The organism is Ruegeria sp. HKCCD7255, assembly GCF_013031565.1.
Taxonomy (GTDB): domain Bacteria; phylum Pseudomonadota; class Alphaproteobacteria; order Rhodobacterales; family Rhodobacteraceae; genus Ruegeria.
This window is the reverse complement of sequence record NZ_WQAG01000004.1, coordinates 1-53932: the sequence shown is the minus strand read 5'-3', so window position 1 is coordinate 53932 and position 53932 is coordinate 1. Positions and strand designations below refer to the sequence as shown.

The 53932-nt window shown below is 56.7% G+C and carries 63 protein-coding genes and 1 tRNA gene (1 of these 64 cut by a window edge); 35 read left to right on the top strand and 29 right to left on the bottom strand.

The window, feature by feature from the left end:
- On the bottom strand, positions 1-341 hold the 5' portion of the coding sequence (locus GOX45_RS09585; RefSeq protein ID WP_171100280.1) for a GcrA family cell cycle regulator. Its footprint begins 229 nt before the window's first position; 341 of the gene's 570 nt are visible here — the first part of the coding sequence; its start codon is at positions 339-341; the stop codon falls past the left edge of the window.
- 125 nt (positions 342-466) lie between these two features.
- Between GOX45_RS09585 and GOX45_RS09580 the strand changes: the two genes are divergently transcribed.
- Positions 467-1270, top strand: coding sequence for an ABC transporter permease (locus GOX45_RS09580; RefSeq protein WP_171100278.1), 804 nt, complete (start codon positions 467-469; stop codon positions 1268-1270).
- Here GOX45_RS09580 and GOX45_RS09575 read toward each other — a convergent pair.
- Complete coding sequence (locus tag GOX45_RS09575; protein WP_171100276.1) at positions 1252-2145, bottom strand: DMT family transporter; 894 nt, start codon at positions 2143-2145, stop codon at positions 1252-1254. The two genes, GOX45_RS09580 and GOX45_RS09575, sit on opposite strands and share 19 nt — an antisense overlap.
- Before the next feature lie 293 nt (positions 2146-2438).
- Between GOX45_RS09575 and GOX45_RS09570 the strand changes: the two genes are divergently transcribed.
- Together GOX45_RS09570 and argF are read left to right on the top strand one after the other, a co-directional pair.
- Entirely contained in the window at positions 2439-3626 is a 1188-nt protein-coding gene (locus tag GOX45_RS09570) for an aspartate aminotransferase family protein (RefSeq protein ID WP_171100274.1), read from the top strand.
- Between the two features lie 78 nt (positions 3627-3704).
- The gene (gene argF / locus GOX45_RS09565; RefSeq protein WP_171100272.1) at positions 3705-4631 is read left to right on the top strand and encodes an ornithine carbamoyltransferase; all 927 of its coding nucleotides are present in this window, start codon (positions 3705-3707) and stop codon (positions 4629-4631) included.
- Here the strand turns inward: argF and GOX45_RS09560 are convergent.
- Together GOX45_RS09560 and GOX45_RS09555 are read right to left on the bottom strand one after the other, a co-directional pair.
- Complete coding sequence (locus tag GOX45_RS09560; protein WP_171100271.1) at positions 4628-5218, bottom strand: ferric reductase-like transmembrane domain-containing protein; 591 nt, start codon at positions 5216-5218, stop codon at positions 4628-4630. The two genes, argF and GOX45_RS09560, sit on opposite strands and share 4 nt — an antisense overlap.
- Before the next feature lie 5 nt (positions 5219-5223).
- Positions 5224-5712, bottom strand: a complete 489-nt coding sequence (locus GOX45_RS09555; protein ID WP_171100269.1) for a twin-arginine translocation pathway signal — start codon at positions 5710-5712, stop codon at positions 5224-5226.
- Positions 5713-5975: 263 nt separating this feature from the next.
- Here GOX45_RS09555 and GOX45_RS09550 point away from each other — a divergent pair, with 263 nt between their 5' ends.
- Complete coding sequence (locus GOX45_RS09550) at positions 5976-6938, top strand: pirin family protein (RefSeq protein WP_171100267.1); 963 nt, start codon at positions 5976-5978, stop codon at positions 6936-6938.
- A 76-nt stretch (positions 6939-7014) separates the two neighbouring features.
- Positions 7015-7992, top strand: a complete 978-nt coding sequence (locus tag GOX45_RS09545) for a 2-dehydropantoate 2-reductase (RefSeq protein ID WP_171100265.1) — start codon at positions 7015-7017, stop codon at positions 7990-7992.
- 12 nt (positions 7993-8004) lie between these two features.
- On the opposite strand, the gene GOX45_RS09540 is transcribed toward GOX45_RS09545, so the two are convergent.
- A complete protein-coding gene (locus tag GOX45_RS09540) occupies positions 8005-8463 on the bottom strand; it encodes an NUDIX hydrolase (RefSeq protein ID WP_171100263.1) in 459 nt (152 codons plus the stop codon).
- Positions 8464-8537: 74 nt separating this feature from the next.
- Positions 8538-10991, bottom strand: a complete 2454-nt coding sequence (hrpB, locus tag GOX45_RS09535) for an ATP-dependent helicase HrpB (protein ID WP_171100261.1) — start codon at positions 10989-10991, stop codon at positions 8538-8540.
- Positions 10992-11104: 113 nt separating this feature from the next.
- Between hrpB and meaB the strand changes: the two genes are divergently transcribed.
- The 4 genes from meaB (at position 11105) to GOX45_RS09515 (ending at position 13842) form a co-directional block, all read left to right on the top strand.
- Positions 11105-12085, top strand: coding sequence for a methylmalonyl Co-A mutase-associated GTPase MeaB (gene meaB / locus GOX45_RS09530; protein WP_171100260.1), 981 nt, complete (start codon positions 11105-11107; stop codon positions 12083-12085).
- A gap of 191 nt (positions 12086-12276) precedes the next feature.
- The gene (gene rpmB, locus GOX45_RS09525) at positions 12277-12564 is read left to right on the top strand and encodes a 50S ribosomal protein L28 (protein WP_008756960.1); all 288 of its coding nucleotides are present in this window, start codon (positions 12277-12279) and stop codon (positions 12562-12564) included.
- Positions 12565-12985: 421 nt separating this feature from the next.
- A complete protein-coding gene (locus GOX45_RS09520; protein ID WP_254445982.1) occupies positions 12986-13312 on the top strand; it encodes a hypothetical protein in 327 nt (108 codons plus the stop codon).
- Between the two features lie 44 nt (positions 13313-13356).
- On the top strand, positions 13357-13842 hold the full coding sequence (locus tag GOX45_RS09515) for a copper chaperone PCu(A)C (protein WP_171100256.1): 486 nt from the start codon (positions 13357-13359) through the stop codon (positions 13840-13842).
- 87 nt (positions 13843-13929) lie between these two features.
- On the opposite strand, the gene GOX45_RS09510 is transcribed toward GOX45_RS09515, so the two are convergent.
- A complete protein-coding gene (locus GOX45_RS09510) occupies positions 13930-14538 on the bottom strand; it encodes a DUF308 domain-containing protein (protein ID WP_171100254.1) in 609 nt (202 codons plus the stop codon).
- A 68-nt stretch (positions 14539-14606) separates the two neighbouring features.
- Positions 14607-15302, bottom strand: coding sequence for an NAD-dependent deacylase (locus tag GOX45_RS09505; protein WP_171100252.1), 696 nt, complete (start codon positions 15300-15302; stop codon positions 14607-14609).
- Between the two features lie 28 nt (positions 15303-15330).
- On the opposite strand from GOX45_RS09505, the gene GOX45_RS09500 reads away from it, so the two are divergent.
- A complete protein-coding gene (locus tag GOX45_RS09500) occupies positions 15331-15774 on the top strand; it encodes a low molecular weight protein-tyrosine-phosphatase (protein WP_171100250.1) in 444 nt (147 codons plus the stop codon).
- Here GOX45_RS09500 and GOX45_RS09495 read toward each other — a convergent pair.
- The 3 genes from GOX45_RS09495 to GOX45_RS09485 form a co-directional block, all read right to left on the bottom strand.
- Positions 15771-16712, bottom strand: coding sequence for a LysR family transcriptional regulator (locus tag GOX45_RS09495; RefSeq protein WP_171100248.1), 942 nt, complete (start codon positions 16710-16712; stop codon positions 15771-15773). The two genes, GOX45_RS09500 and GOX45_RS09495, sit on opposite strands and share 4 nt — an antisense overlap.
- 65 nt (positions 16713-16777) lie before the next feature.
- Positions 16778-17086: a hypothetical protein gene (locus GOX45_RS09490; protein WP_171100246.1), complete on the bottom strand. Its 309-nt coding sequence runs from the start codon at positions 17084-17086 to the stop codon at positions 16778-16780.
- A gap of 168 nt (positions 17087-17254) precedes the next feature.
- Positions 17255-18430, bottom strand: coding sequence for a hypothetical protein (locus GOX45_RS09485; RefSeq protein ID WP_171100244.1), 1176 nt, complete (start codon positions 18428-18430; stop codon positions 17255-17257).
- A 205-nt stretch (positions 18431-18635) separates the two neighbouring features.
- Between GOX45_RS09485 and lepA the strand changes: the two genes are divergently transcribed.
- The 4 genes from lepA to GOX45_RS09465 are packed head-to-tail and all read left to right on the top strand — an operon-like array spanning position 18636 to position 21894.
- Positions 18636-20435 (top strand): translation elongation factor 4, encoded by a 1800-nt coding sequence (gene lepA / locus GOX45_RS09480; RefSeq protein WP_171100242.1) that lies wholly within the window; start codon positions 18636-18638, stop codon positions 20433-20435.
- 3 nt (positions 20436-20438) lie between these two features.
- Positions 20439-20822 (top strand): hypothetical protein, encoded by a 384-nt coding sequence (locus tag GOX45_RS09475; RefSeq protein ID WP_171100241.1) that lies wholly within the window; start codon positions 20439-20441, stop codon positions 20820-20822.
- Positions 20819-21208, top strand: a complete 390-nt coding sequence (locus GOX45_RS09470) for a hypothetical protein (protein ID WP_171100239.1) — start codon at positions 20819-20821, stop codon at positions 21206-21208. The genes GOX45_RS09475 and GOX45_RS09470 overlap by 4 nt, the downstream gene beginning before the upstream one ends.
- Complete coding sequence (locus tag GOX45_RS09465) at positions 21193-21894, top strand: P-loop ATPase, Sll1717 family (RefSeq protein WP_171100237.1); 702 nt, start codon at positions 21193-21195, stop codon at positions 21892-21894. The genes GOX45_RS09470 and GOX45_RS09465 overlap by 16 nt, the downstream gene beginning before the upstream one ends.
- An 83-nt stretch (positions 21895-21977) precedes the next feature.
- On the opposite strand, the gene GOX45_RS09460 is transcribed toward GOX45_RS09465, so the two are convergent.
- Positions 21978-22340, bottom strand: coding sequence for a hypothetical protein (locus GOX45_RS09460; protein ID WP_171100235.1), 363 nt, complete (start codon positions 22338-22340; stop codon positions 21978-21980).
- Positions 22341-22527: 187 nt separating this feature from the next.
- Between GOX45_RS09460 and GOX45_RS09455 the strand changes: the two genes are divergently transcribed.
- Positions 22528-22977 (top strand): hypothetical protein, encoded by a 450-nt coding sequence (locus GOX45_RS09455; protein WP_254445981.1) that lies wholly within the window; start codon positions 22528-22530, stop codon positions 22975-22977.
- A gap of 308 nt (positions 22978-23285) precedes the next feature.
- Here the strand turns inward: GOX45_RS09455 and GOX45_RS09450 are convergent, their stop codons facing one another.
- Positions 23286-23423, bottom strand: a complete 138-nt coding sequence (locus tag GOX45_RS09450) for an entericidin A/B family lipoprotein (RefSeq protein ID WP_171100233.1) — start codon at positions 23421-23423, stop codon at positions 23286-23288.
- A gap of 172 nt (positions 23424-23595) precedes the next feature.
- A complete protein-coding gene (locus GOX45_RS09445) occupies positions 23596-23925 on the bottom strand; it encodes a helix-turn-helix transcriptional regulator (RefSeq protein WP_171100231.1) in 330 nt (109 codons plus the stop codon).
- Between the two features lie 321 nt (positions 23926-24246).
- Between GOX45_RS09445 and GOX45_RS09440 the strand changes: the two genes are divergently transcribed.
- The 6 genes from GOX45_RS09440 to GOX45_RS09415 all read left to right on the top strand — a co-directional run bounded on the left by GOX45_RS09440 (position 24247) and on the right by GOX45_RS09415 (position 28108).
- Positions 24247-24879 (top strand): ATP-dependent Clp protease proteolytic subunit, encoded by a 633-nt coding sequence (locus tag GOX45_RS09440; protein WP_171100230.1) that lies wholly within the window; start codon positions 24247-24249, stop codon positions 24877-24879.
- A 134-nt stretch (positions 24880-25013) separates the two neighbouring features.
- On the top strand, positions 25014-26282 hold the full coding sequence (gene clpX / locus GOX45_RS09435; protein WP_171100228.1) for an ATP-dependent Clp protease ATP-binding subunit ClpX: 1269 nt from the start codon (positions 25014-25016) through the stop codon (positions 26280-26282).
- A gap of 181 nt (positions 26283-26463) precedes the next feature.
- On the top strand, positions 26464-26823 hold the full coding sequence (locus GOX45_RS09430) for a RidA family protein (protein WP_171100226.1): 360 nt from the start codon (positions 26464-26466) through the stop codon (positions 26821-26823).
- A 79-nt stretch (positions 26824-26902) separates the two neighbouring features.
- Positions 26903-27286 (top strand): NADH:ubiquinone oxidoreductase subunit NDUFA12, encoded by a 384-nt coding sequence (locus tag GOX45_RS09425; RefSeq protein ID WP_171100225.1) that lies wholly within the window; start codon positions 26903-26905, stop codon positions 27284-27286.
- 13 nt (positions 27287-27299) lie between these two features.
- The gene (gene mlaD / locus GOX45_RS09420) at positions 27300-27752 is read left to right on the top strand and encodes an outer membrane lipid asymmetry maintenance protein MlaD (RefSeq protein ID WP_171100223.1); all 453 of its coding nucleotides are present in this window, start codon (positions 27300-27302) and stop codon (positions 27750-27752) included.
- Complete coding sequence (locus GOX45_RS09415) at positions 27749-28108, top strand: DUF2155 domain-containing protein (RefSeq protein ID WP_171100220.1); 360 nt, start codon at positions 27749-27751, stop codon at positions 28106-28108. Before mlaD ends, GOX45_RS09415 begins: the two co-directional genes overlap by 4 nt.
- Here GOX45_RS09415 and aat read toward each other — a convergent pair.
- The 4 genes from aat to GOX45_RS09395 form a co-directional block, all read right to left on the bottom strand.
- The gene (gene aat / locus GOX45_RS09410) at positions 28072-28704 is read right to left on the bottom strand and encodes a leucyl/phenylalanyl-tRNA--protein transferase (RefSeq protein WP_171100701.1); all 633 of its coding nucleotides are present in this window, start codon (positions 28702-28704) and stop codon (positions 28072-28074) included. The two genes, GOX45_RS09415 and aat, sit on opposite strands and share 37 nt — an antisense overlap.
- Before the next feature lie 45 nt (positions 28705-28749).
- Positions 28750-30099 (bottom strand): acetyl-CoA carboxylase biotin carboxylase subunit, encoded by a 1350-nt coding sequence (accC, locus tag GOX45_RS09405; protein ID WP_171100219.1) that lies wholly within the window; start codon positions 30097-30099, stop codon positions 28750-28752.
- A 9-nt stretch (positions 30100-30108) separates the two neighbouring features.
- Positions 30109-30615 (bottom strand): acetyl-CoA carboxylase biotin carboxyl carrier protein, encoded by a 507-nt coding sequence (gene accB / locus GOX45_RS09400; RefSeq protein WP_171100217.1) that lies wholly within the window; start codon positions 30613-30615, stop codon positions 30109-30111.
- A 151-nt stretch (positions 30616-30766) separates the two neighbouring features.
- Positions 30767-31303 carry a LuxR C-terminal-related transcriptional regulator gene (locus tag GOX45_RS09395; protein WP_171100215.1) on the bottom strand — a complete coding sequence of 179 codons (537 nt, stop codon included), beginning with the start codon at positions 31301-31303 and terminating at the stop codon, positions 30767-30769.
- Positions 31304-31481: 178 nt separating this feature from the next.
- On the opposite strand from GOX45_RS09395, the gene GOX45_RS09390 reads away from it, so the two are divergent.
- The 5 genes from GOX45_RS09390 to GOX45_RS09370 all read left to right on the top strand — a co-directional run bounded on the left by GOX45_RS09390 (position 31482) and on the right by GOX45_RS09370 (position 37405).
- A complete protein-coding gene (locus tag GOX45_RS09390) occupies positions 31482-32768 on the top strand; it encodes a helix-turn-helix domain-containing protein (RefSeq protein ID WP_171100213.1) in 1287 nt (428 codons plus the stop codon).
- A gap of 78 nt (positions 32769-32846) precedes the next feature.
- Positions 32847-33227, top strand: a complete 381-nt coding sequence (locus GOX45_RS09385; protein ID WP_171100211.1) for a response regulator transcription factor — start codon at positions 32847-32849, stop codon at positions 33225-33227.
- Complete coding sequence (locus GOX45_RS09380) at positions 33224-33532, top strand: hypothetical protein (protein WP_171100209.1); 309 nt, start codon at positions 33224-33226, stop codon at positions 33530-33532. Before GOX45_RS09385 ends, GOX45_RS09380 begins: the two co-directional genes overlap by 4 nt.
- Positions 33532-36213 (top strand): sensor histidine kinase, encoded by a 2682-nt coding sequence (locus GOX45_RS09375; protein WP_171100207.1) that lies wholly within the window; start codon positions 33532-33534, stop codon positions 36211-36213. Before GOX45_RS09380 ends, GOX45_RS09375 begins: the two co-directional genes overlap by 1 nt.
- A gap of 76 nt (positions 36214-36289) precedes the next feature.
- Entirely contained in the window at positions 36290-37405 is a 1116-nt protein-coding gene (locus GOX45_RS09370; protein WP_171100205.1) for a FliM/FliN family flagellar motor C-terminal domain-containing protein, read from the top strand.
- A 7-nt stretch (positions 37406-37412) separates the two neighbouring features.
- Here the strand turns inward: GOX45_RS09370 and GOX45_RS09365 are convergent, their stop codons facing one another.
- Genes GOX45_RS09365 through GOX45_RS09350 form a run of 4 tightly spaced genes read right to left on the bottom strand, consistent with a single transcriptional unit; the run spans position 37413 to position 39607 of the window.
- On the bottom strand, positions 37413-37844 hold the full coding sequence (locus GOX45_RS09365) for a TIGR01244 family sulfur transferase (RefSeq protein ID WP_171100203.1): 432 nt from the start codon (positions 37842-37844) through the stop codon (positions 37413-37415).
- A 9-nt stretch (positions 37845-37853) separates the two neighbouring features.
- Positions 37854-38285 (bottom strand): DUF6691 family protein, encoded by a 432-nt coding sequence (locus GOX45_RS09360; RefSeq protein WP_171100201.1) that lies wholly within the window; start codon positions 38283-38285, stop codon positions 37854-37856.
- Positions 38285-38713 (bottom strand): YeeE/YedE family protein, encoded by a 429-nt coding sequence (locus GOX45_RS09355; protein ID WP_171100199.1) that lies wholly within the window; start codon positions 38711-38713, stop codon positions 38285-38287. Before GOX45_RS09355 ends, GOX45_RS09360 begins: the two co-directional genes overlap by 1 nt.
- Before the next feature lie 30 nt (positions 38714-38743).
- The gene (locus tag GOX45_RS09350; RefSeq protein ID WP_171100196.1) at positions 38744-39607 is read right to left on the bottom strand and encodes an MBL fold metallo-hydrolase; all 864 of its coding nucleotides are present in this window, start codon (positions 39605-39607) and stop codon (positions 38744-38746) included.
- A 240-nt stretch (positions 39608-39847) separates the two neighbouring features.
- On the opposite strand from GOX45_RS09350, the gene GOX45_RS09345 reads away from it, so the two are divergent.
- Positions 39848-40063, top strand: coding sequence for a hypothetical protein (locus GOX45_RS09345; protein ID WP_171100194.1), 216 nt, complete (start codon positions 39848-39850; stop codon positions 40061-40063).
- A 9-nt stretch (positions 40064-40072) separates the two neighbouring features.
- Here the strand turns inward: GOX45_RS09345 and GOX45_RS09340 are convergent, their stop codons facing one another.
- Complete coding sequence (locus tag GOX45_RS09340; protein ID WP_171100192.1) at positions 40073-40291, bottom strand: hypothetical protein; 219 nt, start codon at positions 40289-40291, stop codon at positions 40073-40075.
- A 161-nt stretch (positions 40292-40452) separates the two neighbouring features.
- On the opposite strand from GOX45_RS09340, the gene GOX45_RS09335 reads away from it, so the two are divergent.
- Positions 40453-40719 carry a DUF2312 domain-containing protein gene (locus tag GOX45_RS09335; RefSeq protein ID WP_171100190.1) on the top strand — a complete coding sequence of 89 codons (267 nt, stop codon included), beginning with the start codon at positions 40453-40455 and terminating at the stop codon, positions 40717-40719.
- A 19-nt stretch (positions 40720-40738) separates the two neighbouring features.
- Here GOX45_RS09335 and GOX45_RS09330 read toward each other — a convergent pair whose 3' ends face one another.
- Positions 40739-41650, bottom strand: a complete 912-nt coding sequence (locus tag GOX45_RS09330) for a hypothetical protein (RefSeq protein ID WP_171100188.1) — start codon at positions 41648-41650, stop codon at positions 40739-40741.
- A 345-nt stretch (positions 41651-41995) separates the two neighbouring features.
- Between GOX45_RS09330 and GOX45_RS09325 the strand changes: the two genes are divergently transcribed.
- From GOX45_RS09325 to GOX45_RS09305, 5 genes are all read left to right on the top strand, one after another.
- Positions 41996-42071: transfer RNA gene (locus GOX45_RS09325), tRNA-Thr, on the top strand.
- Positions 42072-42162: 91 nt separating this feature from the next.
- Positions 42163-42402: a hypothetical protein gene (locus tag GOX45_RS09320; protein WP_171100186.1), complete on the top strand. Its 240-nt coding sequence runs from the start codon at positions 42163-42165 to the stop codon at positions 42400-42402.
- A 384-nt stretch (positions 42403-42786) separates the two neighbouring features.
- A complete protein-coding gene (locus GOX45_RS09315) occupies positions 42787-43023 on the top strand; it encodes a hypothetical protein (RefSeq protein ID WP_171100185.1) in 237 nt (78 codons plus the stop codon).
- 317 nt (positions 43024-43340) lie between these two features.
- Complete coding sequence (locus tag GOX45_RS09310) at positions 43341-45254, top strand: DUF3604 domain-containing protein (RefSeq protein ID WP_171100183.1); 1914 nt, start codon at positions 43341-43343, stop codon at positions 45252-45254.
- Positions 45255-45530: 276 nt separating this feature from the next.
- A complete protein-coding gene (locus tag GOX45_RS09305; protein ID WP_171100181.1) occupies positions 45531-46652 on the top strand; it encodes a linear amide C-N hydrolase in 1122 nt (373 codons plus the stop codon).
- Between the two features lie 45 nt (positions 46653-46697).
- Here the strand turns inward: GOX45_RS09305 and GOX45_RS09300 are convergent, their stop codons facing one another.
- A complete protein-coding gene (locus GOX45_RS09300) occupies positions 46698-47699 on the bottom strand; it encodes an alpha/beta hydrolase (RefSeq protein ID WP_217350353.1) in 1002 nt (333 codons plus the stop codon).
- 508 nt (positions 47700-48207) lie between these two features.
- The gene (locus GOX45_RS09295; protein WP_171100177.1) at positions 48208-48900 is read right to left on the bottom strand and encodes an SOS response-associated peptidase; all 693 of its coding nucleotides are present in this window, start codon (positions 48898-48900) and stop codon (positions 48208-48210) included.
- A 203-nt stretch (positions 48901-49103) separates the two neighbouring features.
- Here GOX45_RS09295 and GOX45_RS22260 point away from each other — a divergent pair, with 203 nt between their 5' ends.
- A complete protein-coding gene (locus GOX45_RS22260) occupies positions 49104-49346 on the top strand; it encodes a glycine zipper 2TM domain-containing protein (protein WP_171100176.1) in 243 nt (80 codons plus the stop codon).
- 319 nt (positions 49347-49665) lie between these two features.
- On the opposite strand, the gene GOX45_RS09285 is transcribed toward GOX45_RS22260, so the two are convergent.
- Positions 49666-49920 (bottom strand): hypothetical protein, encoded by a 255-nt coding sequence (locus tag GOX45_RS09285; protein WP_171100174.1) that lies wholly within the window; start codon positions 49918-49920, stop codon positions 49666-49668.
- Between the two features lie 417 nt (positions 49921-50337).
- On the opposite strand from GOX45_RS09285, the gene GOX45_RS09280 reads away from it, so the two are divergent.
- Complete coding sequence (locus tag GOX45_RS09280) at positions 50338-50556, top strand: hypothetical protein (RefSeq protein ID WP_171100172.1); 219 nt, start codon at positions 50338-50340, stop codon at positions 50554-50556.
- A 177-nt stretch (positions 50557-50733) separates the two neighbouring features.
- Here GOX45_RS09280 and GOX45_RS09275 read toward each other — a convergent pair whose 3' ends face one another.
- Both GOX45_RS09275 and GOX45_RS09270 read right to left on the bottom strand, forming a co-directional pair.
- Positions 50734-52776, bottom strand: coding sequence for an amidohydrolase (locus GOX45_RS09275; protein ID WP_254445979.1), 2043 nt, complete (start codon positions 52774-52776; stop codon positions 50734-50736).
- Between the two features lie 533 nt (positions 52777-53309).
- The coding region (locus tag GOX45_RS09270; RefSeq protein WP_305851946.1) for a lectin-like protein at positions 53310-53932 on the bottom strand (623 nt) is incomplete at its 5' end.

Genomic DNA, 53932 nt, shown 5'->3' with positions numbered 1-53932 from the left:
TTGGCCGAGGGCTGCGGCGGCAGCGGTTGACCGGCCGGGATGATCTGACGGCGGGCCGGGGTTGCGGGTTTCGCTTCGGGGGCAGGAACTGGGCGTGCGGGTTCGGTCTTGGGTGCGGGCTTTGGCTTGGCCTCGGCCTTGGGCGCGGGGGCCGGTTTCTCCTTCGGCTCGGCCTTGGCCGGGGTTGCGCCGGTGGCGCGGTTCGACAGGCCCAGACGGTGGACCTTGCCGATCACCGCATTGCGGGTCACGCCACCCAGTTCTTTGGCGATCTGGCTGGCCGACTGGCCCTCGCCCCACATCTTTTTCAGCAGCTCTACACGCTCGTCAGTCCAGGACATCATTTGCCTTTCAAAAGCGGAAAGCGGCCCCGGATTCGGGCCGCCTTGGGAAATCGTCTCAGCGCCCTATTCTAATCACTGCGGCCCGAGTTACAAGCGGTCTTCGAATCAGGTAAGCGCAGCACATGCAAAATCTCATGGATCAGGAAGCGCGCCGCTTTGGCGCGGTGAATTGGATGGGCCTTTACACGCTGGCACAGCGCGAGACCTTTCGTTTTCTGTCGGTCTGGACGCAAACCCTGCTGGCCCCTTTGGTGACAGCGGGATTGTTCCTGCTGATCTTCAATATCGCCATCGGTCCCGGCCGATCTGATGTGATGGGCGTGCCGTTTCTGACCTTTCTGGCCCCCGGCATCGTGATGATGACGGTGATTCAGAACGCCTTTGCCAATACCTCGTCGTCGATGGTGATTTCGAAGGTGCAAGGCAATATCGTTGATACACTTATGCCGCCCCTCTCACCGCTTGAGATCCTGCTGGGCTATCTGGCCGGAGGTATCGCGCGGGGCGTTCTGATCGCGCTGGTGGTTGCCAGCGCCCTGGCGCTTGTGCTGGGCATTGTGCCGCAACATCCACTGATTGCGCTGGTCTTTGTTGCGCTTGGGGGTGCTTTCATGGGGGCGCTGGGATTGTTTGCCGGGATATTCGCCAATAAGTTCGATCAGATGGCCGCGATCACCAATTTCATCGTTACCCCTTTGGCCTTTCTGTCCGGAACCTTCTACTCGGTCGAGGCATTGCCACCGTTGCTGAACCGCCTGAGCCACGTCAACCCGGTCTTCTATCTGATCGACGGGCTACGGTACGGCATGATCGGAGTATCCGACAGCGCGCCAATGCTGGGCTTTCTCGTCTGTACCCTGGCGACCTTGTTGGTCTGCGCCGTCACCTGGCAGATGATCCGCACAGGCTATCGGCTCAAAGCCTGACGCTGACGGGCTTCGCGCCAGACCAGGATCAGACCACCAGTCAGGATGATGGCAGAGCCGATCAGGCTGACGCCGTCGGGGATGACGTCGAAAACCGCAAAGTCGTACAATGCGGCAAAGATCAGTGTCGCATAACTGATCGGCGCTACAAAAGACGCATCGGCCCGGGCCATGCCGTTTACGAAACAGGCCTGCGCGCAGGCCATAAGCACACCAATTGCGGCCAGCGCCGCCCATTGCGCGGGCGTTGGCATCTGAAACACAAAGCTCACCGCAATAGACGCGATCACCAGGCCCATCGAGTTATTGATCAGTAAGATCTGGATCGGCGGCTCGCGGCCCGAAAGCTTCTTGATAAAGATCAGCTCCATCCCGATCACCATCGCGGCGGTCAGAGCCAAAAGCGCAGCGGGTTGAAAGCTGGCGGGGGTTGGACGCAACAGGATCAGTGCACCCGCCAGGGCGACGGCGGCGGCCAGCCAGCGCCATGGGCCAATCCGCTCCTTCAGAAGCGGGATAGCCAAGACCATGGCGAAAACCGGGTTCAGGAAAGAAATCGCGGTGGCATCGGCAATCGGGATAAAGGCGACCGAAGCAAATATCAGTGTGATGCCCAGCCAGCCAAAGCTCGTGCGCCCCACATGCAGCCCCCAATGCGGGCGCACCAGTTTTGGGCGCAGCACGCCCACGGCGCTTGCGATCACAACGAAGGCAAACAGAAATCGGCCATGGCTGATCTGCATCGGATGCATCGCAGGGCCCAACGCATCGGTTCCCAAGGCTTTGGCCAGAAGGGTGGTGGCGGCAAGCAATGCGCTGGCCGCAAATATCAAGACAGCCGCAAGCGGCGGGTTATGGGCCTTGGCAACAAACATCTGCCACCGGTGCGCCAGCGCTTGCCAAATGGCAAGCCTGAAAGTCACGTCTCAGGTTGAAATTTTGCCCGTTGAAAGATTTGGGGTTTTCACACAGGCCGGGCCCGTTTATACGCCGCTCCATGGTCAAACTTGCACATATCCTACGCCTCCGACGTCGACGCTTTTACGCGTAACCGGCGTTTTTTGATCTTTTGTGCTGATTATGCGGCACGATCCTCACCAAATATATTGACGAAGATGGGCCGAGTGTTTCACTCACGAGGCTCAAGAAATCTGAAAAGGATGATCCGATGATCCCGTCCGTTCTGCCGACCTATAACCGTGCGCCCCTGACCTTTGTGAAGGGCGAAGGCACCTGGCTGACCGAGGCAGACGGGCGACGTTTTCTGGATTTCGGCGCCGGGATCGCGGTGAACGCGCTGGGCCACGCCCATCCTGCGCTTGCCGCCGCACTCAGCGAGCAGGCTCATACGCTGTGGCATGTCTCGAACCTGTATCACATTCCGCAACAGCAGGCGCTCGCAGACAAACTGGTCGAGCATTCCTTTGCTGACACCGTGTTTTTCACCAATTCGGGTACTGAGTCCTGCGAATTGGCGGTGAAAATGGCGCGCAAGTATTTCTATGACAAAGGCCATCCCGAAAAGATCGAAATCATCACTTTCGAGGGCGCCTTTCACGGCCGGTCTTCGGCCGGGATGGCGGCCACAGGGTCCGAGAAGATCAGCAAAGGCTTTGGACCTGCGCTGCCCGGCTTTGTGCAAGTGCCATTGGGAGATCTGGATGGCGTCACCAACGCGATCACGGAAAACACCGCGGCCATCATGATCGAACCGATCCAGGGCGAGGGCGGCATTCGCGTTGTTCCCGATGCCGAATTGAAAGCCCTGCGCCAAATCTGTGACGAAAACGGCCTGCTGCTGATTTTCGATGAGATCCAATGCGGTATCGGCAGAACCGGTAAGCTCTTTACCCATGAATGGGCCGGGGTGACCCCCGATATCATGATGTCCGCCAAAGGCATTGGCGGGGGTTTCCCTTTGGGTGCTGTTCTGGCTACAGAAGAGGCCGCCTCGGGCATGACGGTAGGCACCCATGGCTCGACCTATGGCGGCAATCCCTTGGGCTGTGCTGTGGGAAACGCTGTGATCGAGCAGGTTGCGACGCCGGCCTTTCTGGAAGGTGTGCGCCGCAAGGGCGGGTTGCTACGCCAGAAACTGGAAGGGCTGGTGGCCGATCACCCGGACGTCTTCGAAGAGGTGCGGGGCGCGGGCTTGTTGCTTGGTCTGAAATGCAAGGTGGCCAATACGGATGTGGTCAGCGCGGGGTTTGATAACCAGATCATAACCGTCCTAGCCGCTGACAACGTTGTGCGCCTGTTGCCACCCCTGAACGTCAGCGAGGATGAAATCGCTCAGGCCTTGATCCGTTTGGAAAAAACCGCGGCGCAGGTCGAAAGCACGCTGGCTGCTGTCTGACCCTTCTTCTTGTTTGAAATACGGCGGGGGTGTGGGGGCTGGCCCCCACCCGCCACCCATTGCCAAAAGTGACACGATATGAACCACTTCCTCGATATCCACAAAACCGACGCAGGCGCATTGCGGTCGATGATCGATCAGGCCAGCACGATGAAACAGGCGCGTCTTGGCAGGCCCAAAGCGGCCCCTGATGATGACCAGCCGCTCAAGGATCGCATGGTTGCCCTGATCTTTGAAAAACCCTCAACCCGTACACGCGTGTCTTTTGACGTGGGCGTGCGTCAGATGGGGGGGCAGACCATGGTGCTTTCGGGCAAGGACATGCAGTTGGGTCATGGTGAAACCATCGCCGACACCGCCCGTGTGCTGTCGCGCTATGTCGATATGATCATGATCCGCACCTTTGATGAGACGATCCTGACCGAGATGGCCGAATATTCGGACGTACCGGTGATCAACGGCCTGACCGACCGCACCCATCCCTGCCAGATCATGGCGGATGTCTTGACCTTTGAGGAGCATCGCGGCCCGATCAAAGGAAAGAAAGTGGTCTGGACCGGTGACGGCAACAATGTCTGCGCCTCATTCCTGCACGCGGCAGGTCAGTTCGGTTTTGATCTGACCTTTAGCGGTCCGGCTCAACTGGATCCTGAAGAAGAGTTCATGGGTTTCGCGCGCCAGAAGGGTTCAACAATCCAGATCGAACGCGACCCGTTCAAAGCCGTAGAAGGGGCTGATCTGGTCGTGGCCGACACCTGGGTGTCGATGCATGATTCCCAATCGGCGAAAGAGCGTCGTCATAACATGCTGCGCCCCTATCAGGTGAATACTGAATTGATGTCGCATGCCAAGCCTGACGCTTTGTTCATGCATTGCCTGCCCGCGCATCGCGAAGAAGAGGCAACATCCGAGGTCATGGACGGCCCGAACTCGGTCATCTTCGATGAGGCAGAAAACCGCCTGCATGCGCAAAAGGCGGTGATGCGCTGGTGCCTGGGCGCCTAACGCCGTTTGACGTCCCACACACGCAGTTTGGCGAGCGTCGCTGCGCTCGCCGCTACAACAAGGGCGCAAAGCGCAAACTTGGACATGATCTCCATCGTGCCTTCAATCAGCAGCGCATGGACGACACTGCCCAGAATGGTCACGATGGCCAGTGCCGCGTGACCCAAGCGCCAGACCCGAAACCGCAAGGACAGACGTTGGCGCAACATCCCCATCAGCGCGGCGGCAAACCCGGCCCACATCGCGATGACGCCCCAGGCGGAAAAGGGCGTGGCGGATACAAACAAAAGGGCGTCCACCACATCCGGCGGGCTTGTGATCCACAACCCGCCCACATGCACCAGGATCATCGCCACAAGCGCAAGACCACACCACCGGTGCCAGTGGCGGCTTGTCACCGGTGACAGCCCGGGCAGCCAACGCCCGGCCAGCAAAGGTTGAAGCAAGAGCAGGCACATCCCAAGAATGCCTGCAAAGCCTGCGATGATATAGATCGGCTCACGCCAAGCCAGATAGGGGCTGAAGGCGGCTGTGACGACTGGCACCAGAAGGGCGGTGCTCAAACCCGCCCAGATGACAACGCGCATGAAGATTACAAGGGTTGCAACACAAAATGCGCCGCAAGCGTCTTGTCGCGCGCACTGGACATGACAGGGCGCAGGAACACCGTCTCGAACTCACCACTGTCATAGGCCAGATGGCCATGCGGTTGGCCAAAGGCGGGGACAATCTGCGGCATCTCAAGCCGAAACGCGCCGTCGGCATCAGTCAGCGTGGCCCCGTGGCTCTGCGGATCACGCTCATGGCCTTCGGTGGTATGCGCCCAGATCTGGATACGCTGATTGGGCAGGGGGGCTCCATCACCTGCACGCCGCACGGTTCCTGTCATCCAGAATCCACCACCGCCGATGCGCTCCACAATCGGCGCGCCGGGGCGATAGTTGTTTGCGCCACCTCGCATTGTTGGGGTAGGTGCCAACCCACTTGCGCGGGCTGGCATCAAAAGGCCCGAGGCACCTGCAGCCAGCGCTGCGCCTCCGGCAGCCATCAAAGAACGACGAGAGTATGAAACAGCGGTCATGCCAGGTTCTTTCCTCATATGATGTCCCACGCCCGGTTCCTGCCAAGCGGTTGGTTAGAGTTTAGCACGATGGGTGCGCATTCCGAGACTGCGCCCAAAATCGTGAACACTTTGGCCATTGTTTGCAGTCCAATCTGTCAGCGCCGGGGCGGTTGATAACGCGAAGCGCACCGTTTCTGTGCGTTTGTGCGAATGGAAATGGTGATATCTACGCTATATCATGCACAAGCGAACGTTAACCTTGAGGTCATCGGAGTGCAGACATGAGTTGGAACCCCACCCACAGCCCGGATTGCCAATCGCAGAACACGGCTTTGGACACACTGATCATCCCACGCGCCCGGGATCTGGGCGGCTTCGAAGTGCGTCGCGCGTTACCGTCCGTCAAACGCCAACTGGTTGGGCCGTTTATTTTCTTTGATCAGATGGGTCCTGCCGAGTTCATCACCGAAGGCGGTATCGATGTCCGTCCGCATCCGCATATCGGATTGGGCACGGTGACCTACCTCTATCAGGGTGAGTTTGAACATCGCGACAGCATCGGCACACATCAGATGATCTATCCCGGAGAGGTTAATTGGATGGTCGCCGGGCGCGGGGTCACGCATTCCGAGCGGACCAGCGCCGAGACCCGCGCGCGGCAGAACAAGCTTTTCGGTATTCAGACCTGGATCGCTTTGCCCGAAGCGCATGAGGATATGGCCCCTGATTTCGAGCATCACAAGCAGCGGGCTTTGCCGCATATTCAAGATGCCGGTATCAGCGCACGGCTGATCCTCGGCTCGGCCTATGGCGAAACGAGCCCTGTAACCATGCTGTCGGAAACCTTCTATCTGGATGTTCAGCTTGAACCGGGCGCGTCCTTTCCTCTGCCGGATGATCATGAAGATCGCGGTGTCTATGTCACGCAAGGCTCTGTCGAAGTCGCAGGGGACAGCTTTGATGCCGGTCGCATGATGGTGTTTCGCCCCGGTGACAAGCTGTCTGTGACCGCTGGTCCGCTGGGGGCGCGGCTGATGCTGCTGGGCGGTGCCACGTTGAACGAAGACCGCTATATCTGGTGGAATTTTGTGTCGTCCTCGAAAGAAAAGATCGAAACCGCAACGCGGGAGTGGAAACAGGCGGATTGGGCCAACGGGGCCTTCCATTTGCCGCCGGGTGACGATCAGGAGTTCATTCCGATTTCTGCAGAACTTGAGCGCACAAAGCCGCGATTGGCGCGGTAAACGCCACGTCATCGCGCCTGCGGCTTGTCTCTGTGCCATGTCCCGGTAATCCTGTGAGGAGTTCAGGGAGGGCGCCATGAAAATCGCGATTGCCGGGGCGGGCAGCATTGGGTGCTATGTCGGAGGGTGCCTGGCACATTCTGGTCAGGACGTGATGTTGTTGGGCCGCGCGCGGGTGCTGGATGCGATCCGCAGCCACGGGTTGAAGATCACCGACTTTGCGGGGCAGCATCAGGTAATCCCCACCAATTTGCTGTCCCTGACCGAGGATCCAACAGATTTGGCCGATGCCGACCTTGTGCTTGTGACCGTCAAGACAGGTGCAACCGCCGATATGGCCAACCTGATCGCGCAATATGCACCGGCGACCGCGCCAGTAATTTCGCTACAAAATGGGATGGAGAGCGCTCGAATTTTGCGTAACACATTGAAAACCCGAGATGTCAGGGCCGGGATGGTGCCCTTCAACGTTGTTCCGAAAGGGGTGGCATCCTATCACCGCGCGACCTCGGGGGATATCGTGATCGAGGATGGTGCCGGGGATTTGCCCACGCGTTTGTCTTGCCCGGATCTTCCGATAAGCGCCAGCAACCGGATCGAAGCGGTGCAATGGGGCAAGCTGGTGGTGAACCTCAACAATGCCCTGAACGCGCTGTCCGGCCTGACGGTGCGTGCGCAACTGATGGACCCGGGTTGGCGTCGATTGATGGCGGACCAAATGGCCGAGGCTTTGGGGGTTTTGAAAACCGCCGGGCTAGCGGTTGCGTCGACAACCCCCGTACCGGCCTGGATGGTGCCCCATATATTGCGATTGCCAACGCCATTGTTTTCCAGGATCGCATCCAAAATGCTGACTGTTGATCCCGAGGCCAGAACCTCGATGGCCTATGACATGATGGCAGGGCGTGTGACAGAAATCGACAGCCTGCAAGGCGAGATTATTCGGCTGGCCGCCCAAAACGGGGTTAGCGCACCGCTCTGCAGCCGTGTGGCCGATCTGATCCTGCAGGCGCGCGGTGATCCGATGACGCCGGAGAAAATACGCGCATTCTAAGGCAAACGCGCTTCAGAGCGTCCGCAGTATGGCGCTCAGCTCTGGCTCGTGCACGCGTTTCGCTGCCTCTTGCGGCGTTACCCATTCTCGCTCTCTCTGGCCCGCCTCGGGAAACTCGTCGGCCAACTCCTTTACGTGCACACGGTACACCGTGGTTCGAACCGGCACTGCCGAGCCGTCCTTGAGCACCTTGTCATAGGTGAAGTGACCCATCGGTATGGTGTCAGAGGCTGTGATCCGCACGCCTGCCTCTTCCCAGGCCTCTTGCGCAGCTGATCCTGCACCGTCCAGCCCGTCAATGGGCCAGCCCTTTGGGATTACCCAGCGCCCGGTATCGCGGCTGGTGATCAGCAGAACTTGGGTCTGACTTTTCTTCTTTCGGGTGCATAGCGCCGCGAACTGCACCCGTTTGGGGCGCAGGATCATGGGCCGCACGACCTTTTGCAGTATTTTTCGCAGTTTCTTGGCCATTTGAGTCAGCTGAACACGCGCCGTTAAGGCATTGACCTAGCGTCATAGCGGTCTGGTTCCGGTTGCACAACCGCTCAACCACGACGGCGTTTTGCGCGCAGGGTCGGGTCGGCCTGCGTTGGGTCTTCGGGCCAGGGATGTTTGGGATATTGCGCGCGCATATCCTTGCGTACATCCGCATAGGACCCGGCCCAGAACCCCGGAAGGTCACGTGTGATCTGTATGGGTCGCTGGGCGGGCGACAGCAATGTGATCTTCAACGGTTGATCGCCGATTTGGGGATGCTGCGTGACGCCAAAGACCTCTTGCAGGCGGACCGCGATTTCGGGAACAGCATGGTCATAGGAAATGGGGATCTTGCGCCCCAGCGGCGTTTCAAACGACCCGGGCGCGCGGCGGTCCAGCTCTTGCGTCTGAGACCAGTCCAGCCGGGCGCGCAGCGCGGGCAGCAGATCGAACTGCTTCCAATCGTCGGCACTGCGGACGCCGGTCAGCATCGGCAGCAGCCAGCTTTCCAGATTTTCCATCAAACCTTCGGGTGAGAAATCGGGCAATTCAACACCTGAGGCACGCACCAACTCCACCCGCGCGGCAAGCCGCGCCGCAGGGCCTTTCAAGCGCAGGCCCAGATCAAGCACACCGTCCAGCATGGCCTTGGCAACGGCATCTTCGGGAACGTCTTTCCAGATACGGTCATCCAGATTGATCGCACCGAACCGTTCCTGCTGCCGCGCCGCCACGCGCCGATCCCGTTTGGACCAGCTGCACATCTTGTGCCAGGTAATCTGATCGGCAAAGAGCGCGCGTAACTCTCCTTCGGTGATCTGGGCAGCCAACCTGACACGCGCCTCACGCGGGTTTCCGTCGGTGTCGATCACCACCAGAAAGGGCGCGGCGGCCATGGTGTCTGCATTGTCGAGCACAACGCCCTTTCCGCCCGACAGGACATACCGCGGTGCGTCGCCCTTGCGCCGCTGTCCGACCCGATCTGGATAGGCCAACGCGGCCATGGCGGCAGGTGACAGATAAGGCCCTTGCCCCTTGGTCTGGGCCCGCAGGCGTTTGGTTTCCGATGTGATCCGGTCAACCGCGCCCGCATGAACCTGCCAGGGACGATTGCGCTGAAATGCACGGGGATCGCGCAGGGCCTCAAGGCGCAACGAGAGGTCGCTTGGGGCACCTTTCAGTGGGTCGCGTTCCGCCATCAAGGCGGCCAGCGGGGCCGCAGCAGAGCCCGCAGCGACCAGCATATGGCCCAATCTTGGATGCAACGGCAGCGCCGCCAGCGCCCGCCCGTGATCAGTGATACGCCCGTTGCTGTCCAAAGCGCCCAGCATGTGCAACAGGCCACGCGCTTCGGCAAAAGCACCCTCAGGCGGCTGCGTCAGAAAGGCCAGATCACCCGGTTCGCTGCCCCAAAGCGCCAATTCCAGGGCAAGGCCGGTCAGATCGGCCGCCTCGATCTCGGCGGGCGGAAAGGCGGCCATCGCGCCGTCTTCGCCTTTGGACCACAGCCGGTAACACGCACCTTCGGCCACACGCCCCGCGCGCCCGGCGCGTTGCGTGGCTTCGGCGCGGGTCACCTTTTCGGTGATCAGACGCGACATGCCCGAGCCCGGATCGAACCGCGCCCGACGCGATTGGCCCATATCGACGACGACGCGAATATCAGGCAACGTCAATGAGGTTTCGGCGATCGACGTAGCCAACACCACCTTGCGGCCGGTTTTAGCCGGGGCAATAGCCGCGCGCTGGGCGGCAAAGGGCAGGGCACCAAACAAGGGATGAACCTGGCACCTGTCCGGCAGCAGCTGGGTCAAAGCCCCCTCGGCGCGCCGGATCTCACCTTCGCCGGGCAGAAAGACCAGAATCCCGCCGCCCATGGCGCGCGTATCGCGTTCGGCTTGAACAACCAAATCGACCAGAGCGTCCAAACGGCGCGCCTTGGGGCCCAGCGGGCGCTCGAGCCAGCGCAGATCGACGTCGAAACTGCGCCCGGCCGAAGTGACCACAGGCGCGTTCATCAGCCGACCCACGGGTTCGGCATCCAGCGTCGCCGACATCGCCAGCAGGATCAGATCGTCGCGCAGCGCGTCGGCCACCTCAAGGCAGAGCGCCAGTCCCAGATCGGCATTCAAGGAGCGTTCGTGGAACTCGTCAAAGATCACCGCACCAATGCCGGGCAGGTGAGGGTCGGATTGCAGCATGCGGGTCAGGATGCCTTCGGTCACAACCTCGATCCGGGTCTTGGTTGAAGTTTTGGCCTCCCCTCGCACGCGATAACCCACGGTTTCACCCGCGCGTTCATTCAGGGTGTCGGCCATGCGTTCAGCGGCGGCGCGCGCGGCAAGACGGCGGGGTTCCAGCATCAGGATCTTGCCTTCGCACAGACCGGCCTCAAGCATGGCCAGAGGAACCCGTGTGGTTTTGCCTGCTCCGGGGGGCGCTTGCAGAACGGCGCGCTTGTGGGCCTTGAGGGCGTCCAACAGCTCGGGCAGGGCATCATCTATGGGCAGGCGCGGTGACATGGTCGCTTTATCCGCAATCCATCCGGTGGCGTCCAGATTGCATCGCGGCGCGGGGCTGGACATTTTCGGCTGAGCGACCACAAGGTGTCGTGCCGCAGTCAAACGAGGGCCCCATGGACATAGACAGCCTGAGCGACAGGATCTTGAACGGTGAACGGCGCGCGCTGGCCCGAGCGATCACTCTGGTCGAAAGCGGGCGCGAGGATCACCGGGCAAAGGCCAGCGCGCTGCTGGCCAAGCTGTCGGGTTCAGGTCGACAAGCGTTGCGCGTCGGGCTGTCGGGGACACCGGGCGTGGGCAAATCCACCTTTATTGAAAGCTTTGGCATGATGCTGATCGCGCTGGGTTTGCGGGTGGCGGTTCTGGCTGTTGATCCAAGCTCGGCCCGGTCTGGAGGGTCGATACTGGGCGACAAGACGCGGATGGAGCGGCTCAGCCGTGAGGCCAACGCCTTTATCCGTCCGTCGCCCAGCCAAAGCCATTTGGGCGGCGTCGCACGCCGCACCCGCGAGGCCATTGCGTTGTGTGAGGCCGCGGGGTTTGATGTTGTGCTGATCGAAACCGTGGGCGTCGGCCAGTCTGAAACCGTGGTGGCCGAGATGTCGGACCTGTTCCTGCTGTTGCTGGCCCCGGCGGGCGGGGATGAGCTGCAAGGGGTCAAGCGCGGCATCATGGAGATGGCTGACATTATACTGGTCAACAAGGCCGACGGCGATTTGAAATCCACTGCAACACGGACCTGTGCGGATTATGCCGGAGCACTGCGGCTGCTGCGCAAGCGGCCCCAAGACCCCGAAGGCTTTCCAAAGGCGATGACGGTCTCCGCGGTCGAAGAGCAGGGGCTGGAACTGGTCTGGGCCGAGATGCAAGCTTTGCGAAACTGGCGGAAAGAAACCGGACATTGGGCGCAGAACCGGGTTGCACAGGCGCAATACTGGTTTGAACAAGAGGTACGCTCAGCCCTGCTGGCGCAGCTGTCCACGGCGCAGGCACGGGCTGATATGGCGCGCTTGGGCGGTCAGGTCAGTGCGGGGCTGCTCAGCCCCTCGGCAGCGGCCTCTGAAATGCTGGCGACACTGGTGCCCAAGACCTGATCCTGTAAGGTCCGTTTGGGGTAGAACAGAGAATTCTGCAATCGGGCAAAGATTTCGCCGCAGCCGTCTTGACCCTCTGCGCGATTCCCACTACACGCATCCAACCAGTTTTCGGGCGCGACTTCGGGTTGCGCCCCTTGTGATTTGGCCGAGGGTATTTGACCCGGCCTCTAGAAACAAAGGAAGAAACCATGTCGCGCCGTTGCGAACTGACCGGAAAAGGCCCGATGACTGGCAACAATGTCAGCCACGCCAAAAACAGAACTCGTCGTCGTTTTCTGCCGAATCTGAATGATGTTACGCTGCAGTCGGAAACTCTGGGCCGTGGCGTCAAGCTGCGCATTTCCGCTGCTGCACTGCGCTCTGTCGATCACCGCGGTGGTCTGGACGCGTTCCTGGCGAAAGCCAAGGATGATGAGCTGTCGGCAAATGCGCTGAAAGTGAAAAAGGAAATCGCCAAGGCGCAAGCTTCGGCGTAAACCCTTTCGTTTCATCGAGATTTTGGCCCCGTACCTGCTGGTGCGGGGCTTTTTCTTTTGATCGGTCGACTCTCTGGATCGTGCTCCAAAGGACTCGTTTGATCGCGTCTGTGAAGATGTTCACATAACAAAGGGGGAATGTTTGTTATGTTTGCTCATATTCTAGCAGCGGAGACAGCCGATGCCCTTCAAGTCCCTTGATTTTCTAACTCAAGTTCCCGTTTTTGTCGGACAAGCGATCAGCAGGTGTATTCGGATGCAACAAAGGGTTAATCGTCGGCATGTCAGTCTGACGACCCATGCTGCCAAGGACCCACAGTTCGACGCTTGACGCAACGCCGCAGGTCGCGATTGTTGCTTGTCACCGGAATTCGTTTCCGCGTAATCCCTGTCGGAAATGAAGACGCGGTGTCACATATTCTTGGCCTTTGTTCTGTCGCTGACGGTCATCTTGACCGGTCAGGGAGTGGCAGCGTCACGCGGTGTGGACCATGTGGCAGGCCAAATGGTGCTGTGCACCGGTGCTGGTCCTGTTGTTGTCTATGTCGACAAAGACGGGCAACCCACACAGGCGCCGCACTACTGCCCTGACTATGCGCTGACCCTTTTGGGCGCGATCTTTACCGCGCATCCTGAACTGCCCACCGCACCCAACGGTGCACGTGATTTCGTTCCCAGCCATGCTCAAAACTTGATCGTTATGCGGGTTCTGTGCAGACTGGCCCGGGCGCCTCCTGTTTTTGTCTGATTCTACGGATATTCAAAGACAGAAATAAAGACAGGAGCAGCGCTATGACGCTCAAATCCACAGTTCTGGTCGCGATGGCCAGTTTTGCCCTTGCCACTACCGTCGCAGCCGAAAGCAGTATCAAGGTTGACGATTCCTATGCCCGGTCGTCGGGCGCAACCGCCAAGGCTGGGGCAGCCTTCATGATGATCGTCAATGACGGCGACACGGCTGATCGGTTGATCGGTGTAAGATCAGACGCGGCAGCTCGGGTGGAGCTGCATACGCATGAGGTCGATGAAAACGGTGTGGCCCGGATGATGGAGGTCGAAGAAGGCTTTGAGATACCGGCGGGGGAAAGCCATGCGCTTGAACGTGGCGGGGATCACGTGATGTTCATGGGGCTGACCCAGCCTTTCGAACAGGGCACTCGTGTTCCGGTAACACTGATCTTTGAAAACGCGGGAGAAATTGACATCGAGATCCCGGTTGATCTTGAGCGGAAAGCAGACGGTGGTCACGGGGATGGCCATGGCGCGCATTCACATTAGCGGAACGCCTGTCTTCGGGCCGCTTAAGCGGCCGTCATCCATGCGTCAGACCGGGCGTTGCCCGGTCTGATCCGCCTATGAAATCGGTCAGCGATTGACCGTTTTTATGCCCACCCGGTCGCTTGCGCGTTTGAAGCGGGCCGTCAGCCAGAACATCACCGCAGCGATGGCAAGCGCAGCAAGTGCGATGGCCCAACCCAGCGCCACAAGGCCAATGCCGGGCGCAAACAGCAACAGCAATCCAATTGCCAAAGCCGCGAAGCCAGAATTGCGCATGGCGTTCCGCTGCGGGTCACGCTCATGCATTTGTCGCCAGGCGGCCAGAGATCCGATCCCGATGATCAGCGCCCAGGCACCAAGCAAGAAGAAAGCGAGCTTTGCGGCCCCTTCCGGCCAAATCAACAGAATCAGGCCAATCACGATAGCACCAATACCGACGCCACCAACCAGCCCGCGCCGACCAAATCCCAGCAGCGTGAGGCCACCGTCCAAGATCAGCAGCAACCCGACCAGCCGCAAAAGCATCGAAATGCTGCCACCCGGCCAAAAGAGCGCCGCGATGCCAACGCAGGCGGCCAGAATGCCCCGGATCAGGAACGTCCACCATAGCTCGCCCAACTGCGCGCTTAAGGCTTCGCGCGTGGCAAAGCTGTCGTCGTCAACAATCTCGCCTTGTTTGGGGTCTGTGTCGGTCATGGTAGGTCCTCGGGTTATGTCAAATCCAGCATAGCCTAAGCTGCCCGGTTGCGTCTGCAGTGATGTTGTCAGCGTCTGCCCAGTAATTCATCCACCCAAAGGGGAACGATTTCGGTGGCGGGGCCAAACCGCCTTGCGTCGAAATGCGCGGCTCCCTCTGACGGCTCCAGGTTCAGCTCAAGCGTATGGGCCCCTGCGGCTGCGGCCTCGTGTACGAAGGCGGCGGCGGGATAGACCTGACCCGAAGTGCCGATCGCAACAAAGAGCACAGCGTTGGCCAGATGCTGATAGATCGTGTCCATGTGATAGGGCATTTCGCCAAACCAGACCACATCTGGCCGCCCTTTCGGCGCCGCGCAAGCCGGGCACGGCTCATCCACGGCCATTTCAGGCGGAGCCGTCCAGCGGTGGCCGCAAGCCGCACATAGCGCTCCGGCCAATGTGCCGTGCATATGCAGGACGTCCTGAGCACCGCCTGCCTCATGCAGGCTGTCGACATTCTGGGTCACCAGAACAACATCACCCGGCCAGTCCCGCTGCAACCGCGCCAGCGCCTTATGGGCTGCGTTGGGTTCTACGCCAGCGGCTTGCTGACGGCGCGCGTTGTAAAAGCCCTGAACGAGGGCAGGGTTACGCGCAAACGCCTCGGGCGTCGCCACATCTTCGATCCGGTGTTGCGCCCACAGGCCGCCCTCATCGCGAAAGGTGCTAAGCCCGCTTTCGGCAGAAATACCTGCTCCGGTCAGAATGACGATCTTTTCCATGCCTGCTCCTCGGGGTACATCTTGGCGCATGACACACCGTATCCTTTTCGTCTGTTTGGGCAATATCTGCCGGTCGCCTGCCGCCGAGGGCGTATTTCGCGCCGGTACGCCGCATCATGTGACTGATAGTGCAGGAACTTCGGGTTGGCATATTGGTGATCCACCATATGAGCCGATGCAACAGGCGGCGCGTGCGCGCGGGTTCGACCTGAGCGATTTGCGGGCGCGGCAGTTCGAGCCTGCGGATTTCGACCGGTTTGATCTGATCATCGCCATGGATGACAACAACCTGAACGATATCGAAGCGCTGCGCCCGCGCGAAAACGAAACGCCCGTGCGCCTGTTCACCGATTTTGCCCCACAGACCGGAGCCGATCATGTGCCCGATCCGTACTACACGCGTGACTTTGATGGCGCGCTGGACTTGATCGAGGCGGCAGCAGACGGCCTGATCGCGCATCTCAAAGGTTAGCTCATCACCTTCAGTTCTTCGCGAAGCCAGGGCAGCTGCGCGATGGCCGGGTCGATGATCTGGCTGCGCATCAGGCGGCGGATCATGTCGGCAATCTCCTGCGGTACCTGATCGGACCAGTCGGTGCGGGTGAAAAGCGAAATCGTGCGCGAAAACGCACCGAACGGGGCCGGATGGGCCGAAAGCCCCTCGTGGAACCGCGCGGCGCGCATATAGCCCAGAGGCGTGGTGATCGCCCAACCCAGACCGCGCGCCACCATGGCCATCAAGGCCAAATGCGAGCCGATCTCGAACCGTTCCTCGAACTCAAGCTGTTGGCGGGCCAGATTGCCTTCGATCTGACGGCTGATCAGCTGCTCGCGGGCGTACCTCAGAAAAGGCAGGGTCTGAACCGGATCATCCGCGCCTTTTGGCGCAACCAGAATGAATGGATCCTGGACCAGAGGGTATTCGATCACGCCTTCCAGCACCTCGCCGCTATGGGCGGACACTGCCAGATGTAGACGCTGTGCTTCGAGTTCGGCGAACAGATCTAGGCTGGGCAGGGTTATCAGCTTGAATTTCGACCGCGTCAGGTTGTCGGCAAGCAGGGTCGCAAGACGGGGCGTCAGGTCATTGTCGAAATCATCGATCAGCCCGATCGACAGCGTGGTCAGGTGGCCCAGATCCATCACCGTCAGCTCGCTCTGCGCCATTTGCAGCTCGGCCAGAACCGCCTCGGCCCGGATCAGAAAGCTGCGCCCGGCCTGGGTCAGGCGCATAGGACGTCGCGCGTGATCAACCAGATCGGTGCCTAAGGCCTTTTCCAGATTGCGCAATTGCTGGCTGACCGAAGGCTGGCTGAGCCCGGTGATCTCGGCCGCCTGCGCCACCGATCCCGTCCGCGCCAAGGCCTCGAACACTTCGAGCCCGCGCAGGGTCACCCCTTTCATCACCATCGCCGATCCCTTTCACTGCGCCTTTTCTGAGGCGCAGGGCGGGCCAGGTCAAGGATTGACGGAGGTTAGCTACAGATCGCCTGCGCCATCTGGCCAAAATTCTGATAGCGATCCCACAGCGCATCGTCGCGCGCGGTTTGCGACATCTTTAGCTGCTGCGCCTGATGCGGGTCTTCGAACCATTTCGAGACCTTTTTCTGATCGCTGCGCGTCAGCGCCTGATCGGCCACGCGCTGAATGCAAGAGCACCGATCCCGCGTCGCCGCCTCACGATCTGATGCCAAACACGCCTGCTTGATCTGCGCCGCGTTCACAACCGGTGCCACAGACACCAGCGATACCGCACAACATGCTGTTAAGAGGAACTGTTTCATACTCGAGCCTCGTTTTTGCCTGCCCGGACGGGTCTTATGCCCCTCTCGGTCTGGGCGGGAGTATGAATCAAACGGGAGAGCGGATCAATTGGGGAAGGCGAAAATGTGAATGCGTGAGTCTACGTGGCCAAGAAAAGCGCTTAGGCGTAATTATTTCTCGCCAGTGTCTCAGGTGTCCGTTGATTTCAAGAATTCCTTGGCAGCTTGCGTTGGTTTCAATTGATTAGTTATTAGCCCACCAACGAGGACTCCTGCGAGCGGTTGGCCTAGCATTGCGCCAATACCCGTTGCTCCGAGGACAAGACAAGTAGGTGCTGTTGCTTGTGCCATATTTTCCGGCGACGAATAGTGCGCCAGCTTAGTCCACAAAAAATATTTGTAGTCGCGTAGCCACAATGCAATTCTTCCGGCGCGCTCTTCTGTCAAATCATTGTCTTGCTGAGGTAACGATTCAAGCAATTGCTGAAGGTGACGATGAAAACAGTCAGTGAACTCGAGAATTTCGCGGCGTAAACCCGCTTCAAGTGAATTCATGCCTCTGATCTTTTCGCGAAAAGTATCGATTTGATCGAGTAAGCCAACAACAGACACTGCAATCGCGTCACGGTTCTGGGCAACCGCGTTCGTTACCAGAGCTTTTTCGTGTTTGGTTGCCTTGTTGGGTACAGGAGCAGTTCGTCGCGTATTCTCTAGCTCACTCTTGGTTTGTTCAACACGTTGCTCGACGTTCCTGCGTGCGTAGTCGTCCAAAGTTAACGCAATTCGTCGAAGAAGCTCTTGATCCATAGGTTTGCCGTCTATGAAGCTTTGGTACCATTCCCTCCAAAACTCCCAATTACTTCCGGTGGGGTGCGGGCGCTCAACCTCAGATCTGGGTCGCGCATCGTCCTGCTCGAAAAATGGAATTATTCCAGTGTGGGCTGACGCTTGCCAAGCTTCGGGAGTGACTGGATTTAGTGGGGTCGAAAGCTGTTTGGCGAACTGGTCGCGCGCGGGATGACGCTCTAGCAAATGAAAAACGTGTTTCTCTTTTATTCTGACAAGGTTTTCCAGTTCTTCATTCGGGTTTTGGGTTGGAAGATGAAAAACAACATCACCAATGCCCAGGAAATAGCTGTAGCTGAACTGTTGAAAAAACTCACCGCGTGGGGGCGCTTCATCGTGATAAAGTTGTATACTTGACCCGGGCTGATAGAGCGCCGCCCAATCACTTGCCATCGCATTGTACAACCCAATGTTCAGCGCGTCATTCGCGCGACTGATTGTATCGAGGTTTTGCGTCTGGTTGGGTTCGAGAAGCGAGAACTGGTGTAGGGCAAGCGCGCTTCGCAGCAGAGCGTGCAATGTATCGGGCCTCAGTGTCTTGCTGACGTTGTCAGGTGAGCTCGTGTGCGGGCCCGACAGCCCCAATGCTTAGATCGTAAGCTCCGCTACAAGCCGAAGTCTTTCATTCATGTTGTGACTTTTCTCCAAAATAACCTGCACCTGGGATCAGAGCACCATTTTGACTTCTTGACCAACCCACGATTCCTCTACATATCCCCAACCCATGACAGACCTCGCTCATATCCGCAATTTCTCCATCGTCGCGCATATCGACCATGGTAAATCCACCCTTGCTGACCGGCTCATCCAAGAGACCGGAACGGTGCAGGATCGCGACATGAAGGAACAGCTGCTCGACAGCATGGATATCGAGCGCGAGCGTGGCATTACCATCAAGGCCAACACGGTGCGCATCGACTATACCGCTGATGATGGTGAGAAGTATGTGCTGAACCTGATCGACACCCCCGGCCACGTGGATTTCGCCTATGAGGTCAGCCGGTCCATGCGCGCGGTTGAGGGCTCTTTGCTGGTCGTCGACTCGACCCAAGGGGTTGAGGCGCAGACGCTGGCGAATGTGTATCAGGCCATTGATGCCGACCACGAAATCGTGCCGGTGCTCAACAAGATCGACCTGCCCGCATCCGATTGTGATCGCGTCGCCGAACAGATCGAGGATGTGATCGGCATCGACGCGACCGACGCCATTCAGGTCAGCGCCAAGACGGGGCAGGGCATCCATGAGACGCTTGAGGCCATCGTCACCCATCTGCCCGCGCCGCAAGGCAATCTGGACGCGCCGCTCAAGGCGATGCTGGTGGATTCGTGGTATGACGCCTATCTGGGCGTGATCGTTCTGGTCCGTATCATGGACGGGACGTTGAAAAAGGGGATGCGGGTCAAGTTCATGTCGAACGGCACCCTGCACCATGTCGACCGCGTCGGCGTCTTCCGACCCGAGATGGAGATGGTCGATAGCCTGGGCCCCGGTGAGATCGGCTTTCTGACGGCCTCGATCAAGCAGGTCCGCGACACCCGCGTGGGTGACACGATCACCAATGACCGCAACGGGGCGGAACAGGCCCTGCCGGGCTTCAAACCCGCGCAGCCGGTGGTGTTCTGTGGCCTCTTCCCGGTGGACTCGGCCGAATTCGAAGACCTGCGCGACGCGATTGAGAAGCTGGCGCTGAACGACGCCTCTTTCAGCTTTGAGATGGAGACCTCGGCGGCCCTTGGCTTTGGCTTCCGCTGCGGCTTTCTGGGCCTCTTGCACCTTGAGGTCATCCGCGACCGGATCGAGCGCGAGTATAATATTGAGCTGATCACAACCGCGCCCAGCGTGATCTATCACGTCTATATGAAAGACGGTGAAATGATCGAGCTGCACAACCCCGCCGATATGCCGGATCTGTCCAAGGTCGACCACCTGGAAGAGCCGCGCATCAAGGCGACCATTCTGGTGCCCGATGAATATCTGGGTGACGTGCTGAAACTCTGCCAGGACCGGCGCGGTATCCAACTGGACCTGACCTATGCGGGCAGCCGCGCCATGGTTGTCTATGACCTGCCGCTGAACGAGGTGGTGTTCGACTTCTATGACCGCCTGAAATCGGTGACCAAGGGCTATGCCTCGTTTGATTACCAGATGACCGGCTATACCGAGGATAATCTGGTCAAGATGTCGGTTCTGGTGAATGACGAACCGGTCGATGCGCTCTCGACCATGGTGCATCGCGACCGGGCCGAGATGCGGGGCCGGGCGATGTGCGAAAAGCTCAAAGACCTGATCCCGCGCCACATGTTCAAAATCCCGATCCAGGCCGCCATCGGAGGCAAGGTCATCGCCCGCGAGACCCTGTCTGCCCTGCGTAAGGACGTGACGGCGAAGTGTTACGGCGGCGACGCGACGCGGAAACGGAAGCTGCTGGACAAGCAGAAGGCGGGGAAAAAGAAGATGCGTCAGTTCGGGAAAGTTGATATACCTCAGGAGGCATTCATCTCTGCGTTGAAAATGGATAGTTAATACATGCTTGGTGACCACTATTTCGGTGACGTTGAAGCTATAGACGAAGGTCGCAATCATCCGAATTACTTCGATCTAACATTCATTGTCCCAGAATCATTCTCGCTGCGATCGCTGAACAACAGCAAAAAATATCTTGTGGTCGGTCGTAAGGGAGCCGGAAAAACTGCCGTTCAGTTCCATCTGTCGAGAGAACTTGGCCAGAAAGGCTATCTCACTCACTTCTTTTCGTTTCACAATGATCTAAAACCGAAAGATTATGATGCTGCAAAGCAAGGCCAGAAGATTGATTTACTGGACCTTGTAAACTCTAAGAATATTTTCCTGAATTATGATTCAGAGAGCTTTGGCTCCGAACTTTTCTCATTAAGATCGCTGAAACTATGAGTGAAGGTGGTTATGAAAGTGATTTCACGAGATTCTGTTTAACTGGGCGAAATAAATTACTCGGAATTTTTGAAGGCATACTTCGGTCTTCCAATGTTTCTCTTTCAGGGGAGATGATTGGGATTTCAGCAAGCATTGGATTTGATTTTAGTAAGTTAGAGAAGCAAGAGATAAGCTTAGATCAATTTAATCTGATCGCAATGGAACTTCTAAAGAAAAATCATGATATCCATCGCGCTTATCGTTTCGTTGATGAACTGGTTTTTTCAAAGCTGGATGCTCAAGACGACGAAGTTAGAGTTAGAGCCGCGATGGTACGCGATATTTTCAGAACCACACGTACTATGAACAATTTTTTCATCAAAATGACTTGGACTTTCACGTGATCTGTGCCGTTCGCCCTGAAATACGAGACTTGATAAATGATTTAGACTCAGAGATAGGTAAGATTTTCGACTCAAAATCTGTAGAGTTAACTTGGGATATCGCTGACGGCGACGATAGTTTGCTGTACAGGTTGTTGAAGCAAAAGGTTGTTCACTCTGTCCCAGGAAGGCAAGTGAATTTTTCAGACTTTGTAGATAATGAGATTACCTTTTCTGGAAGGCCGTCTAGTTTAGAAGAGTTTTTGCGTACCAATACTTGGGCTAGACCACGTGATGTTGTTCAGCTTCTTTCTGCTATTTCAGAAAAGAACCCTAATGCAGAACAAATTGGTGGGAAAGAGATCAAAAACGCGCTAAATGAGTTTGGCCGCAGGTCTTTTTCTGAAATAATGGAAGAAGTAAGCGTCAAGAATGGTGGCCTAATTGCTTCAAAATTGCGTCAGAGCGTACATCGTAGAGAGTACAGAGATTATGACGATTTTGCACACAATGTGCTATCAAGTTTTCGAGATTTCGATCTTGAGCAACTTGTGAGCGACTTGTTCCATTTTGGTGTAATCGGAAATTTCGACGACGCTTTTAGGAATCGTCGTTACTACTGGTTTCATAGAGGCGAAGAGTTTTTCAAAAAAAACCTAGGCGTCACTATCCACCCCGGACTTTGGAACTACTTTAATATTCGATAGCTCGAAAATACAGGTGGACGAATTTCTAAACGCTTCTAAACGCCTCAAATCTGTCGCGAACCATCGACCACTCTACGTTTGCCCTACGATTTGACCCCTGCAACCAAAGCCTCAAACCCCTCCGGATCCGCCTGTTGCAGCTTCCGCAAAGCCTCCTCCGCGTGGTCCCGCAGGGCCTGTTTGCACTCGACCTTGACGGCCTCAACCCCGTCGACCAGCGCGTCGATGTCCGGCAGGGCGGTGTTTGTGGATTGGGACAGCGCCTGCAAGGCCTCCAGCACTTTGCCCAATTGGGTGCCATAGCTGGCCACCTCGCGCTGAACCCGCGCCTCGATCGCGGGGACACCCCGGATCGAGCCTGCAAGAACCGGATCAATATCCTGCTGCACATCCCCGCTGAGCGGAAAGCGGAACTGGGGGGACCAGACGGAAAACGGGCCGAACATGACGAAATCTCCTGTTTTGCAAATACAGCAGATCGTTGCTGCGATGCAGCATCAAGTCAAGGCTGCGGTGGGGCTTAACGCCTGTCTAAACCCTTCATGAAGTTTCCTTAAGGTAAGTTGCAACCGTCCTGCGCTCTCCCAATCTGTAAAACACGGCCAGCACCGGCCCTGATGACGGAGAGAGAACATGACCAGATTTATGACTGCCGGAGCAGCCGCTTTGGCCACGTCCCTCACCCTTGCCACCGCTGCGATGGCGGACATGCCCGATCTGCGAGGCACCTGGACAGGCAGCTATACCGCTGTGGGTCCGAACCGGACCACAACCGGCGACATCCCGCGGTTCAACAGTGCCGAGTGGGTGCTGGATATCCAGAAGCAGAAGGACAATGTGTTCTGGGGTCCCAGCAAGTGGCGGTCGAATGCCACTCAGGACTGGCGCATGTTGGACGCCACCGGCACCATCAGTCTGGATGATCCGACCCGCATCAGCATAGTCGAAAGCTCGGCCAATCCCGAGATCGGCGTGAACGCCCTGATCGATGCCCGGTATCAGGATGGCAAGATTTACGCTGATTTCCGTAGCCTGCGTCGTGGAACGACCTATAGCACCGTTCTGGAACGTCAGGTGAACTGAAGCGGTATCGGCCCGGCCGGTTGTAGGGGGTAAACAGGCTGGCCGCGCCCTGTGTGTGGCAGACGAGTATCAGTTGCCGCGCCGGGCCGAACCGCTTCTCAAGCCACCCCAGGCGCCTCTGTGTTCAGAGGCGGGCCGGGCAGCCCGGATGACCGTCTACCGGCGGGTCTGACACGGCGGGGCACACGCGACGGCGGTCGTGCGCCCAGCCTATGACAGGCCACGCGGTCCTTCAGCGCGATGCGGGTAAGGTGATCCGGGACTGTCCGGCCACTGGGGTGCGGAACAGGTGGGGCCCGAAAGCGGAGTTAGATGTTTTCCTGAACGTCCGACGCGACATTCTGGATGGCATCCCCGGCATTTTCGATGTCTTTGCCTGCGCCTTTTGCGGTTTCGCAAGCGGCAAGGGTGAACAGGGCCAGGCCAATCAGAATTGCACGGATCATTGGAAACTCCTTAACTGCGTGTTTCTGGTTGCCTAGCAGTTTTGACCGCTGTGATCTACATGTTTCACCACGGTCGCGCACGCGGCAAGGACCGGGTGTTCCAAGAGGCCACGAACGGCCTCTGGAATCCGGGATTTTGCTGTTTTTGAGTGCGCCCGATAGGCGCCCCGCATCACTTGCAAAAGAGCTCGTGAATGGTTTCGAGCATGCGACGTGGTCGATCATCCGCAAGTCGATAGTAAATTGCCTTACCATCCCGGCGCGGCAAAACCAGCCCTTCAAGCCGCAACCGAGACAATTGCTGCGAAACCGCCGCCTGACGGGCCGACAGCAGCTCTTCAAGTTCGGTCACCGATTTCTCACCGGAGACGAGGTGGCAGAGGATCATCAGCCGCCCCTCATGGCTGATGGCTTTTAGAAAACTGGACGCTCGTGTTGCGTTTTCGAGCATCGACGCGAGGTCGTCAGGTTGATAGGCATGGTCGGCCTGAGGCAGTCCCATAGAAATTTCCCCATTGTTATCCCTTGAGTGGATCGGAAGGCTTGGAGTGAAAGCCCGTCGAATGTCGCAACAAAATAATCATGCATAAAAATATGTCTCTTCAAATACATGTGATGTTGTAACACAAACGCGTGTGCAGAACGCTGTTTTGGGTTGCTGGATGACGGTGATGCGGCTTTGACGCGGGCATCGCCGCTCTTGCGTTACATCGCGTAACGGTATCGCATTCGCCCCCTTGCACCCCCCCAATGGCAGCACTAAGACTTGGGTAAGAGTTTTTCGGGTAATGTCCCGATCCATAGCAAAGCAGGCAGGTTTCTTATGTTCGATCCCGTTGACACCTATATGAATACGCTTGTCCCGATGGTAGTCGAACAGACCAGCCGGGGTGAGCGCGCCTATGACATTTTTTCACGCCTTCTGAAAGAACGGATCATTTTCATCAACGGGCCGATCCATGACGGTATGAGCCATCTGATCGTTGCCCAGTTGCTGCATCTTGAGGCGGAAAACCCGAACAAGGAAATCTCGATTTACATCAATTCACCCGGCGGCGTTGTGACCAGCGGTTTGTCGATTTACGATACAATGCAGTACATCAAGCCAAAATGTTCGACTTTGGTGATCGGTCAGGCGGCCTCGATGGGGTCGGTTTTGTTGGCCGGGGGCGAGAAAGGCATGCGCTTTTCGCTGCCCAACAGCCGCATCATGGTGCACCAGCCCAGCGGCGGATACCAAGGTCAGGCCAGCGACATCATGATTCACGCCGCCGAGACCCAAAAACTCAAAGATCGCCTGTATGATATATATGTTCGCCACACCGGGCAGACGAAGAAGGCGGTCGAAAAAGCGTTGGATCGCGACAATTTCATGAGCCCGGAAGAGGCCAAGGAATGGGGTCATATCGACGAGATCGTGGAAAACCGGGCCAAAATGGACGGTGAAGCGGACTAGGTTCAAATTCTCGCGCAGCCCGCGTGAGCCGCGATTTTGAGATTGTCGCGGCCACGACGCTGGCCTAAGCTGCGGGGACAATCGGCAAAGTGGGCCTTGCAAAGGCCAAAGGTACAAAGCCCGAAAGGTAGATCATGGCGACGAATTCTGGCGGTGATGGTAAGAACACGCTCTACTGCAGCTTCTGCGGCAAAAGCCAGCATGAGGTGCGCAAGCTGATCGCGGGGCCGACCGTTTTCATCTGCGACGAATGTGTCGAGCTGTGTATGGACATCATCCGCGAGGAAACCAAAGCCAGCGGGCTGAAGTCTTCGGATGGTGTGCCGACACCAAAGGATATCTGCGAGGTTCTTGATGACTATGTGATCGGTCAGGCAACCGCAAAGCGGGTTTTGTCGGTTGCGGTCCACAACCACTACAAGCGCCTCAACCACGCCCAGAAGGCTGGCAGTGACATTGAGTTGGCCAAGTCCAACATCCTGCTGATCGGGCCCACTGGCTGCGGTAAGACGCTGCTGGCACAGACGCTGGCGCGTATTCTGGACGTGCCGTTCACGATGGCGGATGCAACCACGCTGACCGAAGCGGGCTATGTGGGCGAAGATGTCGAGAACATCATCCTCAAGCTTTTGCAGGCCAGCGAATACAACGTCGAACGCGCACAGCGCGGCATTGTGTATATCGACGAGGTCGACAAGATTACGCGCAAGTCAGAGAACCCTTCGATCACCCGCGATGTATCGGGTGAAGGTGTGCAGCAAGCGCTGCTGAAACTGATGGAAGGCACTGTGGCCAGCGTACCTCCTCAGGGCGGGCGCAAGCATCCTCAGCAAGAATTCCTGCAAGTGGACACGACCAATATCCTGTTCATCTGCGGTGGCGCTTTTGCGGGCCTGGACAAAATCATTGCACAGCGTGGCAAGGGCTCGGCCATGGGTTTCGGCGCGGATGTGCGCGACAATGACGAACGCGGCGTGGGGGAGATTTTCCGGGATCTTGAACCGGAAGACCTGTTGAAATTTGGCCTAATCCCGGAATTTGTTGGTCGTCTGCCGGTTCTGGCGACATTGGAAGATCTGGACGAAGACGCGTTGGTAACAATCCTGACCAAACCCAAGAACGCTTTGGTCAAGCAATACCAACGTCTGTTCGAACTGGAAGATGCCGAGCTAGCCTTTACCGACGATGCATTGCAATCGATCGCCAAGAAAGCCATCGAACGCAAGACCGGTGCGCGTGGGTTGCGGTCCATTTTGGAAGACATCCTGTTGGACACTATGTTCGAACTGCCGGGCCTCAAAAGCGTGACACAGGTGGTGGTGAACGACGAGGCAGTGACCTCGGATGCGCAGCCCCTGATCATCTACGCGGATTCGGCACAGGAAACCGCTTCGGCAGGTTAAGTGCGCTTCACCTAATGGCAGCGTTTTAAAAGGGGGCAGTGCCCCGTCGCCCATACCAGACGACTCCCTCGGGGTATTTCTGGCCATATGAAGCTGGGATCCTGTATTCATCTGGCCAAAATATCCCGGAGTGCGAGGCAGAGCCTCGCAAAAAGGTAATCCAGATTTTGGAGAGTGAACGATGATCAAACGCATCTCATCGGGGGGCGAATTTGAAGCCAAGGCCGGGTATTGCCGTGCTGTTGTGGCTGGAGGATGGGTGCATGTGGCGGGCACGGTCGGGCAAGGTGACGATATTGAAACCCAATGCCATTCAGCTTTAGGCATCATCGAAAAAGCACTGTCAGAGGCTGGGGCGTCTTTTGCGGATGTTGTTCGCGTGACCTATATGTTGCCCGACAGAACCGAGTTCGACAGGTGTTGGCCGCTTTTGGCAGAGACGTTTGGCAAAAATCCTCCGGCGGCAACGATGATCGAATGCGGTTTGATTGATCCGAAATACCGGATCGAGATTGAAGTCACGGCATTCTTGCCGGAATGATGCGGCACGGTGCGGTGGCACTGGACCTGGGGCCTGCTTTAGGTCATATCTTCGACAACGGAAAAGGCGGAGGCAGCCAATGGGAATCCTGAATACTCTGTTGCGGGCCGTGACCTGGTGGAACGGGGCGACTCTGAATACGCAGATCTTCACCGCGCGCAACGGAATCAAGGTTGGCGAGGACAATGAAGGCAACGTGTTCTACCGCAACGAGGATGACAGCAAACGCTGGGTGATTTTCAACGGCGAGGCCGAGGCGAGCCGCGTGGATCCCGAATGGCATGGGTGGTTGCATCGTACGTGGGACGAGCCACCGACAGACAAGCCGCTGCCTCATAAATCCTGGGAAAAGCCGCACCAAGAAAACCTGACAGGTACTGCTCTGGCTTATGCCCCCGCAGGGTCATTGCGCCGCCCCGATCCGGTCGAGCGCAAGGACTATGAAGCCTGGAGCCCGGAATAAGCGAGGCGCGCCGATGTCGACCCATAGTGTAACTGAAATCCTGGTCGGCGGGGTTGTTCTCGCTGGTGCGATTGCGTTTGGCGTTTATGCCAGCCAGTCCACAGGGCTGTCTCAATCCAGCGCCGGATACGAATTGGGGGCTTCGTTCCGATCCTTGGAAGGCGTCAGCGTCGGCACAGATGTCCGCCTGGCTGGCGTTAAGATCGGAACGGTCACCAATGTGACGCTCAATGCAGATACCTACCGCGCCGACACGCAGTTTTCCGTTGCCGATGGCGTACTTATCCCGGATGACAGCGCGGTTGTAATCTCGTCCGAGGGTTTGCTGGGTGGCAATTTTGTCGAAGTCATGCCCGGTGGATCGCCATTCTATTTTGAACCCGGTGATGAAATCGAAGATACACAGGGCGCGGTCAGCTTGATCTCGTTGCTGGTCAAGTTCGTGGCCGGGGATGGTAGCGAATGAGAGTCCTGCTGCTATTGGCGGCAATCTTGACTGCGGTCAGTGCCGAGGCACAGCAACGGGTTACCTCTGGGCAGGGGGCGACGCTGCGCGGATTGGATAAGGTCAACGGTCAAACCGTCGACGTTGATCTTCGATCTGGGGATACGGCCACGGTATTTGGACTTGATGTGGCGCTGGGAGATTGCCGTTATCCGGCCGAGAACCCGACAGGTGACGCTTTCGCATACCTTACGATTTGGGAGCAAGGCGACTCGCAACAGCTGTTTGATGGCTGGATGATCGCGACGTCTCCGGCTTTGAATGCTTTGGACCACGCGCGTTACGATGTCTGGGTGATCCGCTGTATGACGCCCTGAGGCGTCTGCGAGAGGGACGCGGTGAAATCAGCGCTGCCCTCAAGCGCTTGTCTCAGCTCTGCGTGATAGGTCGCACGCGGTATTTCGATCGCACCGAGTGAGGCCAGATGGGCCGTCAGAAACTGGGTATCGAACAAGTGGAATCCCGTGCGGCGCAACCGATCCACCAAATATGCCAGCGCAATCTTGGAGGCATCGGTGCGGCGAGAGAACATGCTTTCGCCAAAGAACGCGGCACCCAGAACCACCCCATAGACCCCGCCGGTCAATCGGCCATCCTGCCAGACCTCAAGCGAGTGCGCCTGACCGTTAATATGCAGGTCGTCGTATAGGCGCCGCAGTTCCGGATTGATCCAGGTTTCGGCCCTGTCGGCGCAGCCGTCGACGACGCCGGAAAAGTCGCGATTGATGGTTATCTCGTAATCAGATCTACGCAACCGTCGCGCCAGGCTGCGCGAGATGTGGAAACCGTCCAGGGGAAAGACACCGCGTAGTTTGGGATCAACCCAGAAAAGGTCTGGATCGTCCCGGTGTTCGGCCATCGGGAAAATACCGATGGAATAACCATGCAGCAAAAGCTCGGGTGTGAGGCTCATGTCAGACGGGGCAGGGCTGGATGTGAGCATCCCAGCCCTGAGCTTTTATTGCGCCATATTCTCCGCAAGCCAGCGCTCCAGCCAGTGGATGTTATAATCACCGCTGTGCAGATCTGGCTCTTGCAGCAGGGCGTGGAACAGCGGCACGGTGGTGTCGATGCCATCTACGATCAACTCACCCAAGGCGCGGTTTAACCGGGCCAGGGCTTCATCGCGGTCGCGGCCCTGCACGATCAGTTTGGCAATCAAGGAATCGTAATAGGGCGGGATCGAATAGCCGTCATAGAGCGCCGAATCCATCCGCACACCCAACCCGCCGGGGGCGTGGTAGGCGGTGATCTTTCCGGGGCAAGGCGAGAAGTTCGGCAGTTTTTCTGCGTTGATCCGCACTTCGATGGCGTGGCCGTTGATCTCAAGATCATCCTGCCCGAACGACATGGGCAGGCCCGAGGCGACGCGGATCTGTTCGCGCACCAGATCGACACCAAAGATGCCTTCGGTGACCGGGTGTTCCACCTGCAAACGGGTGTTCATCTCGATGAAGTAGAACTCACCGTTTTCATACAGGAATTCGATTGTGCCCGCGCCGATATAGTTGATCTTGGCCACCGCGTCGGCGCAGATTTTACCGATCTTGGCACGTTCTTCCGGGGTAATGCAGGGGCCGGGGGCCTCTTCGAACACTTTCTGGTGGCGACGTTGCAGCGAACAGTCACGTTCGCCCAGATGCACGGCGTTGCCTTTGCCGTCGCCAAAGACCTGAATTTCGATGTGACGCGGCGTGGTCAGGTATTTCTCGATATAGACCTCGTCATTGCCAAAGGCGGCCTTGCCTTCGGCGCGCGCGGTCATGAAGGCACTTTCCATCTCATCGGCATTCATCGCGACTTTCATGCCGCGCCCACCACCGCCAGCGGTGGCTTTGATGATCACCGGATAGCCGAACTGCTCACCAATCTCTTTGGCGGTTGCCAAGTCAGGTACGCCGCCATCCGAGCCGGGAACGCAAGGAACGCCCAGGTCCTTCATCGTGTCCTTGGCGGTGATCTTGTCACCCATGACGCGGATATGTTCGGCGGTGGGGCCGATGAAGGTGATGCCGTGGTCTTCGACGATCTGCACAAACTCGGCATTTTCTGATAGAAAGCCATAGCCGGGGTGGATCGCCTGCGCGCCGGTGATCTCGCAGGCCGAGATGATCGCGGGTACCGAGAGATAGCTTTGCGGGCTGGGCGGAGGGCCGATGCAAACCGATTCGTCGGCCATGCGCACATGCATCGCGTCGCTGTCTGCGGTCGAATGGACGGCCACTGTGGCAATCCCCATCTCGCGAGCAGCGCGTATCACGCGCAGCGCGATCTCGCCTCGGTTGGCAATCAGGATCTTGTCGAACATGGTCCCGCCTTACTCGATGATAACCAGAGGAGTACCGAATTCCACAGCGTCACCATCTGTCACCAGAATGCGTTTGACGGTGCCCGATTTGGGCGCGTGGATGTGGTTCATGGTTTTCATCGCTTCGACGATCAGCAGCGTGTCGCCTTCAGATACATTCGCCCCAACCGAAACGAACGAGGGCGCGCCCGGTTCGGGCTGCATATAGACGGTGCCGACCATCGGTGACGTCACAGCGCCGGGATGGCTGGCAGGGTCTTCTGCCGATGCAGGGGCTTCGGCAGCGGCTGCGGGCGCTGCTGCTGCCGCGGCTGCCGGAGCGGGGGCCGCAGCAGCGGGAACAGCAACTTGAACAGGGGCAGCAACGGTTTGCGAGGCGCGGCTCACGCGGACATTCAGGCTGTCGTCTTCGCCATAGTCCCGCTTGACCTGTAGCTCGGTCAGGTCGTTTTCGCGCAGCAGTTCGGCCAGTGCCTTGATGAACGCCACATCCGCTTCGTGTTTGTTATCTGTCATGAGTGTCCTCGAAGGTTCCCCTTGGGCTCGGCTTTTTGGTTGCGAGCTTGAAATAATTACGCAGGGTTATATGCCAAGCGTTCGGCCATGAAAAGCGCAGTCTTTGTTGGGAAAGATCGGTGTTTTTACAAGGCCGGGCCGGGCCAGAGCGTTACAATGGCATCCCCGAGAGTTTGGCAACCAGTTCCGGCAGCTTGCGCGCGCCGAATTTCTCAAGCAGGCGGGCCCGATAGGCTTCGATCGTGCGATAGGACAGTCCCAATTCAACGCCGATCTCTTTTGCCGACAGGCCGCGACAGGACAGGATCGCCACTTCGCGTTCGCGAGCGGTCAATTCGACCAGAGGGCGCTCTTCCGAGATGTCCGAAAAGCTCCAGATCCCGTGGCGGAAGGGATCATCGGGGGTCAGCGACCGACCACGGGCCCGACACCAGAACAGATCACCATTGCGCCGCCGCATGACGCGTTCATCAGTGTAATAGCCCGTGTCGCGCATGACTTGCAGGCTGCGCGCGCCGATTCTCTCCCAATCGGCAACCGAAGGGTAGAGGTGCAGCAACGGCATGTTGCGGTATTCGCTCTCGTCGCCGCCAAAGGTGCGCGCGAATTGCAGATTGCAGCGCCGGATGATCCGGTTTTCCAACTCAACCAGTCCGATCGGGGCGTATTCGAAGGCAGGGTCGCTCATGTACCTATGGTGGCCGGTTTCGGGTGGAAAATGAAGGGGACAAGCGACGCGCGGGTTCATAGGGCTTGAACGGGATGTTAACTTTGTAAATTCGGTGTGTTAAGTTTGCCAATAATATTTTGTAAGATAAAGAAAGTTCTGAAAATTTCGGCCGACAGGCTAAAGGGACCGCCAGCAGATGCGTGATACGCTCACCGGAAGTCGCATACGTGAACGCCGCCAGATCGCAGGGCTACGCCAGGCCGAATTGGCGCGGCGGGCAGGGATTTCGGCGTCTTATCTGAACCTCATCGAACATAACCGCCGCCGGATCGGTGGGAAGGTTCTGATCGACATCGCGGCAGCGCTTTCGGTTGAGCCGTCTCTGCTGACTCAAGGGATCGAGGCAACGCTGATCGCGGCCCTGCGCGAGGCTGCTGAGGATGCGGTGGGCCAATCGGCTGAGCTGGACGCACTGGAAGAATTTGCTGGGCGATTCCCGGGCTGGGCTGGGGTTTTGGCACAGATGCATCGCCGCGTTGTTTCGTTGGAGCGTACGGTCGAGGCTTTGTCCGACCGCTTGACCCATGACCCGCAACTGGCGGCCTCGATGCACGAAGTGTTGTCGACGGCCGCTGCGATCCGCTCGACCGCTGCAATTTTGGCTGAGCCCGGCGAGATCACGGATGAATGGCGCAATCGCTTTCACAAGAACCTCAATCAAGATGCTGAGCGTCTGGCAGAAAGCTCGAAGGCACTGCTGAGCTTTCTGGATACCACAGAAGACCAAGGCGAGGCGCGCGGTATGCCGCTGGACGAGGTTGAGACTTTCTTTGCCGAGCATGGTTTTCATTTCCCCGAAATCGAAACTGCACAGGAAGTGGACCTGGAGGAAATCAACTCGGGCGCGGCCAGAACTGTTGCTCAACGTATATTGAAAACCTGCGCAACGGACGCACGGCTTTTGCCGCTGGACCAGTTGCAAGCTGAACTAGAAGGGGGGGTGGTAGATCCTTTGGCGCTTTCAGCCACGTATTCTGTCGATTTGGCTACGGTGCTGCGGCGGCTGGCTGTGTTGCCCGAGGACATGTTGCCCAAACCCGTGGGACTGGTAATTTGCGATGCGTCAGGCACGGTGCTGTTCTACAAGCCCGCCCCCGGTTTCGCCCTGCCGCGTCATGGGGACGGCTGTCCGCTCTGGCCCGTATTCACTGCATTAAACCGCCCCCTGGTACCGTTGCGCCGGCGCGTTCTGCAACTGGGTCGGGTTTCGGCTGCGTTCGAGTGCTTCGCGATCGCCTGGCCTTTGGCGGCGCAGCGGTTTGATGCAGACCCGACCTATCATTCGGTCATGTTGGTGATGCCTGCGGATGCGGACGCAGACGAGAGGCAGGACCGGGCCGAAGTCGGGGTCAGCTGTCGGATCTGCCCCAAACCAGACTGTGTGTCCCGACGTGAGCCTTCGATTTTGAGCGAAGGTTTTTGACAGTCTCATTAATCGAGGCTTATTCTGGCTGGGACAGGTGGCCGTTGCGGGTGCCGGTCTTGGGGAGGACTAACACAAATGAGCCGCAAGGTTCTGTTGATCGAGGATGAGCCGAACATCACCGAGGCCATCCGGTTTCTTTTGACGCGCGAAGGCTGGCAGGTGCAAACCCATGCCGAAGGCTCGGACGCGATTGAGGTGATTTGCGCGGCACAACCGGATCTGGTGATCCTGGATGTAATGCTGCCTGGGAAAAGCGGGATGGAGATTCTGCGCGAGTTGCGTGAACAGGACCGTTTTCTCGGTTTGCCGGTTCTTATGCTGACGGCACGCGGCCAGTCGCGGGATCGCGAGATGGCCGAGCAGGCAGGTGTCAGCCGGTTCATGACCAAACCCTTTTCCAACACCGAAGTATTGACAGCTGTGCGGGATCTTCACGCAAAGGCCTCGCGCTCATGAGCTTGTCAGAGGACGGTACCGCGCGCAGATCAGCGGCGCGTCCACCGTTGTTTCTGGAGCGCCAGAGCTATCGCCGCCGCAGGTTGATGGATGCTGCACGGCTGTTGCCTTTCTTCGGGGCGGCGCTGTTGGTGATCCCGTTGCTGTGGCCCGATCAAAGCGACGGGGCGGACGCGGTGCCGCTGTCCTCGGCGATGTTTTATATCTTTGCCTGCTGGGGGTTGCTGATCCTGATCGGCTTGGTGTTTGGTGTTGCGGCAAGGCGGCTCAGTAAAGGTGAAGGCCGCGCGTCGGAGGGTGAGTGATGGCCACGCTCAACATGCTCATACTGGTTTGTCTGGGCTATGTTGTACTGCTGTTCGGCGTGGCCTTTGCGGCAGATAGGGCTGCTGCCGCGGGCAAGGGGAAATGGCTGCGGTCGCCTTTGATCTATACGCTGTCCCTGTCGATCTATTGCACAGCCTGGACCTTTTACGGTGCGGTTGGCAACGCTGCGCGGTCGGGGTTGGAGTTCGTAACGATCTATCTGGGGCCAACGCTTGTGATGGTCAGCTGGTGGTGGGGGCTGCGCAAGCTGGTGCGCATCGGGCGCAGTCAGCGGGTGACGTCTATTGCTGACCTAATCTCGTCGCGCTATGGCAAGTCCAACACGCTGGCGATCTGTGTCACAACCCTGGCGGTTCTGGGTGGAACGCCCTATATTGCGCTGCAATTACAGTCGATTACGCTATCTTTTTCTATCTTTGCCGAGGCTGATCCAACGGGGCTCTATCGCGAAGGGTCCAGCGTGTTTTGGGTTGCGACCGGGCTGGCTGCTTTTGCTATTCTGTTTGGAACGCGCAATCTGGATGCCAATGAGCGTCACCACGGGATTGTGACGGCAATTGCACTGGAATCGGTGGTCAAGCTAGTGGCTTTGCTGGCCGTCGGCATCTTTGTGGTCTGGGGCATTGCCGGTGGTTTGACACCTATGCTGGATCGGATCGACGCCTCCGATATCGGGCAGTGGAACGTCGATACAAGTCGGTGGACGACCCTGATCTTTTTGTCAGCGGCAGCCTTCGTCTGCCTGCCCCGTATGTTCCAGGTCATGGTGGTCGAGAATGATGACGAAAGCCACCTGCGCACGGCCGCCTGGGCCTTTCCGCTGTATTTGCTGTTGATGAGCCTCTTTGTCGTCCCGATCGCGGTGGTTGGGCTTGACCTTTTGCCCGCAGGATCGAACCCCGACCTGTTTGTGCTGACTGTACCTTTGTCGCAAGGCAATGACGGGCTGGCGATGCTGTCCTTTATCGGTGGCTTTTCATCGGCGACCTCCATGGTGATTGTTACCGCCATGGCTCTGTCGACGATGGTGTCGAACCATGTGGTCATGCCGATCTGGCTGAATACGCAGGAAGGCAGCAGCCCGGTCTCGGGCGATGTGCGCAAGATCGTGTTGATCGCGCGGCGCCTATCCATCGCGGCCATCATGGCGCTTGGGTATTTCTATTACCGCTTGTCGGGCGGCGGTGCGGCTCTGGCCTCGATCGGCCTGGTGGCCTTTGCCGGTCTGTCGCAAATCCTGCCCGCACTTGTAGGCGCGCTGTTCTGGCGCGGTGCGACGCGGGTGGGGGCCTTGGCCGGTTTGACCGTTGGTTTTGTGCTGTGGATCTATACCTTGCTCCTGCCGGGAATGGAGGGCGGCATCATCCCGGTGTCGATGATCGAAAACGGCCCCTTTGGCTTGGGCTGGCTGCGCCCCCAAGCCTTGTTCGGGATTGAGGGGATCGATCCGATGGTACATGCGGTTGTCTGGTCACTCTCGCTCAACACTATTGCGTTCTGCGTAGGATCGCTGCTGAGCTTTCCCAGCCCGCTGGAGAGGTTGCAGGGGGCACAGTTCGTCAATGTGTTTGACCATTCCGCCTCACCCCATGGGTGGTCGGGGTCGGTGGCGCAAAGCGAAGATCTGATGATCATGACCCAACGCATACTGGGGACCGGAGCCGCACAGGAGTTTTTCCAGGCCGAGGCGGCGCGTCAAAAGGGCCGCGAAGGGCGGTTGCCCGAACCAACGCCCGGATTTCTGGAACGGTTAGAGCGAGAGCTGAGCGGTTCGGTTGGTGCGGCGACCGCACATGCGATGATCGGTCAGATCGTTGGTGGTGCGGCGGTATCGGTCGAAGACCTGCTGGCCGTGGCTGACGAATCGGCGCAGATGCTGGAGTATTCCAATCAGCTTGAAACCAAGTCGGCCGAGCTGAGCCGCACCGCGCGCCAGTTGCGTGATGCCAATGCCAAGCTCACGCAGCTTTCGATGCAAAAGGATGCGTTTCTCAGCCAGGTCAGCCACGAACTGCGTACACCCATGACATCAATCCGCGCGTTCTCGGAAATCATGCGCGACACGGGCGGGATGAGTGACGAAGATCAGATGCGCTTTTCCTCAATCATCCATGATGAGGCCCTGCGCTTGACGCGGCTATTGGACGACCTGCTGGATCTGAGTGTTCTGGAAAGCGGTCAGGTCAGCTTGAACATGTTGGATGGTACTGTTCAGGGCGTGTTGGATCGCGCTGTGGCCACCGCGTTGACAGGAGGAGAGCGCGCGCTGGCCTTGCGCCGTACACGCTCTGCCGAGCGCATCACGCTCTATACTGATCTGGATCGTTTGGGACAGGTCTTCATCAATCTGATCTCGAACGCCCAAAAATATTGCGACGCGGACGAGCCGGAACTGACAATCGCGACCCATGATATTGGCGGTCAGGTAGTGATTGATTTCATCGACAATGGCAGCGGTATCCCACCCGAGGCGCAAGCAATGGTGTTCGAAAAATTTGCGCGAGTCGGGTCGGACAAGGCCGGAGGCGCCGGGCTGGGTTTGGCCATTTGTCGCGAGATCATGCAGCGTTTGGGTGGAGATATCTCCTATTTGCCCGAACAGGGCGGGGCAGGGTTCCGCGTCACCCTGCCACTGGCCTTTCGTCAGGCCGCGCAATAGCGCTTATGTAAAGGCATTGGTAACGAACCGCAGGTACATAAAAAGCGTATCAGCAACAACTGGGCGGTTCGGTAATATGACGCAGCAATCCGGCACGGCTTTGACGCGAAAGCTGTCCGCAAATCAGGGCAGTGCTGATACCTCGCCACGTTCGGTCTCACGCGCGCTGCGGCTCGCCATGGCCCGGGCTGCGGATGAACGGATCGGGTTGCCGCTGTCCATCATCGCTGTCAAGCAAACGCAATCCCCCTTGGAGGGGCTGCAGAATGTTTTGCAAGACGACTGGCTGTTGTTGCTCTTTTCAACGGCGCAGGGGCGTGTGGCCGCTGTCTGTGTTGACCTGGGCGCTGTCTCGGCGATTGTTCAGAAACAGACGATAGGGGATGTGATCGCCGATGACCCGGAACCCCGTCCGTTCACCGATACCGACGCCGCCATGGTCGCGCCTCTGCTTGAAGACGTCTTCAAAAAGGCCCGCACTCTGGTCGAGGATCCGCTGGACATCGATAGCCTTTCAGGTTTCGAGTTTTCGGGGCGCGTCGGATCTGCCCGCGCTGTCACTTTGGCGCTGGTAGACGATCAATTTCGTCTCTTCTCGTTGACCGCCGAATTGGGTGGCGGGTTGCGACAGGGAAAAATCTGCATAGTTTTGCCCGATCTCGCGACCGAGACGGTCGAGGCGATGACGCAGGCGCGTGCGGGGGGCGGGCAACTCGACCAAGCCGCAGGTGTCATGCGAGCAGAGCTGAGCGGGGTGATCTGCCGGATGAACATACCTCTGTCTCACTTGTCGGGTTTGTCTGTGGGGGAAGTATTGCCATTGCAGGGTGCGCGGGTCGACAAGACCGAGATGCTGACAATCGACCGAAGTCGCATCGCCCTGGGGCGCCTGGGGCAATGCGGTGGTATGCGCGCGGTTCGGATCAACGAGCAGAACAATGGCCCTCTGCTGACCGAAGCCCAACCAGACGCGTTCTGGGAAAGTGACGCCAAGCTGGAACAGCCTGTTTCGGGCGATATTGTCGATCCCCAGGCAGACGACACCGCTCAGCCGGACCTGATGGCTGCACCAGACGCTCTGCTGGATGAGGATCCATCGCTCGAGATTGGTAATTCCGATCAGATGCTTGCAGAGATTTCACAGCTCGCCGGGCTGCCAGAGGTCTCGGACGGCACCAACGATAAGCCCTAGAACAAGCTTATCCGTCGCGCTGGCTCAATTGGTCCAGGGCCGGGCGCAGGTTATCCAAGGCATAGCCAGCCTTGCCGGTGGCCTCCAAAATCTCATCCGGGCTCAGGTGATCGCATTGCCCCAAGGCCCATACCACCGAACAGCGCGTGCCTGATGCGCAATAGGCCAAGACCGGACCGCCCTCGCTTTCTGCCATGTCCCTTTGGCGTGCGACGTTTTCAGGGGTCATGGTCTGGTGGGTCAGTTCGAGCACTTCAAATACCATCCCCGCGTCGCGCACCGCCTGACCAATGGCATCCGACTGTATGGCCGGAGGAACTTCGACATTTGGACGGTTGCAGATCACCTTAACAAAACCTGCCGCGGCAATGGCTGGAACGTCTTCAACCGTGATCTGAGGTGAGACGGCGTAGCGGGGGGTAATAGGGCGAATCTCCATGGCAATTGCTTAAGCCGGGTTCGCCACTCTGTCCAGTTTTGCACCCAACGTTGGCGCGGCGAGCATACCCGCCAGCATTGAAACCAGAAAGACCACGCCACCAACGCCACCATAACTGAGCGACGCCATGGCAGGACCCGGGCACAATCCCACCAGCCCCCATCCCATGCCAAACAGAACCGAACCGACGACCAGGCGCCGATCCAATTCGACAGGCGGAGGCTCTGGAAAGGTTCCGCCCACCGCGGGTTCACGCCCATGGGTCAGGCGCCAGGCAATGACCATGGGCAAGATCGCCCCGCCCATCACAAAGGCAAGCGTCGGATCCCAGTTTCCGAAAATGTCCAGCCAGCCCTGAACCTTGGTCGTGTCCGTCATTCCTGACACAAGAAGACCGGTGCCAAACAGCGACCCGGCAAAAAAGGCAAGCACTCCACGCATCAGATCACCCCCAAGCCGTGCCGAAACAGGGCAACTGTAAGTGCACCGGCCAAAAGGTAGAACACGGTGGCCACGATCCCGCGCAGCGAAAACCGTGAGATGCCGCAAACCCCGTGGCCCGATGTACAGCCATTTGCGATCCTTGTGCCTGTACCAACCAGCAGCCCCGCTATGATCACGAGCGTCAGATTGCCTGTTAAATGCGTTTCCGTTTCCGGCGCGATCAGCGGGCGAAGCAGAAGGGGCATCCCGACAACGCCCGCGACAAAGGCGAGGCGCTCCCATCGTACATCCCGGCTGCTCTTCTCAAGCAAACCAGCCAGTATCCCGCTGGCCCCCATGATGCGGCCATTGCCCAACAAAAAGACCGCAGCCCCAAGCCCGATTATGAGCCCGCCAAGCAGCCCCCAAATCCATTCCGTATGCATCGCACTATCCTCTGGCTGCGTGTCGACCGGTTACAGCTTGTTGACCGGAATTTTCATGAAGACATCCCCGTTTTCATCCGCCGGAGGCATGTTGCCTGCGCGCATGTTCACCTGCAGCGAGGGCAGTATCAGACGCGGCATGGACAGCGTGGCGTCTCGGGCATCGCGCATCTCGACAAACTCCTCGATGCTGCGCCCCTGACCGATATGAACGTTCAGCGCTTTCTGCTCTCCCACTGTGGTTTGCCAGGCATACTCATCACGCCCCGGGGCCTTGTAATCATGGCCGACAAAAACGCGCGTCTCGTCCGGCAAAGACAGGATTTTCTGTATCGACTTATAAAGCTGTTCTGAAGATCCCCCCGGGAAATCGCAGCGTGCCGTGCCGAAATCGGGCATGAACAGTGTGTCGCCCACAAAGGCTGCATCGCCGATCACATATGTCATGCATGCCGGAGTGTGCCCGGGCGTATGTAAGACATCTCCGCGCATTTGTCCGATGTGAAAGCTTTCGCCCTCGGTAAACAGAGCGTCGAATTGACTGCCATCGCGCTGAAACTCGGTGCCCTCATTGAACACTTTGCCAAACGTGTCCTGCACAACAACAATGTTTTCGCCGATACCAATCTTTCCGCCCAGCTTTTCCTGAAGATACGGAGCCGCAGACAAATGATCGGCATGGACGTGGCTTTCCAGAATCCAATCGACCTTCAAGCCGTTTGATTTGACGTAGTCGATGATCTGATCCGCAGACCCCGTGTCAGTCCGACCTGACGCGTGATCGAAATCCAATACGCTGTCAATAATGGCGCAAGCTGACCCTTCGGGCTCCTGTACAACGTAGGAGACTGTGAAAGTGTGAGGGTCAAAGAAGGCTTTGACGATAGGTGTCATGCGACTCTCCCGTAGATGACTTCACATTGTCATACCGGAATATGACACATTATCCAATTCACGATTTGATGTTCATCAAGGCGCGGTCGTGTTTTTACGAATAGGATTTCATCAGCGCGCGCGTTTGTGCGCGTTTTTGAGGCCGGTCGGCAAAAAACCGCACGGGAATGCTCTGCAGATGTGCTGGTATTAAATCCGTTACCTACATCGGACAGAGTGACACCTATGGGAGGAAGATCAATGAACGAACATGACCTTTATTCCGAAGCCGAGCAGCTTGAACACAAGCTGGAAGGTGCTTGTCTGGACACCCGACTAGAGCTGCAACCCAGTGTCAGCCGTGTTTTGGATCGTATGCGCGCGCAAGGAATGCATATCCCATCGCGCCTGCGTCGTCTGGATGCTGCGCTTTGCGAAGACGCGGTCGAAGCGCGCTTCGACAATATGCCAGTCTGATCTGGTTGGTCATCCGAAGGAAATGCCCAGGATGACCAGCATCAAACCAATCACCGATAAGAACAGGGACGCCAGGTTCCACGGGAGAACGGCCTGAACCGCGGCTCTCAATTCTTCGTCTGTCAAGCCAGCTTTGCGCGCCTTCATGACGCGCAGGATGCAATACATCAGGCCTATCAAACCCGCCAGAGACAGCGCGGCTCCGCCCCAGACTATCAAGTCGAACATGGTGTCCAATGCCTTTTCATTTCGGTGAGACCGCGCTTATCGGATGAACATACGCCGCACAAGCCCGGGTGTGATTTGCGTGCTTGCACCCTGACCGGTGGCGCGGTATCCGGCCCATTGCCCGATGCATTAAACAACCAGCCGATTGGAGACAGACGCAGATGGAAGACATCACCGAAGACCAGGCCGCCGTCAATTACCGCGTAACCGCTGGCGAGCTGCGCCAGTTCATCGAACGGTTCGAGCGTCTGGATGCGGAAAAGAAAGACCTTGCCGAGCAGCAAAAGGAAGTCATGGCCGAAGCCAAGGCACGCGGCTACGACACCAAGGTCATGCGCAAGGTGATCGCGCTGCGTAAACGCGACAAGGACGATATTGCCGAAGAAGAGGCGGTGCTTGAGATGTACAAGGAAGCACTTGGCATGTGACCATCGCTGTCTGGGTCCTTCAGGGGGTCAGAAAACGAATGCCTGGCATGGTTTGCAACTGTGCCAGATCCTGTTCGTAAAGTTCGGTAAACGCAGCAACAACCTCGTCATCCCAGCCGGGGTAGTCGATCACCTCTTCGATCGCCTCCGCATGAGCATGCCGTTCGAAAATTTCGGCCAGCGCATCACGCGTTGCCGAAGATTGATAAAAATCCTCCTGGGACAGCAGTTCATCAAGTTCGCGAACTCCTGCGTCTGCCAACAATGATGACAGGAATGCAAACTCGTTTGTCAGTGGCGCGTCCTCAGGCAAGCCTGCGAGCGCACGGAAAACTTTACCGATTATCAGGGGCGCATGGGTGTCGCTCCAAAGCGTGATCTCAATGTTCGGCGCCAATTCCTGTATATCTTCGATCATAGGTAGCCAACTGAGACAGCTGAGATCGGTTGACGACAGAATCTGTTGCCGGTCTTGCTGGGGCAGGGCGGCCAGTACGCCGGCGATCACGCTGGCCGGATTACGCAAAGCAATGAACAATTGAATTGGCTGACCATCAAAAACATGGCTTATGAAGCTAAGACGTTCCCCGGCAGAAGGGTAGAACTGCCCGTTTTCGATGGTCGAGGTAAGCGAGCCGAGAAAACTCCCACCGGTCAAAATGACTCGCCTCGGTTCTTGACCCTCCGGAATTTGAGTTTGAAACAGAGCTGAGGTTTCTGATGCGACTGGTCGAGCCTTAGGCGCGTCAAGTGCGGGCTTGAAAACCGTACGGTATTTTCTGCCACCAAAATACAGGCAGTTGTGTTCTGCCATGAGGTTGGTGTTTGCCCGTGCCAATTCGAAGAGCCGCCCTTCGTCAGTAAACGCAACGCTGCTAAGGATGGCCACTTCCACGGTCAAGACTTCCCACATTTTGAGAATACTGTTCATCGGGTTACAGGTAGAAACTGATGCCGTCAAATCGAACGGTGTACCCAGGGATCATGCTGGCATTCACCGATTATCCGGTGCTTGATGCGCTCCGGAAATCAGGATCCTTGGGTGCTTTGGGCGCTCCAACCTGCAATTGCTGAGATCTAGCCGAGGCATTCGCCGTGTCATCTGGACACCTGTATTGAACGAACATTCTTGGCCCCCCGACCAGTTCATCCTCGCCTCCACGATGGGCTACGGATTTGAATAAAACCCCACACATCAATCAATCGAAACTATTGTGAAAATGCCTCTTGAGCTTCCCGGCTGAATGATGTTAATCGCGTCGAAACACCCAAGGGTGCCCCTATAGCTCAGCTGGTAGAGCAACTGATTTGTAATCAGTAGGTCCGCGGTTCGAGTCCGTGTGGGGGCACCATTTAAAATCAATCACTTGCAAGATTTTTTGACTGATATCTCCATCGTCTGCGTTGGTGTTGGGGGACATATGGGGGACAATGTGCGCGGTTTTGCTGCTGAAACTGGGCTGCTGGTATAACGTTTCCTTCTGGAACAAAATCACTCTCGCAGTATTTTCCATCATTGTTCTGGTCTTGAAAATTGATGCTCGCTCTGTCGCCGCCCGCATCACTCAATTTCAGGTTTTTTCAAGGGATGATGCTGCCGATATCGCAGCAGGACATGCGCTCCGGTGTGAAAGTTGTAGCATTGGGCAGAGTAAACAACCTAAGACATCAGCGGCGGAATGAACGCTGGTAGGTGGGGAAGTGTCAAAGGTTTGGCTGGAGCCAGCAAACGGCCAATAGGAGATGCGCCTTGCAAGAGCAGATGAAAGAGCATTTCCATGAAGTCGCCGGTTTCGCAAAGGCAATGGCTCATCCAGGGCGATTTCAGATACTCTTAAGACTAATGGAAGGTGAGAAAAACGTATCTCGACTCTAAAAAGACGTATCGATGCCTCAGGCGGGCTGCTCCCAACAACTTATCCGGCTTCGTCTTGAGGGGCTGGTTGCTGCGCGACGGGACGGCAGGGAAATCTATTACAGTATTTCCGACGATAGGGTCCGCAGAATCATTGTTGCGATCCAAGACATTTTGCGAAACGAAGAAAGTACGCAATAGGGAGGCAACGATTGCGACCGTTTGATGAAATATTAGCACTCAAAATGCTAGATTTGGTTGAAAAGCACTCGTTCCCGCTCACTCCAGACAAGGTTGAGGATCGTGCCAAGGCTTGTCTTGATAGACTGGTCGTGGAAGGTTTAGCAACGCGCGATGCGCCGAGTTCAGGTGTAGGGGCAACTTACCGAATTACAGAGGATGGCGTCTTGGCACTTCGGGAATACGAAAGCGCCGTCATCTGGGACTAAACAACGACAGCAAAAAGGGGCTTTGTTGGGAGTATCCAGAGTGTAATCCATGCTTTGGAGTTAGATTTGCGCGCGCCGATTGACGACCAGCGCTAAGGGCTCCCTGCAGACCTTCGCTGCTCTCAGCGTGAGTGACGGCCAAGCGGATGAAGCGGCTAATCGCATTTGCAGTTTGGTTGGCCTAAGTTTCCGCCACTTTGGCGGTTTTCTGCAATATGTAGACAACCCGTTCGCACGCTGCCTAATGTAAGTGATACTGTAATTGGAGCCGTGCCATTGGATGCGTGGTTCAGACGTTTCAACTTATTGAGGGTCCTATGCGAATTGCTTGGTCTATCTCTTTATTCATATCACTCTCTCTGCCATGCCTCGCTCAAGATGCAATAAATCCTCAGGGCCTCAGCGACCGCTCAGGTCGCCCGTATTCTCCCAACGCCGACCGGGCTTATCCAACGCAGGTCTACTTTGGAGACACCCATGTTCATACCGGTCTGAGTGCAGATGCTGGAGGTGGTGGAACACGTTTGATGCCACGTGATGCCTATCGACTAGCCCGTGGGGAGCAGGTTGTGTCGAACACCGGACAGCCCGTGAAATTGGCTCAACCTTTAGATTTTTACATGATAACAGATCATTCAGACGCCATGGGTGCCATCACCGATATCATTGGTGGTGCACCGAATATACTGGCAGATGAACAGGGTCGCCGTTTCCATGACGCATTTGCAGCCGGAGGAGAGGAAGCCCGAGTAGCAGCATTTGAATTGACAGCATTGTTTGCACAAGGTGAGATTTCGCCCGCCCTTAATTATCAACCCGGCAATCCTGCTTATGCTGCAGTTTGGGACGACATCATCGCAGCCGCCGAAGAATTTAACGACCCCGGTGTTTTCACCACGTTCATTGCTTACGAGTGGACGTCTCTGGTGGGCGGGAGAAACCTGCATCGCAACGTGATTTTCCGCGATGGTGCTGGCCGTGCCGGTCAAATATTACCGTATACAACGACGCCGCCAATGGGTTCACCGAACCCACGGGATCTTTGGAACTGGATGGAAAATTACGAGACGCAGACCGGTGGACGCGTTCTGGCGATCCCACACAATGGCAATCTGTCCAATGGTTGGATGTTTCCATTGAGAGATGACTTTGACGAAGGCGCGCCGCTTGATGCCGCATATGCCGAGGCGCGCGCAAGGTGGGAACCACTGTATGAGGCGACGCAAATAAAGGGAGACGGCGAAGCTCACCCGGCATTGTCACCGGAAGATGAGTTCGCAGACTTCGAGACTTTCGATTACGGCAACCTTGATGCCTCTGTTCCAAAAACAACAGCGATGTTGCCTGGCGAGTACGTGCGTTCTGGATTGCAACGCGGTCTGGCGTTGGAGGCTGAGCTCGGTGTGAACCCGTTCAAGTTTGGTCTCGTCGGAGCGTCTGACACACATACTGGAATGACGACCGTGGAAGAGGACAACAACTTCCACAAGTTTACGGCGTATGAACCTGGTCCAGACCGAACTGCGCATGTCAGCAAAACGCTGCCTGACGGCACAGATGCTTTGTGGGGTTGGAGTTACGGCGCATCGGGGCTGACTGCGGTGTGGGCCGAAGAGAACTCGCGTGGTGCCATTTGGGATGGTATGTCCCGCCGCGAGACCTACGCGACAACGGGACCACGTATGCGCGTTAGGTTCTTCGGCGGGTGGGATTTTGAAGACAGTGATGTGTTGCGACGCGATCTTGCTCAAGTTGGCTACTCAAAGGGTGTTCCAATGGGCTCAGACCTTCTGCCGGGCGATGGTGCGCCTTCATTTCTGGTGTACGCGCTGCGAGACTCCATGGGTGCAAACCTTGACCGTATTCAGATCATAAAAGGCTGGCTCGATGACGGTGGGGAACTGAAGGAGGCCGTTTATGACGTTGCCTGGTCGGACAATCGCGAACCCGATGAAAACGGGAAAATTGCACCGGTCGGGTCAACTGTCGATCTGTCGATACCATCCTACACAAACACAATAGGTGCCCCAGAACTCGGCGCCGTTTGGACCGATCCCGACTTCGTCCCAACACAAAGTGCCTTTTATTATGTACGTGTTATCGAAATTCCGACCCCAAGATGGACCGCATACGACGCCGTGAAATTCAATCTCGAACTGCCGTCCGAAGTACCTCTAACGCTTCAAGAACGCGCGTACACATCACCCATCTGGTATACACCACAGCAATAATGATTGAAGGACTGTGGAATTGTGAGTGACTACTTTGGGCTCGAAGCAGACCTTCGCTTCAACTTGCTCAAAGTCTGCTTTGCGAACAAACCCGTCATTGTCGCCAGCAGTTGTCAAATGCTCCACCGCTTACATCCCAAACACAATTGCCACTGATCGAGGCCCACAGCAGCTTTCTGATGCAAGCTGGTTTTCGCTATGCCGCTGGATACTGTCGTATTAGCATCGCCCTCAAGTACAAATGTTATTCGTGCCAAAATCGCTGAGGAGTGAAAAATGAACTTGATTGAAGGTTTGAAGACTTCGGGTCGAGCGTGCGTCGCTCTCATTGCGTCGGTTTCAATCGCGTGGGGATGCACAGGCATAATGCTGTCAGGAGCGGACGGCAGCATCATTCGCGCGCGTACTGCTGAATGGGGTCCCTTCGACCTTGAAACCAAAATCAACATCATCCCAAGAGAGTTCACCTACAATGCCGGAGCGATGCCGGATGGTGCACAGGGTGCGACTTGGACAGGGCGCTTTGGCATGGTTGGCATCAGCATGCTCGACCACGGAGCGCCAGCAGACGGGATAAACGAAGCAGGTCTTACAGCGGGCCTTTTCTACCTGCCAGGATATACCGAGTATCAAGAATACCTGCCCGAACTTGCGGACAATACTATACCGGGTGACCTGCTGGCTTCATACGTACTATCTCAATTTGAAACTGTCGAAGAAGCGCAAACCGGGCTGGAAAATGTGCGTGTCGTTGGCGTCGTGGATGAGACACTGGGCTTTCCATTCCCCTTTCATATGCTCGTGGCAGACCGTTTTGGCGGGCGGATCGTCGTCGAATACATCGATGGTGAACTTACCGTCTTTGATGCGCCGCTTGGCGTGATCACCAATTCACCGAACTACGATTGGCACATGACCAACCTCAACAACTATGTGAACCTTTCCGCCCTTGGTTTGCCGGAAGTCGAAGCAAGTGGCGTCACTTTTGCACCGCTGGGCGCAGGTAGTGGCATGATCGGTCTTCCGGGAGATTTCACACCCCCGTCACGATTTGTAAGGGCAGTTGCCTTCTCGCAAACTGCACGTGAGACGACAGGCGGCTACGACACTGTGCGCGAAGCGTTTCGTATCCTCGATAACTTCAACATCCCTGCTGATGCTGCCGAAGGTGCGCAAGATGATGTTCAATCAGACGATTTACTCTACAGCGCCACGCAGATCACGACCGCAAGCGATAGTCAGAACCTCGTTTACTACTATCACACGATGTATGACCGCACCGTTCACATGGTTGACATGAAGCAAATTGATTTCGCAGGCATGGGCGAAGAAATGATCGTGTTTGAAACGAGTGGAGACCGCGAACCAACCATTGTAGACATGACGCCAAACAACTAAGCGGCCAGATAAGGCAATCCTATCTCGTAGCTACTAAGCTGCGCGCTAAGACCCTTTGCCGATAACGCGTTCGAGGAACTCGGCAATCCGACCTTCCACAGACATGCTCACTGCATTGCTACCCAGACTGGCTGCTCCAGCAGGATAAAAATGTCCGAAGCCCGGCACCCATGCGAACTCATAATCCACGTCAACTTTTTGGTAGTGAGCGATAAGCTGTGGAACGGAAGACAATGCGCCTGCAAGATCATACTGCCCCATAAACACTAGTATCGGTGGTCTGTTTGAAGAGGCCGTGACAGCCTTGCTCACGTCAAATCCGGCATCGGTTCCAGACAAGAGAAAGACGCCTGAGACAGGAACTCCCATGCCATGCGCTACATTCCAAGAGGTTACAGCACCCGCTGAAAATCCGCCGAGCGCGATACGGTTTGGATCAATCTCGTATCGGTCCGCCAACTCGCGGACATGAAGCACCGCTTTATGCAAGTCTTCGGCAGCAGAGATGACACCGTCAACCATTGTCTTTTCTTGTTCGGGGATGCTGAAATCTAGCGGCGGCAGGTCCATAGTCTCGCGAATATGGTTGGCTTGGGGCAAGAGCGGCAACAGACTGTCGGGTTTGATCCAGTCTGTTTGATAACCTTTCCCTGACGGCACAGGACCTTCGGGTGTTAACCGATAGTCGATTGCAAAGCACGTGTAGCCCCTCGCGGCGAACCGACGGCAGTAGTTGCCCATGGAGGTGTCTTGAGCACCACCGGATTGAAGAGTAAGCCTTGGACTTCCGCGATGGAATGCTCCACCAAAGGTGAGAATTACGGCCGGCCGCGGCGTGGCTGCAGTTTCGGTCGGATGATAGACATCCATCCATAAATCCCGCGATACCGCTTTACCCTCTTTCGTCACAAGCCCCTCTCCATAAACCACGCCTGCTTCAAGCGAATAGGTCACCGGGGCTGCCTCCTGAGCTTCAAGAGGGATGGCCATCAAAGCATGTGAAAGGAACAGCGCGGCTACAACGCTAAATCTGGATGTCTTGAGCATAAGCAATTGGTACCTCGCGGAAGTGTCGATAATGGCTCCTAACGAAGGCGATCGAACGATCGCTCGGTTATCGATTTTCAGCGTAACTCTTTGACTGTAAGAAGCTCAACCCCCAGGTCGATTTGACGTCAGATTTGGGCTCTGAGCAGTCTTTCGCTGCGCTTTGAACGAGCGGCGGCTTTTGGCTGGAGCAGCCGTTTGTAATGTATCTCTTGGCTGGTACCATTGGCTTGAGTTTGGCCAGTTTCCGGAGGTTTTGGGCGGTTGCGGCAAGGGTGAACTCGTCTTGAACGCCACATGGGCCACGTAATCGGAGCCTTCACCAACCGCTCTGCCTTCTGAATATCTGTTTGATGCTGACCGGGTGCCTGCCGCATTGCCTTAGTAGCAAAATAGACCTTGGTGCGAAGCGCAGAGGAGGTCTGAATGCTCATTTTCGTAAACAAAACCGGCGCGCTTGCTGTCACCGGGAAAAGATGACCGCGAAACTCTTTTCGAGATTTCACTGCTATTCCACAAACTCCTCAATCAACTCCGGCCCGTCATCGTCGCGTCCAATGGGTGCAACCTTGTGGTAGCGCATGCGCCCATCCCATTCGGTTCCGAGATCTTGGGCTTCATCATGATCAATTTCGCCAGCCATCCACGGCACCAGGTTCTCATTTGTCAGGATGACCGGTGACCTGGCGTGGATGTGTTCGATTTGATGTAAAGCGGGACGGGTGAGGATTGTACAAGTATTCAGGCCGGATGTGAGGCGCGAGTAGAGGCCCGCGAAGTACATACAAGGGTCATTGGTATCTGCCTTAATAACCCAAGGCTGCTTGGCCCCTTTGGTACCTGTCCATTCATAGTAGAAACTGGCCGGGATAATGCACCGGCTGCTCTTCCAAGCGACCCGGAACGAACCCAGTTTATTCGCTGTTTCTATCTTCGCGTTGAATGTGGTCGGTTTCCACTGCTTTACGTCTTCCTTGAACCAGTGCGGGACAAGCCACCACCGGGCCGTTGAGCTTATCAAGCGGTCGTCTTGGATGAAGGCCATATCCAACATCTGAGTGGGCTTCACGTTCCAGCTCATCGTCAGGTCTTTGGCGTTCGGGTCCCGCTTTGTCGGGATCGGGACACCATTCACGATCCAGTTCTGAAGGGCATAGAGCTCTGCCCATGTCATATCAGGTCTGCCGAGTCGTCCGCACATTGGAGAAGCTTATCTGAAAGATGAAAGCGTTTGTGGGCCTTTTTCCGATCAGTTCCACGGGCATCGAATGAAAGGCCCAACCCAAAGCGGTCTTCATTAAGATTTGGTTAATCTCAAATCCTCGGGGGATTGAAACCTTGCACGATAAGCGCCCTGGGGCCACCTAGTCAGATAACACATTGGTATCTTGAGAGGCATTCGAGATGAACAAAGTAACGTTAACATGTGCGATTGGCATTTCGCTGCTTGTGGCCGCATGCGGAGCACCGACCACGCCAACTCAGGCTCAGGTCCAGCATGACGCTCGCTGCGCTGCAGGGATCCTGGGTGGCGCTGCTCTTGGAGGGGTCGTTGGAAATCGCTTCGGTGGCGGATCGGGCAAGACATTAGCGACTGCAGCGGGTGCAGGCGTTGGGATGTATGCGGGACAATCAGTCTGCAACTAAAAGCTTGCAATCTGATCCACACACGGATTTCGGAAACGCCAGCCTACCGGGGCCAACCTTTGAATTCTCAGAATAACCAAATCTGTGTAACCCACTTCACTGACCAACGCGGTAGAATCAACGATATTGGGTTCAGTTAAAGAGTTAGCGCTCATGTTGAGTTTGGAGCGCGAGATTTTTTCACTGTCCTCCCTGTCAACTGGGGCGCGCTTAGTTAGAGCGCGCCCTTTTTCGTCCAGAACAGCACCTTTGCCCAGCCTAGTCCCAAGATCACCTCGCCAACTTGAGACGCGCAAGTCTGTGCAGCTATGCCGGGCTCCTAGATCTCTGAATAGCCCAGCCTTGAAAGGGCGCTGGCGACAGCCGGTTCTGTCGGATTCAAACTTCCTTCGCGCGCCCATTTTTTGATGCATACTTCCGTATCTCTGGGTCTCGCAAAATCACTATCTTTCGCCAAAATGACTATGGCAGCTTCACGCGGTGTAAGTCCCATCGCCTCACAGACCCCCATTGCATAGAGCTGGTCATCTCTTTCACTCACTACCGAAGATACCTTCATGGCCGAAAGCGCCATGTCTACACCGATTTCATAAACCATTGTTTTCAAAACCCTATTAACCCACTGACATGTGATACAATGGATTTGGTGTTCGAAGCTTTGGTAAGGATTAAGCGAACATTACATCTTCTTCATCGGACGACACTCTGCAAAGGAATGACTTGGGAGAAGTGTTCAGACTTCGCCAAGTTTTATGACGCTTATTGAGTAGCCGATTTCGAATGAGCGGATAAAACCGCCGTTCGATTCCTGCACTGATGCAATGGCATTGGCGGTACTTTGGGTTTTGGGAATTGTCATTGCACTACGGGAGGTGAGAATACGCCACAAAATGACCATTTAACGTTTCGATTGACCGAAATTCACAAGCGCAATTCATCACCGCGAACCATCTGCCAAGTAACAGCAGACTAAAGCGGTAATGAACCAAAAATGAAACATTTGGACCTGATCGTTCAGACATTGACGGAACAGCGTAAAACAGCAACCGGTGATGCGGAACTTATTTTTGATACCACATGGGCGTTGCGCGAGACTTTCGAAGCGGACGGCACTCCCCTGGAAGACGCTGTACGCATAGTTGCCCGTGTCCTATACGACGACACCTTATTGTCCTTTCGCACGGTCGATCAGGGGAAACCCGAACGGTAAACCTCGCACAGGTTTTTTGTCTTAGCCTTGATCGCAAAATGCGGATTGATCGCATCGGCTGTTGCCAAATTGATTAAGGGTCAATGGCGTTGTGGCTGCTGACAAACAACAAAGAGCCAATGTCAGCTATGCAGACATTTCGGATATTTGAATGCGCTATCTCAGCCTGGCCCCAATTTAAACTTTGGAAGCCCATTCGGACACGACGGCCCACCCCAACGCGTTGGTGCCGCAACAGCTAACTGCCGAGACTTGTCCCGCAGCAGATGTCGTGCACGACTGAGCTACTGGTGAAGCGCAACACGAGCATCCAGCAAGCATGCCTTTCGTTGCGATGCCCGATACGTCAGCAAGAGCGTACAGCGGCTTTTTGGGCGGATTTATTGTATCCCGTGGCGGCGATAATGAAGCGCGGTCGATATCGAAGTCATCTGACACGGGAAATAATTCACCTTCAAGGATAGTGCCCCAGACACCGATGTCTTTTATCTTGTCGGCTTCCACTTCGAATGGGTCTTCTTCAAGGATGGTGAAGTTCGCCAACTTGCCGGGAGCGATGGAGCCAATTTCATTCTCCAATCGAAGGGATTGGGCAGCGTCAATGGTCACCGCCCGCAGAGCGTCTTCGACCACCAAGCGGTGTTCCGGGCCAGCAACCCGGCCTGAGAGTGTTGTTCGGTTTACCCCTGCCCAAACAAGGAATAGCGGTTCACCAGGAGCCATTGGTACGTCGGAATGAAATGAGATCGGAATGCCGTTAGCCTTAATTGGCCCAAGGGGCACGATGTCATCTGCACGTTCTGGACCAAGTCCAAGCTCGCTATAGCGATCTGACAGCGCCGTTACGTAGTATGGATTTCCGCTGACGATGCAGCCCAGCTCAGCGATCCGCTTTGCTTGATCTTCTCTCGCATAACCAAAGTGAACCAACGTCGTGCGGTGATCGGCTCGCGGCATCCGGCGCATGTTTCGCTCAACAGCGTCCAAGATCAAGTCCACGGCAAGGTCGCCAGTCTGGTGAACATGTATCTGGTAACCCGCTTCCCAGTATGCATCGAATACGGGATTGAACTCGTCCGGTCGCATGATCCACTCGCCGTGAAAATCGCCGCCCACATAAGGCTCCGAGACCTGCATAGCCAAACTGTAGACAGCGCCATCGGCGAAGAGTTTCACCTGTTTCGGCATGAAAGCCGTCTTGCCTTCACCCCAATCCAGCAGCTTTTCGGTCTCCTCAATCATCGAACCACTTTGAAAGTGCATCGCAGCCAGTGATTTGCCGTCGGCTATGAAGTATGTCCTAAGCGGCGCGTCTGGCCCGGAAAAGACAGCGTTTGTTGCTTCTTGAAGAGGTCGAGACAACACACCTCCCGGTTCAGCAGCAACAGTAACACCGGCACGATGCATGTACTCTCGCGCCAGCCTAAGACCGGCACCCAAACGCTCCGGTGTTGAAAGTACTGGAGCGACTGCGGGAAGAACGGCGAACATTCCTGCCTCGAAGAAATAACCGTCTTCGAAACTCGACTGTTCCCGGGCGAGGCCATCAAAACCATCGACGTACTCTTGTGTTACGCCCAGCATCTCCAACGCGGGCGTGTTCAAGATTAGCTCGTGCGCCGAGCGGTGAACAATAATGATTGGACGCGACCTGCTTATCTCATCAAGTTGTGTACGCCTGATTTCCCCATGAAAGAAGTGGTGGTACCCCCATGTGAGCAGCAAGGCGTCAGGATCATCCATAGCCGCTTCGGCCGCTTCTAACCGCGATCGATAGTCCTCCGCGTCCTTTGCCGCCTCCGAAAAGCCAGTCGGAATGTTCCAATCCTCGATCGATATGATCTCGGAGGTCAGGGTCAATCCGGCGAGGAAAGGATGCACGTGCTGATCGATCAAACCAGCAATAATAACTTTCTCCGAGAACCGATCGTCCAACCGAAAGGGCTGTGAGCCGATGCGATCAACGAGTTCGTCGCGCGAACCGGTGGCCAGAATACGGTCTCCGACCACGGCAACAGCGTTTATTGCCGGGTCGTTGTTCTCCATGGTGATGACGCGTTGCGCTGAGTAGACAGTGATCTCGGGCAGAGTTTGGAACTGGCTTCCAAAATCCTGTAATGACGAGGCCGCTTGAGTAGACGCGGCATTGGAAATCGCGATTATCGACGCGCTGCCAAAGATAGTCATTGCAGCGCGGCGAGTAACATTCAGTTTGGTCATAGCTTTTCAATGCTCTGTTAGGCGAAATTTATCTGAGCCTAGCATCGCGATGATCTAAGGTGGAAAAGAAAATTGGTGCAGGCCTTGGATTGAGCGCCAAGTTTCCCAAACAAAATATGAGTCACCGATGTGACGACTGAACCCGACCGCTTCGGGCTCGAAGCGGTCGTTGGTCAACGCAAGCGCACCGGTCCGTATTTCTTAGGTATTCGCTCTGGATTGCGCCAATACCTGCCCTCTTCTTTCCCTGCATAGTTTGTCTGAAAGAACCGTTGGCTCGCGCGTTCAGTGATCATTCCTTTCCGTCATTGCGAAAAGAGGACAGATAGAGGCCGTATTTTTTTTCCTGACTGCTGTCTGAGATTGACTTGTCCAGAGCGTGATTGATTGAGCCGATTTCAGCACTACATTCATGGTACCCCACTCACTGACGGCCCGCGTTGTCTCTGTCCCCTCCAGAAAGCGCGACAACGCGGGTTTACTAGCTGAGATAGGTGACGGACTTGCGGCGTGGCTTGTTCTGCGACCCCACACTAGGGTATCTCAATAATAAAGGATCGAGAGATTCCTTTGGTGTCGTTCCAACCAACGGTCCGCCCTCCACCCCCATTTTTGATCCAAAGAGCGGCAACATCTTCTCCGCCATCATGGTTATTGGGTTCGCTACGCGTCCACCGATTTAGAGTATAGCTTTCGCCAGAATCCCATACCCAACCCCCCGAAGGCTCACGAGCGCCTTTCGACTGATACAGTCCGATACTGGGCCCGTGGCGGTGTTCGGGATCATCCGAAGTCCACAATCGGCTGTCGCTCTGAGCAAGCTTCATAACGAAGTCGTATTCTGCCGCCGAGGTTATTGACGCGAGGGTGCCGCCACTACGTCGCGCAAGGGCACGCGCCTCCGCCAATGAGTGAGACGACCAGGTCAGCACAACAACATACAGCCTTCCGTTGAAGTTTCCAACGACGAGGTCTTTACCGGGAAACACTCTTCGCACAGGGGATAGCCGACTGTCAGATGAAGTTTTTGCAATGATGCTTTCCGTTGCGTTTGTTCCGCTGTCTACTGAACCTGTTGTCCTTTGCCGCGACGCCAAAGAAAGCAGCATCTCATATGTATTTTCATTGAGATATCCAGTCTGAGACAAACCGTTTG

Excerpts from the sequence above, each read along its gene's own strand:
- GOX45_RS09285 (WP_171100174.1), bottom strand. The coding sequence starts at position 49,920 with ATGGCGCTTTCGGCCATGAAGGTATCTTCGGTAGTGAGTGAAAGAGAT.
- GOX45_RS09490 (WP_171100246.1), bottom strand. The coding sequence starts at position 17,086 with ATGAAACAGTTCCTCTTAACAGCATGTTGTGCGGTATCGCTGGTGTCT.
- GOX45_RS09545 (WP_171100265.1), top strand. The coding sequence starts at position 7,015 with ATGAAAATCGCGATTGCCGGGGCGGGCAGCATTGGGTGCTATGTCGGA.
- GOX45_RS09500 (WP_171100250.1), top strand. The coding sequence starts at position 15,331 with ATGACACACCGTATCCTTTTCGTCTGTTTGGGCAATATCTGCCGGTCG.
- GOX45_RS09515 (WP_171100256.1), top strand. The coding sequence starts at position 13,357 with ATGACGCTCAAATCCACAGTTCTGGTCGCGATGGCCAGTTTTGCCCTT.
- aat (WP_171100701.1), bottom strand. The coding sequence starts at position 28,704 with ATGAGCCTCACACCCGAGCTTTTGCTGCATGGTTATTCCATCGGTATT.
- GOX45_RS09495 (WP_171100248.1), bottom strand. The coding sequence starts at position 16,712 with ATGGTGATGAAAGGGGTGACCCTGCGCGGGCTCGAAGTGTTCGAGGCC.
- lepA (WP_171100242.1), top strand. The coding sequence starts at position 18,636 with ATGACAGACCTCGCTCATATCCGCAATTTCTCCATCGTCGCGCATATC.
- GOX45_RS09380 (WP_171100209.1), top strand. The coding sequence starts at position 33,224 with ATGAGCTTGTCAGAGGACGGTACCGCGCGCAGATCAGCGGCGCGTCCA.
- GOX45_RS09335 (WP_171100190.1), top strand. The coding sequence starts at position 40,453 with ATGGAAGACATCACCGAAGACCAGGCCGCCGTCAATTACCGCGTAACC.
- GOX45_RS09575 (WP_171100276.1), bottom strand. The coding sequence starts at position 2,145 with ATGTTTGTTGCCAAGGCCCATAACCCGCCGCTTGCGGCTGTCTTGATA.
- GOX45_RS09385 (WP_171100211.1), top strand. The coding sequence starts at position 32,847 with ATGAGCCGCAAGGTTCTGTTGATCGAGGATGAGCCGAACATCACCGAG.
- GOX45_RS09365 (WP_171100203.1), bottom strand. The coding sequence starts at position 37,844 with ATGGAGATTCGCCCTATTACCCCCCGCTACGCCGTCTCACCTCAGATC.
- rpmB (WP_008756960.1), top strand. The coding sequence starts at position 12,277 with ATGTCGCGCCGTTGCGAACTGACCGGAAAAGGCCCGATGACTGGCAAC.
- GOX45_RS09445 (WP_171100231.1), bottom strand. The coding sequence starts at position 23,925 with ATGGGACTGCCTCAGGCCGACCATGCCTATCAACCTGACGACCTCGCG.
- GOX45_RS09560 (WP_171100271.1), bottom strand. The coding sequence starts at position 5,218 with ATGCGCGTTGTCATCTGGGCGGGTTTGAGCACCGCCCTTCTGGTGCCA.
- GOX45_RS09310 (WP_171100183.1), top strand. The coding sequence starts at position 43,341 with ATGCGAATTGCTTGGTCTATCTCTTTATTCATATCACTCTCTCTGCCA.
- GOX45_RS09275 (WP_254445979.1), bottom strand. The coding sequence starts at position 52,776 with ATGACCAAACTGAATGTTACTCGCCGCGCTGCAATGACTATCTTTGGC.
- hrpB (WP_171100261.1), bottom strand. The coding sequence starts at position 10,991 with ATGTCACCGCGCCTGCCCATAGATGATGCCCTGCCCGAGCTGTTGGAC.
- GOX45_RS09460 (WP_171100235.1), bottom strand. The coding sequence starts at position 22,340 with ATGTTCGGCCCGTTTTCCGTCTGGTCCCCCCAGTTCCGCTTTCCGCTC.
- mlaD (WP_171100223.1), top strand. The coding sequence starts at position 27,300 with ATGTCGACCCATAGTGTAACTGAAATCCTGGTCGGCGGGGTTGTTCTC.
- GOX45_RS09455 (WP_254445981.1), top strand. The coding sequence starts at position 22,528 with ATGACCAGATTTATGACTGCCGGAGCAGCCGCTTTGGCCACGTCCCTC.
- GOX45_RS09555 (WP_171100269.1), bottom strand. The coding sequence starts at position 5,712 with ATGACCGCTGTTTCATACTCTCGTCGTTCTTTGATGGCTGCCGGAGGC.
- GOX45_RS09360 (WP_171100201.1), bottom strand. The coding sequence starts at position 38,285 with ATGCGTGGAGTGCTTGCCTTTTTTGCCGGGTCGCTGTTTGGCACCGGT.
- GOX45_RS09540 (WP_171100263.1), bottom strand. The coding sequence starts at position 8,463 with ATGGCCAAGAAACTGCGAAAAATACTGCAAAAGGTCGTGCGGCCCATG.
- clpX (WP_171100228.1), top strand. The coding sequence starts at position 25,014 with ATGGCGACGAATTCTGGCGGTGATGGTAAGAACACGCTCTACTGCAGC.
- GOX45_RS09390 (WP_171100213.1), top strand. The coding sequence starts at position 31,482 with ATGCGTGATACGCTCACCGGAAGTCGCATACGTGAACGCCGCCAGATC.
- GOX45_RS09450 (WP_171100233.1), bottom strand. The coding sequence starts at position 23,423 with ATGATCCGTGCAATTCTGATTGGCCTGGCCCTGTTCACCCTTGCCGCT.
- accB (WP_171100217.1), bottom strand. The coding sequence starts at position 30,615 with ATGACAGATAACAAACACGAAGCGGATGTGGCGTTCATCAAGGCACTG.
- GOX45_RS09340 (WP_171100192.1), bottom strand. The coding sequence starts at position 40,291 with ATGTTCGACTTGATAGTCTGGGGCGGAGCCGCGCTGTCTCTGGCGGGT.
- GOX45_RS09300 (WP_217350353.1), bottom strand. The coding sequence starts at position 47,699 with ATGCTCAAGACATCCAGATTTAGCGTTGTAGCCGCGCTGTTCCTTTCA.
- GOX45_RS09475 (WP_171100241.1), top strand. The coding sequence starts at position 20,439 with ATGCTTGGTGACCACTATTTCGGTGACGTTGAAGCTATAGACGAAGGT.
- GOX45_RS09330 (WP_171100188.1), bottom strand. The coding sequence starts at position 41,650 with ATGAACAGTATTCTCAAAATGTGGGAAGTCTTGACCGTGGAAGTGGCC.
- accC (WP_171100219.1), bottom strand. The coding sequence starts at position 30,099 with ATGTTCGACAAGATCCTGATTGCCAACCGAGGCGAGATCGCGCTGCGC.
- GOX45_RS09440 (WP_171100230.1), top strand. The coding sequence starts at position 24,247 with ATGTTCGATCCCGTTGACACCTATATGAATACGCTTGTCCCGATGGTA.
- GOX45_RS09570 (WP_171100274.1), top strand. The coding sequence starts at position 2,439 with ATGATCCCGTCCGTTCTGCCGACCTATAACCGTGCGCCCCTGACCTTT.
- GOX45_RS09415 (WP_171100220.1), top strand. The coding sequence starts at position 27,749 with ATGAGAGTCCTGCTGCTATTGGCGGCAATCTTGACTGCGGTCAGTGCC.
- GOX45_RS09280 (WP_171100172.1), top strand. The coding sequence starts at position 50,338 with ATGAAACATTTGGACCTGATCGTTCAGACATTGACGGAACAGCGTAAA.
- GOX45_RS09505 (WP_171100252.1), bottom strand. The coding sequence starts at position 15,302 with ATGGAAAAGATCGTCATTCTGACCGGAGCAGGTATTTCTGCCGAAAGC.
- GOX45_RS09470 (WP_171100239.1), top strand. The coding sequence starts at position 20,819 with ATGAGTGAAGGTGGTTATGAAAGTGATTTCACGAGATTCTGTTTAACT.
- GOX45_RS09550 (WP_171100267.1), top strand. The coding sequence starts at position 5,976 with ATGAGTTGGAACCCCACCCACAGCCCGGATTGCCAATCGCAGAACACG.
- GOX45_RS09510 (WP_171100254.1), bottom strand. The coding sequence starts at position 14,538 with ATGACCGACACAGACCCCAAACAAGGCGAGATTGTTGACGACGACAGC.
- GOX45_RS09355 (WP_171100199.1), bottom strand. The coding sequence starts at position 38,713 with ATGCATACGGAATGGATTTGGGGGCTGCTTGGCGGGCTCATAATCGGG.
- GOX45_RS09375 (WP_171100207.1), top strand. The coding sequence starts at position 33,532 with ATGGCCACGCTCAACATGCTCATACTGGTTTGTCTGGGCTATGTTGTA.
- GOX45_RS09370 (WP_171100205.1), top strand. The coding sequence starts at position 36,290 with ATGACGCAGCAATCCGGCACGGCTTTGACGCGAAAGCTGTCCGCAAAT.
- GOX45_RS09295 (WP_171100177.1), bottom strand. The coding sequence starts at position 48,900 with ATGTGCGGACGACTCGGCAGACCTGATATGACATGGGCAGAGCTCTAT.
- GOX45_RS09345 (WP_171100194.1), top strand. The coding sequence starts at position 39,848 with ATGAACGAACATGACCTTTATTCCGAAGCCGAGCAGCTTGAACACAAG.
- GOX45_RS09305 (WP_171100181.1), top strand. The coding sequence starts at position 45,531 with ATGAACTTGATTGAAGGTTTGAAGACTTCGGGTCGAGCGTGCGTCGCT.
- GOX45_RS22260 (WP_171100176.1), top strand. The coding sequence starts at position 49,104 with ATGAACAAAGTAACGTTAACATGTGCGATTGGCATTTCGCTGCTTGTG.
- GOX45_RS09350 (WP_171100196.1), bottom strand. The coding sequence starts at position 39,607 with ATGACACCTATCGTCAAAGCCTTCTTTGACCCTCACACTTTCACAGTC.
- GOX45_RS09580 (WP_171100278.1), top strand. The coding sequence starts at position 467 with ATGCAAAATCTCATGGATCAGGAAGCGCGCCGCTTTGGCGCGGTGAAT.
- meaB (WP_171100260.1), top strand. The coding sequence starts at position 11,105 with ATGGACATAGACAGCCTGAGCGACAGGATCTTGAACGGTGAACGGCGC.
- GOX45_RS09425 (WP_171100225.1), top strand. The coding sequence starts at position 26,903 with ATGGGAATCCTGAATACTCTGTTGCGGGCCGTGACCTGGTGGAACGGG.
- argF (WP_171100272.1), top strand. The coding sequence starts at position 3,705 with ATGAACCACTTCCTCGATATCCACAAAACCGACGCAGGCGCATTGCGG.
- GOX45_RS09430 (WP_171100226.1), top strand. The coding sequence starts at position 26,464 with ATGATCAAACGCATCTCATCGGGGGGCGAATTTGAAGCCAAGGCCGGG.
- GOX45_RS09395 (WP_171100215.1), bottom strand. The coding sequence starts at position 31,303 with ATGAGCGACCCTGCCTTCGAATACGCCCCGATCGGACTGGTTGAGTTG.